This window comes from Streptomyces sp. 142MFCol3.1 (assembly GCF_000424945.1).
GTDB lineage: Bacteria > Actinomycetota > Actinomycetes > Streptomycetales > Streptomycetaceae > Streptomyces > Streptomyces siamensis.
Genome location: NZ_AUKV01000021.1, coordinates 56,195 through 112,900 on the forward strand (window position 1 = coordinate 56,195; position 56,706 = coordinate 112,900).

Sequence of the window (56,706 nt, forward strand, 5' to 3'; positions counted from 1 at the left end):
GGCCTGATGGGTGCGGGGTGACGTTCCGTCGGGTGCGGCGGCGGTACCGGGGAGGGGCTCGCCCGGGACGTACGGGGCGTCAGGGGCCCCAGGTGCGACGGATGTGCCCGCAGGGGAGTCAGGGGTTCGGGTCGTGCCGTGATGCGCCTCGGCCGACGGACGAGGAGATGACTCGATGTGACGCTCTGTGACGGCCGGCCGGACGAGGTCTGCCGCGGGCGCCTGCCCTTCGGAGGTTCCGCTCACCGCTCGCTCCCGCAGTGCACTCGTTCTTCGGATGGGTCTCTCGGGGCGGTCGACCGGTGAGGGACGGCCGCACAAGCCGTGTCCGTGCAGGAAAGTGCCGATCATAGAGGCTGGCCTCGGGGCATCGCAGCCACTGTCCAGTGTCCCGGAACAACCACCCGTTCTGACAGATCGTTTCTGCCTGCATCTGGGCGGTTTCCTTCCTTGCGCCGACCGCATGTGACGTTGCGTGAGTGTTCGGGGTGTCGGCCCCGGACGGCCCTCACCCTTCTGGTGCAGACAAACAGGGCGAAGTATGGCGAACTCGCCCAGGCTGGGTGCGGTATCCCCGAATCCGCATCCGGAGGTCCACGTGCCGCGTCCGCTCCCCCTGCGGGGTCTCGCCCGGGAGACCCCTCGCGGTTCCACCCGCGGGGCCCGTCGGGGTTTCACCCGCGAGGCCTTGCGGGGCCTGGCTCGTGACGGGGCGCCACGCTGGCGCAGCACCGCTGCCGTGTTCACCTCGATGACGGCGCTCGCCGCGACCTCCCTGGTGCCGGGACCCGCGCTGGCCGAACCCCACTCGGCCCCGTGCGCGCTGGAGCGGACCGACGCGCATCACTCGGAGGGCGTCGACACCTGGAACCCCGCCTATGCGCGCCCCACCCACCCGCTCGACGCGGTGATGGTCTTCCTGTCCTTCCCGGACGCGCGTCCGCTCACCACCCCCGCCGAACTGGCCGCCGACCATTTCCCGGCCACCAGCGACTTCTTCGAGCGCGCCTCCTACGGCAGGTTCACCCTGCGCGCGCATCCGCAGCCTCGCTGGATCCGGATGCCGCACCCCTCCACGTCGTACGCCATACAGCGCGACTGGGACGCGGAGGACCGCGCCGCCTATCTGCGCGACGCGCTCGCCGTGGCCGACAAGCAGGTCGACTTCTCCCGCTACGACATCGTCTACCTCGTCGCCGACCCGGACGCGCCGGGCGTCGACTCGGACGCCACGAAGGTCGTGAACCTCGACACGCCCCTGCACGCCGACGGCAAGGACATCCGCCGGGTCGTCACGGTCTTCGAGAAGCACCCGCCGGACCGGCTCGTCCTCGCCCACGAGACGGGTCACGTCTTCGACCTGCCCGACCTCTATCACCGGCCCTCCGACGGCAAGGGCGACTGGGACACCTACGTCGGCGACTGGGACCTCATGGGCAGCCAGTTCGGGCTCGCCCCGGACTTGTTCGCCTGGCACAAGTGGAAGCTGGGCTGGCTGGATCCGCACCAGGTGGCGTGCGTCCAGGGCCCGGGCAGTACCCGGCTGACGCTGGAGCCCCTGGGGCAAGGACCGGACGCCGCGGGTGCGGGTGCGGGGTCGGCCGCCAGGGGTGCTGCCGCTGCCGGTGCGGCCGCCAGGGGTGCCGCCGCCGCGGGGTCGGCTGCCAGGGGTGCTGCCGCCGCGGGTGCGCTCGCGGCCGGGTCGGGCATCTCCATGGCTGCCGCGTCGAAGGGTGTCCGTGCGGGAGACTCCGGCCCCGGCGCTTCAGGACCGGGCAGCGGCTCGGGCGCCCCGCTACCGGGTGTGAGTGGCTCGGGGGCCTCCGGGTCGCGCACACCCGGAACCGGTTCCTTCGCGGCGCGGTCCGGCGCGGGCCTCCCGGACGGGCGGAACTTCGGGGCCGGCCGGGGCACCAAGCTGGCGGTGGTCCCCACCGGCCCGGACAGCGCCCTCGCCTTCGAGGTGCGCGCCCCGGGCGGGAACGACGGCGCGACCTGCGCCCAGGGAGTGCTCGTCTACCGCGTGCACGGTGGGGCAGCGTCGGGCGGCGGCCCCATCGAGGTCGTCGACGCGCACCCGCGCACCGAGTCCTGCTGGGAGGAATCGGTGTACCCGCCGCTCGCGGACGCCCCCGTGGGACTGGGGGAGAGCTTCACGGTGCCGGGCGAGGACGTCCGCGTCGAGGTCGAGGGCCGCACGCCCTCCGGGGCGTGGACGGTGCGGATCACGACCGGCTGACGCGGATCGCGCCGACCGAGGGGATCGCGGCCGACCGAGGGGGACTGTGCCGGGCGAGGCCGTCGGTGATCGGCACGGGCGGGTGGCCGACGCAGGCGGGGCGGGCGGCACGGAGGGGAGGGGGAGGCGCTGTCGGCCGTTCGGGTAAATGCCGCGAGGTCGTCGTGCGCGAACATGACGATGGCGAGACCGGATGCGTTTCCGCGATCCTGCCTCGCCATCGTGAGCGTGCGCCGCCAGGGACTCGAACCCCGGACCCGCTGATTAAGAGTCAGCTGCTCTAACCAACTGAGCTAGCGGCGCCTGCTGACGTCGTAGACCTTAGCATCCTGATCGGCGGGAGGAAAAATCGATATGCGGACCGCGGCGGAGGCGGCCGCACGGGCCGCCCGGACGGCCGCCCAGAGCAGGATCTCCGGGCCCGGGAGCCACGGATGGCGGGTGTCGGGCGCGACGAGCCAGCGGGATTCCAGCCGCTCGGCCGGGTGCGGTCCCGAGGTGCCGGGGATCGGCGCGGGCACGGTCACCGCGTCGCCCGTGCCGTGGCAGAGCAGGGGCGGGACCGCTCCGCACCGGCCCGCGTGCCCGGTGCTGCCCGGGCGTCCCGCGTCACGGGAGCCCCACTCCTCCCACTCGAAGAGCGACGGCAGCCGTTGCGCCGTGCCGGGCGCGGCGAACAGCATCATCCGCCCGCGGTACGCGGCCACCGGCCCCGAGCCGGGTCCCTCCTCCCACAGCCGGTCGAGCATCCGGCGCCCGAAGATCGCGGGGGCGCCGACCACGTCGAAGACGGTGCCGCAGGGCAGGACGACGGGGGCGTGCGGGCGCTCCGCCCAGAGGGCGAGGGTGCTGCGCGGATACGTCCCCGCGGAGGCGAGCCAGGCGGCGCCCTCGGGGGTGGCCCCGCAGATGTCGGACCGGTCGGGCAACGCCGACGGGCCGCCGGGGGCGTGGGCGGTGGTGAGATCCGGGTTCCGAGTGCCGCTCATGCCGACTACATCTACCGGCGGTGACCGGTCCGTCCCCGAGGGTTGCCGGAAACCGGGACAGCGGGGGGCGGGGTGGAGTATTTTGCGTTGCCCCTCTGGCATATGCCGAAGGGTGGCCGTGCCGGGCCGGGGCGTGACCCGCGCCACGCGCGCGGGACGGCCCGGCCGGGCTACGGGTTCACAGAGGGTCGACGGCCCCGTGTCCGTGCCCGTTCCCCTCCACGCCCCGCAGCAGATCGCGGCCGAACTCGACCATCTTCTTCGCGTAGTCCTCGGTCCATTCGGCGCGCTCGCCGATGGCGGCGGGGGTGAGCCGGTCGAAGCGGCGCGGGTCGGCGAGCTGTGCCGCGGCGATGGCCTGGAACTCGACGGCGCGGTCGGCGGCGGCCCGGAACGCCTGCGTCAGCTCCGTGGCGCGGTCCAGCAGCGCGCGCGGGTCGTCGATCGACTCCAGGTCGAAGAAGTGCTCCGGATCCCCCGCGGCCTCCGCGGGCTCGAAGAGCAGGGGCGCGGGGCGTAGCCGCGGTTCGTTCCGACGCGGCGTGGGCTCCGCCATGTCTTCTCCTCCTCGTACGGTTGGGAACCCGCCTTGTGGGTGGGCCATCGTCCATTGTCCCCCGGCCGCGCAAGTGGGCCGCGGACGACGGGGCCCGAGCGCGGAACGGTCCTGTCCGGTCCGCCGCCGTGGTCGCCGACGGCCGTACGCGGTCACCGGCGCTCGTGCGCGATCACCGGACCGCGTGCGTCTCCGGCGGGTGCGTGGGTCCCCGGTCGGCCCCGGTCGGTCATCCGCGTCCGCGAGCGGTCGCCCGTTTCCTGCACCGGTGCCGCCCCTTTCCTGCGCCGGGGGCGCCCGTGTCCCGCAGACGTCCGCCCGCGTCCGGCACCGCGGCCGGTCAGGGCCGCCAGCTCACCCGATGCTCCGCCAGGTGCGACAACACCGCGTGATTGGCTTCCCAACCGTCCGGAAACTTCACCGTGACGCCCAGTTGCACGGGCTCGGTCGACGGATGGTCGTCGAGCAGCTCCGTCACGCCCTCCCGGCACACCACGATGCACGCGTGCCGGTGCCGGGACGCCAGGACGCACAACCGGCCCGTCTCCAGGTGGAAGGCGGTCGCGTCGGGGCGCCCGGACAACGGGTGCAGCACCACCGTCACGTCGAACTCCCGGCCCTGCAGCCGGTTCGCCGTGTCCACGGTGACGTCGGCGACGCCGAGATCCGTCAGCGCGGCCCGCACGGCCGCGGCCTGGTCCCGGTGCGCCGTGCCGACTGCGATCCGGTCGGCGGTCAGCGGCACCGGCTCCCCCGACCGCTCCGAGGTGGCGGCGCCGCCCCGGTCCAGCAGCCGCCGCACGACCCGCGCCACGGCCCGCACCGCCTCGGGGTCGGTGCGCGGAGTGTGCCGGGCCGGCAGCTCCAGCAGTCCCCAACCGGCCCGCGCCGCCTCGTCGATGACCCGGTCGGGACCCGAACCGTCCGAGGCGACCGCGAAGTCGAGCCGCCGGTCCTCGTGTCCCGTCCCGCTGCGGAACGGCGTGTACGGGTAGAACGCGTCGGACACCAGCGGTGCCGCGGACGCGGGCAGCCGCCAGGACACCGGCAGACGGTGCTGCGGGAGCTCGGGGTTGTGGGCGAGCAGCGTGGTCACCGCGGAGGCCGACGGGTCGTACGACAGCCCCGCCCACTGCTCCGCGCCGACGATGGCGAAGGGGTCCAACTGGCCCGGGTCGCCGACGAACAGGGCCCGCTCGAAGAGCCCCGCCACGGCCAGCAGCGCGTCCGACCGCATCTGGTACGCCTCGTCGACGATCGCGTGCCGCCACGGCTCCATGCCCTTGACGTGGGCCCACTTGGCCGCGGTGGAGATGACCACGTCCAGGCCCGCCAGGTCGGCGGCCTTCGTCGACTTGCGCACGTTGTCCAGGCCGTCGAGGGCCTTGTCGTACGGGTCGGGGTCGCTGCTGTGCAGGCGGCCGACGGACACGTCGGCGTCCTTCTCGGCGAGCCGCAGCACCAGGTCGTCGACCTGGGCGTTGGTCTGCGCGATGACCATCAACGGCCTTCCCGCGGACGCGAGTTCGAGCGCGGCCCGGACGACCAGCGTGGACTTCCCGGCACCGGGCGGGGAGTCCACCACGACACCGCGGTGCGTGCCGTGCAGTGTGTCGTGCAGGATCGCGTCGGTGGCGCGGGCCGCCGCGGCACCGGGATCGAAGACGGTGGTCACAGGAGGTCCTCCGGCGTCGTCGGATCCGGCAGGGGCACCGCGTCGGGCTCGCCCGGAGGCCCGCCGTGCGTCCACGGTGTCTCCTCGGGGTCGGGCAGCTTCGCGCCGCCGCGCTGCTCGTGCTCGAAGAGCGTGAAGCAGACGGGGTCGCCCTTCTCGGGCACGGATCCGGCGTCGGGCTCCTTGCCGCGGCCCATCTTGTCGACGATGCGCAGCACCACGAGGACCTCGCCGCCGTCCGGGTCCTGGGCCGACGTCACGTCCTCGCCGGGCCGTGCCGAGCCGTCGGACTCCGCGGTCCTGCCGGACTCGCCGGATCCCCCGGCCCCGGGGAGCGTCTCGTACCCGACGAACTCCGCGGACTGCGGCTTTCCGCCCATTGAGCGGTACACCTTGGCGCGGTCCCCCAGATACGGCCGGTCGTCCGTGCGCACCGTCACCAGCGGGCGCGGACTGGGCCGCTTGCCCTCGCTGTACGTCATGACCACATCGACGACCTCTCCCGCGAAGGCCTCCCCGGCGAGTCGGCGGCCGGCCATGACGAGCGGGTCGTCCAGGGCCTCCTGGGCTTCCAGGCGGGCCTGTTCGCGCTCGCGCGTCGCGAGTTTGTTCGCCGCGGTGACCGCGTCGTCCCGGCGGGGCTGCGGCGGCTCTCCGGCACGGACCCGGTCGCGGTGCCCGGTGAACGACCAGCGGTCGCGGGTCCAGCGGTCGGCGGCGTGCGCGCCCTCGGGCAGCCCGCGCAGCAGGTCGAGGCCGTGCCACACCGCGTCCCAGGTGGGACGGGTGACGTCGGCCACCAGGTCGCGGATCTCCTGCTCGGCGGCGGTGACGAGGCCGAGCCGGTCGTCCGCCTCGACACCGTCCTCGGCGGCGGCGAACGCGGCTCGCGCGCGGTCGTAGCGTTCGATGGCCGGGGCCAGCAGCTGGTTGTCGAAGGCGGGGTCCGTGGCCGGTCCGGCGGGCGGGCGGACGAGCTGTCCCCGTGCGTCGCGCGTCGTCCCCGCGTGCAGCGCCGCCTTTGCGCCCAGCATGCCCTCGGGCGGGTCGATCCACGCGAGCAGGGCGCCCAGGTGCTGATCCTCCAGACTGCTCTGGCCGGTGGCCCAGTGCCGGGACAGTACGTCGGTGAGGGCGAGCAGCAGTGCGGAGCCGGGCACCCGGGCCCGCTCCGCGTAATGCGTGAGCCACCGGCCGAACAACGGGACCCGGGGCGGTGCCGGATGCGGCGTCTCCGGGTCCTGCTCGGCGGTGCGCCGAAAGCGTGTGGAGCGGCCGAGCAGTCGTACGAACTCGACGCCCGGCCGGCTCGGGACGATCAGCTGCGGGGCGTCCGCGCACAGTTCGACCTCGACCTTGACGCGCTTGCCGGTCTCCCGGTCCGTCTCGCTGCGCTCGGCCGGCTCGACGGCGTCCGCGTACGTGTCGATGTACGGGAGCACGACGTCGGCCAGTTCGGCGAGGAACGCGGACCGCAGGTCCCGGTCCCGGGGCTGCGGCACGACCAGCAGCCGGGGGGAGTTCCGGTCGGTTCCGACGAGCGCGCCGAGCGGTGCCCCGGCCTCGCCCGCGGTGGTCAGCGGCACCAGCACCAGCGGCCGTTCGGTGAGGTGCCGGTGCCGCACGGTGGCGGCGGGCTGGGCCCGTCCGCTCTCCACGGCTTCGAGCCGGGCGAGGGTGGAGATCAGGGACATGCGGTGCCCTCCAGGGCTTCGGACGCACCCGCGCCGGCAGGGTGGCCGTCCAGGGCCTCGGCCCGCAGCCGGGCCGCCCGCCGCAGCATGGCGACCGCCGGGTCGCGCGGGTCGCCCGCCTCGCCGTGCGCCGCCGCCAGGACGTCCGTGACCGAGGTCAGGCCGCCGAGCTCCGAGCGCAGCGAGCGGCCCAGGGACGTGACCGCACCCTCGGCGAGCGCACGGTCGCGGCAGTGGAAGGCCAGGTCGCAGGCGGACAGGCACTCGGGGGCGTACGTCGCCGGGACCGCTTCGACGGCGGTCGTCAGCTCGGCCGCGGGGAGGTCGGGGGAGAAGCAGGTGCCCTCGGGCAGGGCCGCGGCGATGTCCTCTACGCGGGTGAGGCGGGCGAGCTGGCGCCTGGTGACCGCGCGCTGCTTGCGGATGTCGACGGCGGAGGCGGCCGGCAGGTTGGAGAAGTCCTTGGGGCACACCAGGAGGATCCGGTGGGAGACCTCGGGGGCGCCGGTCCGGACGCCGCGCACCGAGGGCGCCCCTGCCGGGACCGCCGTCCCCGGTGTCCCGGCCGGCGCGGAAGGGACGGCCGTGTCCGGCTCCCCGGCCCCCTGCCCGGCCGCGGTGTGCTCCTTCGGCGGTGTGCCGAGGCGGGCGGCGACCTCCTCCAGGGCCAGGACGTATACGGCTGACTGCCGGGCGGCGGCGCCCACCTTCGCCGGGTCCGCCGAACCGTCGAGCATCGGGAAGGACTTGATCTCGACGACCGTCCAGCGGCCGTCGGGGTGCACGACCACGGCGTCCGGCTCCAGGAAGGCGGGGGAGCCGGCGACGTCGAGGGCGACCATGGGGTGGTCGAGCAGCGTCCAGACCCCGGCCCCGGTGGCCTCGCGCAGCGCGAGCGCCGTCCGGGCGGCGCGTCCCTCGGGGCCGACGGCGCTCAGGTCGGGCACGACACCGGCCGTGGGAGGCTCGGCGCGCGGGTCCAGCCGCTCGTGCACCAGCCGCAGCAGCTCCGCGCCGCCGTCGGCCTTGACCCGTGCCTCGAACGCATTGCCGCGCATGAAGGCGAACTGGGACTGCCCGAAGCCGGACGGCGCCCCCAGCGCGCCGGCCAGCTTCGCCTTGTCCACGCCCGCACCGTCGAGCAGGGCGCGCCGCTCGCACCCGGGGTTCGCGGCGAGCGCCGCGAGGGCGCGCGCGTCGAGGGACCTGGGCGGTACGTCGGGGCCGCGCAGCTCAGCGAGCCGCTGCCGGAGCCCCGTCCCCCGCGTCCGTGGGAGAGGCACCCGGTTCGGCTCCCGGCCCGGTTCGGGACTCGCGCTGTCGGGGAATTCGCTCACCCGCGGAAGTCTGGCACCCCGCACTGACAATTGAGGAACCTGCGGCGTCCGGGGCGGTGGCGGACCGCGGGAACCGCGCGACCAGCCGCGTCCTCGCCCGGTCCGCGAGCCGCATCACGACGGGGGTCAGCAGCAGACCTGCCCCCATCACCGCGGCACCGGCGACGGCGTCGAGGAAGTAGTGGTTCGCGGTGCCCATCACGACGATCGTGGTGAGCAGCGGATACGCGACACCCGCGAGCCGGGCCAGCGGGGTGCGGCCGTGGCGCCACAGCATCACACCGCACCACAGCGCCCAGCCCACGTGCAGGCTCGGCATCGCCGCGTACTGGTTGGTCATGCCGCCCAGGCCCCGCGGGGCGCTCGCCTCGCCGCCCCACCAGCCGTACGAGCTGTACTGGGCCATCGTGTCGACGAAGCCGTGGCCCTCGGACAGCAGCCGGGGCGGGCAGGTCGGCAGCAGCGTGAAGCCGATCAGGCCGATGAAGGTCGAGGTCATCAGCCAGGTGCGGGCCGCGCGGTAGTGCGCGGTCCGGAAGCGGAAGAGCCAGACGAGGAGCACGGGCGTCACCAGGTAGTGCAGCGACGCGTACCAGAAGTCGGCCGGGACGCCGAGCCAGGCCTCGCGGGTGAACAGCCGGTTCAGCGGGTGTTCGGCGTTGAGGTGGAGGACCTTCTCGATGCGCAGGATCTCCAGGCCGTGGTCGACCGCGCTGGAGGTGTCGCCGCGGGCGAGCAGCCGGCCCGCCGAGTACGACGCGTACACCAGCAGGATCAGCGGCAGTTCGGTCCACCAGCGCAGGCGCGCGTGCAATCCCGAGACGTCGCGCAGGTCGGTCCACCTGCGAGACCGGGCGCGTGGTGCCGACCCGGTACGCGGTGCATCGGTCTGCGGCATCCGATCGCCCTCCCCCATCTGCTTCTGCTGTGACCCCACAGTCTGCACAGTGTCTGGAGACGATCGGTGGCCGCATGCGATTTTACGGTGTAAGTGAACGCCCTCGGTGGGCGCCCCCGGCCCTCAAAGACGCGGAGATCGCCCGCCGGGTTGCCCCGCGGACCCGTGAGCGATGATGGAGTGACCCACTCCCCGCTCGTCGCCGAGTGACCCGTTCCCCCTCGTTCACTCGTCCCGGAAAGGTCTCCTTCCATGGCACCGCGCATCCTGCTGGCCCGGCACGGACAGACGGAATGGTCGCTGTCCGGCAAGCACACCGGCAGGACCGACATCCCGCTCCTGGAGGAAGGGCGGCGCGGCGCCAAGCTGCTGGGGGAGCGGCTGCACCGTCCGCCTCTCGACGGCCTCGACGGGGTCGAGGTGCGCACCAGCCCGCTGGCACGCGCGCGTGAGACCTGCGAGCTCGCCGGGTTCGGGGACCGCGCGACCACCTGGGACACGCTCATGGAGTGGGACTACGGCACCTACGAGGGCATGACCCCGGCGGACATCCAGGCCGTCCGGCCGGGCTGGTTCATCTGGCGCGACGGCGTCCCCGGGGGAGAGTCCCTCCAGGAGCTCTCGGCGCGCGCGGACGCGGTCGTCGCCTGGGCGCGTGCCGAAGACCGCGACGTGCTGGTCTTCGCCCACGGCCACATCCTGCGCTCCATCGGTGCCCGCTGGCTCGGCCTCCCTCTCGGCTTCGCGGCCCGTATCCGCCTCAACCCGACGTCGCTGTCGGTGCTCGGCTGGGCCTACGGTGAGCCCGCGATCGACGTGTGGAACGACTGCGGGCACCTGTCCGCGTAGGGCGATCCTGCGCCGTCGGCCGTCCCTCAGGCCGGGCGCGGCAGGCTCGCGTGGCGGTCCAGGAACGTCGAGACGCCCGACGCCCTGCGGTGTGGGAGCAGGACGCGCGCCGTTCCCGCGAGCATCGTCTGGATGCGGGAGGACTGGACCTCGTTCAGCAGGTCCAGGACGCGCAGACCGGCGAGGGCGGCCTCGTCGGGGCGGCCGCCGCGCGCGAGGTCGTCGGCCAGTTCCGCCGTGTAGAGGGCGATGTTGCGGGTGAAGTGCGGGTCCTGGAGCTCGGCGGCGCGGCGGGCGTGCCGGGCGGCGCGGGGCCAGTCTCCCAGCGTCGACCAGCACTGCGCCTCCAGTCCCTCCAGTTCGGCCTCTCCGTAGAAGGTCATCCATTCGGGGTCGGCCTCGGAGGGGCCCCGCTCGAAGAGGGCCTGCGCACGGGCCAGGGCCTGCTCGCACCCGGCGCGGTCGGCGAGCCCCGCCCAGCCGCCCGCCTCGCGCAGTGCGAGCAGGGAGAGCAGGCGGGGGGAGCCGAGGGGTCGCGCGGCGCGCTGCGCGGCCTGTGCGGCACGCACGGCCTCACGCGGGCGCCCGGCGTCGCGCGCGAGGAACGCCGTGTTGCAGAAGGCGTGGGCCTCCAGGCCCGGGTCGCCCGACATCCGGGCGGTCGCGAGGGCCTCCGCGTAGTGCGAGCGGGCGTCGTCGAAGCGCCCCGAGTCGTGGGCCAGCCAGCCCACCGAGATGGCCAGTTCACCGGCGCCCGCGTACAGCCGCTCCGCGATCGACTGCCGTGTGGTCCCCGCGTCGAGCAGCGCGTACGCCGTCCGCAGCGGGGCCGCCGCGCGCCGGTAGAGGCCGTCGGCCCCATGGCGGTCGTCGAGCAGCCGGATCTTGCGTACGGCCTCTTCGAGGGCGCCGGCCTCGGACGTGCCGGCCCGGTGGACGCGCCGTTCCGCGGCTGCGGCGCTGCCGCCGAACGCGCCCGCGAAGGGCCCCAGTGAGGCCGCCGCCATGGTGGCGGTGCCTCCGGTCATGAATGCGCGACGCTGCACGTCGCTCTCCTCGTGGTTCTGATCGTGGTCCTCGTACGGGTCGCACGGATCGCACGTGTGGTGCGGGTGGTACCTGTCATGCGGGTCGTACGGGTGATGCGGATCGTGCGGGTGGTGCAGGTGGTGCAGGTGGTGCACATCGTGCGGTTGGTGCGGTGCGTGCTGCGCCGGAACGCGGTGCGCTTCCGGAGTCTCATACGTCTCGTGCGCCTCCTCCGTCTCATGCACGGCGTACGACAGGCTCGCGGAGTGCGAGGAGGGCGCCTCTCCCGTGCCGCGCGCCCCGCGCCCGCGTACCCATGAGCGGGGAGTGAAGCCCAGGTCCGTGAGCGTTCGGCCGGGGAACATGTGCAGGAACACCCGCTCGTACGCGTAGTTGGGGCAGCGGATCTCGCCCGCCTCGACGCGCCCGATGTAGCGCGCGTCGCAGCTGACCCGCTCCCCGATCTCGCGCGCCGCCCGCCGGACCGCCGCCGCGAACTCGCTCGGCGAGCGCTGTCCGCGCAACCGCCTGAAGGCGAGGTTCGGCCGCGGTGGCCGGGGGGACTGGGACGAGGTCACCGCTGACGACGCCATGGCCGGGCCCTCTCTTGCGAACCGTCGAACCATGCCGGACCGAGGACGGGTTGCACTGGTTCGTGACCAGTGGTGCCCTGCTTCCGGCGCGGCAAGAACGTACCTGCTGTGACGGGTCCGCCACGCTGGGTTTGGCTACAAAACGGATATCTCATCCACGATCTGCCATGAACTGCCATCCTTTGCGGCGGTGTTACGCCGTAGCCGTTGACGTTCCGCAGCGTTGAACCCTGCGGACCGGGAGCCACCCGAACTCCCGACCCACTCGTCAAGAGGAGGGGTTCCGTTGGAGGCCGGGATGGAGACCAGGCAGAGCACCGATTTCCGTACGTCGACGACGACCGCGCAGCACAGGCCGTCCCCGGAGTGCAGCGCCCCGCCGGAGCCTGCGTCCGAGTGCGACCTGGTGACCGTTCCCGCACGTCAGGGCCTGGAGGCGGTCGACATCATCCGCCGCGGTGCCTGCGAAGCGGTCGGCCCCGTGCTCCACGACGACGGCTGCGACACCCTCGGCTTCCTCGTGCCGCCCGGCACCGCCGACGCATGGGACGTGCCCGGCAGCACCTGCACACAGACCAACGGCCGCGGGCTCAGCCTGCCCCCCGAGCCCCCGGTCGAGGGCTCCGACTGGCTCCTGCCGCCCGGCGAGGCGGACCTCGCGACCGACCCGGCCGTCCTGCGGGCCGCGCTGGGAGAGGCGGCCAGACTCATCGAGGCCGCGGACAACTGCCGCTGACCTGGGCCGGCGGCCGCCCCTGGACGCCGACGCCGGGGGCGCCTGCCGTTCCCGGAGCCCGGGCCGCGCCTGCGGACAGCGCCCGCCGGCCCCGGGCACCGACCTCGCGCACCGGCCGTCGGGCCGAGCCGCCCGTACCCCCGGATAATGGTCTGATGGCAAGGGCGAGGAACAAGCGGTCGGACGAAGGCCGTGAGACGGGGCGGGGCGCGCGGCGCGGACAGCGGGAGGCCGGCGCGGTCGTCGAACCCGTCGACGGCGGACTCGCCGAACTGCTGCCCGACCGGGACCGGGCACGCGCCTGGACGCTGCTGATCGACGGCGCCCCGCAGTCGCACGTCGACCTCGACGACCCCACGTACCTGAGCTTCGAGTACCAGCGCCGCCTCGGCCACGTCATCGACCTCGTCGCCCCGCCCGGCAAGCCCGTGCACGTCGTGCACCTCGGCGGCGGCGCCCTCACCCTGGCCCGCTACACCGCGGCGACCCGCCCGCGCTCCACCCAGCAGGTCGTCGAGCGTGACGCGGCCCTCGTCCAACTCGTCCGCCGCGAACTGCCGTTGGATCCGAACGCGCGGGTCCGGGTGCGCTCCGCGGACGCCCGGGCAGGTCTCGCCAAGGTGTCCGACGGGTGGGCGGACCTGGTGATCGCGGACGTGTTCAGCGGGGCGCGCACACCGGCCCACCTGACATCCGTCGAGTTCGTCACGGAGGTGCGCCGGGTGGTGAAGCCCGACGGCTTCTACGCCGCGAACGTCGCCGACGGGCCCCCGCTCTCGCACCTGCGCCGCCAGATCGCCACCGTCGGGGTCGTCTTCCCCGAACTCGCGCTGGTCGCCGACCCCACGGTGCTGCGCGGCAAGCGCTTCGGGAACGCCGTCCTCGTGGCCGCCGCCCGGCCGTTGCCGGTCGCCGAACTGACCCGGCTCGCGGCCTGCGACCCGCACCCCGCGCGGGTCGAACACGGCAGACAGCTCACCGGGTTCACCGGAGGCGCGGCCCCGGTCACGGACGCGGCGGCGGTCGCCTCACCGGCGCCGCCCCCGTCCGTCTTCCGCTAGGCCCGACGGCCCCGCCGCCCCGGAGGCCGGTCCCGGTCGCTCAGTAGGTGCCGATCTCCACGCGCGGCGGCCCGTCGTGCCACGTGCAGAACACCGACACCCGGTCCGCGCCCGAGCTGAACTCCACGCGGATCCACGCCTCCGTCTTCCACACCTGCATCGACCAGCCGGCGCCCGGGGTCGCCGACACCAGCGTCGCGGACGTCTTCCCCAGGTCGAAGACCGCCCGGCCGCCGTCGGTGTCGTAGCTTTTGACCCGGCCGGAGGCGGAGGCCGAAGGGCTCGGGCCGGGGGTCGCCGAGCGGGACGGCGACGCGGTGGCGCCGGGGCGCCGGCTCGCGCTCGGCCGGTCCGACGGGCTCGGCGACGGCTCGGCCCGCCGGGTCGAGGAGGCGAGCGGCTTCGACTCCTGGGTCGTCGCGTCGCCCGCCGTGATGGGCAGGGCGCGCGGAGGGTCGTACGCCGTCCCCGCCATCACCGTGTGGACACCCCACCACGACAGCGTGACCGCCGCGCCCGTGGCGAGCGACCAAGCAAGTCCGTGTACGAGTCCTCTGCGCATTTCCCGGCCATACTGCACCACCGGCCCCACGCGTGTCTCTCGGCCGCGTCCCAGCGGGGGTTGTCCACAGGTGCCGGACCGGCATCCCCCGGATGGCGTACGGTGCCGCCCATGGCAAGTGTGCTCGTGGTCGAGGACGACCAGTTCGTGCGCTCGGCCCTCATCCGGCATCTGACCGACGCCGCACACACCGTGCGCAGTGTCGGCACCGCCCTCGAGGCGCTGCGCGAGGTCGCCCATTTCTCCTTCGACGTGGTCATCCTCGACCTCGGCCTGCCCGATCTCGACGGGGCCGAGGCGCTGAAGATGCTGCGCGGAATCACCGACGTGCCGGTGATCGTCGCCACCGCGCGGGACGACGAGAGCGAAATCGTCCGCCTGTTGAACGACGGGGCGGACGACTATCTGACCAAGCCGTTCTCGGTCGAGCACCTGTCGGCGCGGATGGCCGCCGTGCTCCGCCGCTCACGCGCCGGCACGGGGGACGTGCCGCCGTCGACCGTCATCCGCGTCGGCGGGCTCGCCATCGATCCGCTGCGGCGCCAGGCCGAGCTGGACGGCGCCCGACTGGACCTCACCCGCCGTGAGTTCGATCTGCTGGCCTTCCTGGCGGGGCGGCCCGGCGTGGTCGTGCCGCGCAAGGAGCTGCTCGCCGAGGTGTGGCAGCAGGCCTACGGCGACGACCAGACCATCGACGTCCATCTGTCGTGGCTGCGGCGGAAACTGGGCGAGACGGCGGCCCGGCCGCGCTATCTGCACACCCTGCGGGGCGTCGGGGTGAAGCTGGAGCCACCGAGAGCGGAGCCGCCGCTATGAGGCGCGCCGGCGCCGGGCGGCCGGACGCCGTCCCGCAGCGACCGGCCGGACGGCCGGATGCGAACGGGCAGCCACCGTCGGCGCGTTCAGCTGCGACAGGGCGCGAACCGGCAAGTCGGCCGGGGAACAGCGGGCAGGCCCCGGCAGCGCGTCCGGGTACGAAGCGGCCGGCACCGGTAGCACGTTCGGGTGCGCGCGGGCAGGCGCCCGCAGCGCGTTCGGGCGCGAGCGGGCGGGCACCGGCAGGAGAGCGGGCGTCATGAGGTGGGCGCTGGTCAAGGTGTGCGTGGCGGTGACCACGATGGTCGTCGTCGCCTTCGCGGTGCCGCTGGGCCTCGTCATCAAGGAGATGGCCCGGGACCGTGCCTTCTCGAACGCCGAGCGCGAGGCCGCCGCCATCGCCCCCGCGCTCTCCATCACCACCGAGCGGGACAAGCTGGAGCGGGTGGTCGCCTCCGCGGGCTCGGACTCGGGGATGGCCGTGCACATACCCGCCGCCGACGGCACCGCAGCGGTGGAGATCGGCAAGCGGCGCGCGGCCGGCAAGGACATCGCCACCACCCGCGAGCTGGGCCGTGCCTCCACCACCGAGGTCCCCGGCGGTTCCACCCTGCTCCAGCCCGTCGCGCTGAGCTCCGGAGAGATCGCGGTCGTCGAGGTGTACGTCCCCGAGTCCGCGGTCAGCAACGGCGTCGGTACGGCCTGGGCGGTGCTCGCCGCGGTCGGCGTCGCCCTCATCGTCGGCTCCGTCGCGGTGGCCGACCGGCTCGGCGTGCGCATGGTGCAGCCCGCCCAGCGGCTGGTCGAGAGCGCGCACGAGCTGGGGGAGGGGAAGCTGGGAGCCCGGGTGCCCGAAGAGGGCCCCACCGAACTGCGGCTCGCCGCCGTCGCGTTCAACTCCATGGCCGACCAGGTCGTCCAGCTCCTGGCCAACGAACGAGAGCTGGCAGCCGATCTGTCGCACCGGCTGCGCACCCCGCTGACCGTGCTGCGCCTCAACACGGCATCGCTGGGCGACGGTGCGGCCGCCGAGCAGACCCGGGCCGCCGTCGCGCAGCTGGAGCGTGAGGTCGACACGATCATCCGGACCGCCCGCGAGGCCAAGCCGCAGACCGCGGCCAAGGGGGTGGGCGCCGGCTGCGACGCAGCCGAAGTCGTCCGCGAACGCATGGACTTCTGGTCCGCGCTGGCCGAGGACGAAGGACGCAAGGTACGCATGGCCGGGGTCGAGAGGCCGGTCCGGATACCCGTCGCCCGCGCCGACCTCGCCGCGGCGCTCGACGCCCTGCTCGGCAATGTGTTCCGGCACACGCCCGAGGGCACGGCCTTCGCGGTCGACGTGCACAACGGCGAGGACGCCGTGATCGTGCTGGTCTCGGACGCGGGCCCCGGCATCGCGGACCCCGAGGCGGCGATGGCGCGCGGGCGCGGGTCCGGGAGCGACGGCTCCACCGGGCTCGGGCTGGACATCGTGCGGCGCCTCGCCGAGTCGACGGGCGGTGACGTGCGCATCGGTTCCTCCGTACTGGGCGGCACCGAGGTGCGCATCTGGATCCAGCTGGACGGACGGACCCCGGAGCGACGGGGCCACCGGGGCTCCGTACGGCGCCGTAGGCGGGGCGGCGTCGGCGTGCGCTGACCCCCCGAAGCATCCTCGATTGGTCTCGACCTTTAACCACCCCCGATGCCTTCCTTAAGCGCACCCTAAGATCCTCGCCCCTCGTCCGGATGAAGCGGTTTGTCCGATTCCGGATCGCTAGCGTGCTGCCGCACCCACCCCTGGGAATCCCCGTGAAACCGCGAAGGCAGGCACGCGATGAGCAGCACGCACCGGCGCAAGGTCAGTGGCAGGAACAAGGCGATAGGCGGCCTCGTCGCAGCGGCCGTGGTCGGCGGTGGCGCCCTGCTGTTCACCGGAACCGCGCAGGCCGCCGGTGTCGGCGCCGCGTACACCAGGACCAGCGACTGGTCGACGGGCTACACCGCGCAGTACGTCATCACCAACGACAGCGCCCAGGTGAAGGCCGACTGGACGCTGGAGTTCGACCTGCCCTCCGGCGCCACCCTCAGCTCCCTGTGGAACGGCGAGTCGAGCGTGAGCGGGAAGCACGTCACCGTGAAGCCCCCCTCCTGGGACAAGGACGGTCTGAAGGCCGGCGAGTCCGTCACCGTCGGCTTCGTCGTGAACGGCACCGCCGACCCGACGGGCTGTCTCGTCGACGACACCAAGTGCTCGGTGGACGACGGCGCGACGCCCGAGCCCAGCGGCCGACCGACGCAGTCCGCGACCCCCACGCCCACCCCGACCGCCACCGCCTCGCAGAGCGCCACCCCGACGCCGACCGCGACGGCCACCCCCTCCCCCTCGCAGAGCTCGGGCAGCGGCAACACGACGACGGCCGGCTTCGCGCCCTACGTCGACACCTCGCTCTACCCCGCCTTCGACCTGGTCGGCAGCGCCGCGGCCACCGGCGTGAAGAACTACAACCTGGCCTTCGTCACCGACGGCGGCGGCTGCACCCCCAAGTGGGGCGGCGTCACGGACCTCGCGAGCGACGGCGTGGCATCGCAGATCGGCGCCCTGCGCGCCAAGGGCGGCGACGTCCGTGTGTCCTTCGGCGGCGCCTCCGGCACCGAGCTGGCGACGAGCTGCTCCTCGGCCGACGCGTTGGCGGCGGCGTACGGGAAGGCGGTGGACGCGTACGACCTCACGAAGGTCGACTTCGACGTCGAGGGCGGCGCGCTGCCCGACACCACCGCGAACACCAACCGGGCGAAGGCGATCGCCGAGCTCCAGCGGCAGCACCCGGACCTGGACGTGTCCTTCACCCTGCCGGTGATGCCGGAGGGTCTGACCCAGGACGGCGTGAACCTGCTGTCCAACGCCAAGTCGAACGGCGTGAAGATCAACACCGTCAACATCATGGCGATGGACTACGGTCCGGCGTACAGCGGTGACATGGGCACCTACGCCGAGCAGGCGGCCACGGCCACGCAGGCCCAGGTCAAGAGCGTCCTCGGCCTGTCCGACAGCGCCGCCTGGAAGGCCGTCGCCGTCACCCCGATGATCGGCGTGAACGACGTCTCCTCCGAGATCTTCAAGGTCGACGACGCTTCGCAGCTGGTGACCTTCGCCCGGTCCAAGGGCCTCGGCTGGCTGTCCATGTGGTCCGCCACCCGCGACAAGCAGTGCCCGGGCGGCGCCAAGAACTCCGCCGATGCGACGTGCAGCTCCGTCGTCCAGGACGCGAACGCCTTCTCGAAGGCCTTCGCCGCCTTCAAGTAGCCATCGCCCCACGGGGGTTGCGCGCCCCGGCCGGACCTCCCCCCACCCGGCCGGGGCGCCGACACGCGTGCGGGGCGCGGCACCCCCCTCGGGTGCCGCGCCCCGTCCCCCGTGTGCCCGGTCGGCCGGGGCCTACTCGGCGGCCGTCACCGGCGGCAGCGTGCCGGTCCGCGCGGCCTTCGCGTACCAGTGGGCGCTCGACTTCGGCGTACGGGCCAGCGTCGCGTAGTCCACGTACACCGCGCCGAAGCGCTTCTCGTAGCCGTACGCCCACTCGAAGTTGTCCATCAGGGACCACAGGAAGTAGCCGCGGACGTCCGCGCCGTCGGTGATCGCGCGACGCACCGCGGACAGGTGGCCGTGCAGATACGCGACCCGCTCCGGGTCGTGCACCCGGCCGTCCGGGTCCGGCTTGTCGTCGTAGGCGGCGCCGTTCTCCGTCACGTACAGCGGCAGGCCCGGGGCCTCCCGCGTGTAGCGCATGATCAGGTCGTGCAGGCCCGTCGGGTCGATGGTCCAGCCCATCTCCGTGCGCTCGCCCGGGGTCTGGTGGAAGGCGACGTCGTCCGCGCCCGGCCAGGGGGAGTGCGAGCTGGCGCCGTGGCCGTCCGCGCGGCTGCCCTCGACGGCCGAGTCGGCGGCCGAGACCAGCGTCGGGGTGTAGTAGTTGAGGCCGAGCGCGTCCAGCGGCTGGTGGATCGCCGCGAGGTCGCCGTCCTGGACGTACGACCAGTCCGTGATCGGGGCGGTGGCCGTGAACAGGGTCTCGGGGTAGGCGCCGTGCAGCATCGGGCCGTGGAAGACGCCGTTGGCGAGGTCGTCGATGCGGCGGGCGGCCGCCAGGTCCGCCGGCTCCTGCGACAGCGGCCGGACCACCGACGAGTTCAGGCTCACCGCGACCGAGTTGCGGGCGGGCATGACCGACCGGAGGGCCTTCGCACCGAGCCCGTGGGCCAGGTTCAGGTGGTGGGCCGCCCTCAGCGACGCCTCCGCGTCGGTGCGGCCGGGGGCGTGCACGCCGGAGCCGTACCCGAGGAAGGCGCTGCACCACGGCTCGTTGAGGGTGATCCACTGCTCGACTCGGTCGCCCAGCGCCGCGCCGACGATCTGCGCGTACTCGGCGAAGCGCAGCGCGGTGTCGCGCTCCGGCCAGCCGCCCGCGTCCTCCAGCTCCTGCGGCAGGTCCCAGTGGTAGAGGGTGATCGCGGGCTTGATGTCATGGGCGAGAAGCTCGTCCACGAGCCGCCGGTAGAAGTCCAGGCCGCGCTGCACCGCGGGTCCGCGCCCGGTCGGCTGCACCCGGGACCACGAGATCGAGAAGCGGTACGCGCCCAGGCCCAGATCCGCCATCAGCGCCACGTCGTCGCGATAGCGGTGGTAGTGGTCGACGGCCACGTCGCCGGTCTCACCGCCCGCCGTCTTGCCGGGCGTATGGCTGAAGGTGTCCCAGATCGAGGGGGTGCGGCCGTCCTCCCGCACCGCCCCCTCGATCTGGTACGCGGAGGTCGCGGCGCCCCAGAGGAAGGCCGGGGGGAAGGTCACGGGGGTAACGGGCTCAGACATGGAAGCGCTCCCATAGGGGGTCGAGGAGACCGACGGAACGGAAGTAGGGGAGAAGAGGAACAGCAAGAGGGGGAGGGGAGAAGGGGGCCGGGGCGACGGTGACCCGGCCCCGGAGGGCCCCGGTGCGGCCCGTCAACCCTTGACAGCGCCCTGCATGATGCCGCCCACGATCTGCTTGCCGAACAGCAGGAAGGCGATGAGCAGCGGCAGCGTGCCGAGCAGCGCGCCCGCCATGATCACCGACTGGTCGGGGATGTAGCCGGTGCCGAGGCCGTTCAGGGCGACCTGGACGGTGGGGTTCTGCTGGTTGAGCGCGATGATCGGCCAGAGGAAGTCGTTCCAGGCCATCACGAAGGTCAGCAGCCCGAGCACGGCCATCGCCGGCCGCGCCGCCGGGAAGACCACGTGCCATACGACGCGCAGACTGCTCGCCCCGTCGACCCGCGCGGCCTCGATCAGCTCGGTCGGCAGCGCCTGCACCAGGTACTGCCGCATGAAGAACGTGCCGAAGGCGCTCACGAGGGTGGGCAGGATGACCGTCTGCAGCTGGTTGGACCAGCCCAGGTCGCTCATCCACAGGTAGAGGGGGACCACGGCGAGCTGCGGCGGGATCATCATCGTGCCGATGGTGAGCAGCAGCAGGGTGCTGGAGAACTTGAACCGCAGCTTGGCGAAGGCGAAGCCGGCGAGCGTGGAGAACAGGACCGTACCGAAGGTGATGGTCCCGGCGACGATCACGGAGTTGACCATCGCGGTGCCGAGCCCGGCCTGCTCCCACGCGGTCTGGAGGTTCTTGAACAGGTTCCCGCCGAACCACAGCGGCGGCGGTGTCTGGGCGAGCCGCTCGTTGTTGCGTGAGGCCGCGATCGCGGTCCACAGCAGCGGCGCCAGCGAGACCAGCGCGAGAACCGCCAGGACGACATAGGTGACCGGGCCCGCGTGCAGCTGCTTGCCCGCACCGAGCACACGGCGCCGTCCGGGCCTCCCGCCGTCCGCGCGGCTCCCCTGCGCCTCGGGGAGCGTCAGTTCACTTGTGGTCATTGGGATTTCCTCAGCCGTCGGGTGATCAGCAGATTGATCGCGGCGACGATCAGCAGGATCAGGAACATCGTCCAGGCGATCGCGGACGCCTTACCGAGGTTGCCGATGCCCCAGCCCTGGTCGTACATGTACAGGCCGAGCGTCTGGTACTGGTGCGCGGAGCCGCCCTTCGAACCGCTCACCCCGCCGAACAGCAGGGGCTCGCCGAAGAGCTGGGTCGCGCCGATCGTCGAGACCACCACCGTGAACAGGATCGTCGGCCGGAGCATCGGGACCGTCACATGGCGGAACTGCTGCCAGCGGCCCGCCCCGTCGAGCGCGGCCGACTCGTACAGATCGGTGGGGATCGCCTGCATCGCCGCCAGATAGATCAGCGCGTTGTAGCCGGTCCACCGCCAGATCACGATCGAGGAGACGGCGAACTGCCCGCCCCAGTCGGACTCGCGCCAGTTGATCGGGTCGATCCCGATGAAGTGCAGCAGCCAGTTGATCATGCCGCCGTCCCACGAGTACAGCAGCGTGAAGACCAGCGTCGCCGCCGCCACCGAGGTGGCGTACGGGGTGAGCATCACGACCCGCCACACGGTCGAGCCGCGCAGCCGGTAGTTGAGCAGATGAGCGATCCCGATCGCCATCAGCAGCTGCGGCACCGTGGAGATCACGCCGATGGTGAAGGTGTTCTCCAGGGCGTTCCAGAAGAACTCCGAGGACAGCAGGTTCTTGTAGTTGTCCAGGCCCACCCAGGTCTGGTGGTCCAGGCCGGACAACTGCACGTTGTGCAGCGAGTACCAGGCCGTGTACAGCAGCGGCACGAGCCCGAAGGCCCCGAAGACGATGAAGAAGGGGGCGATGAACGCGTACGGTGACGCCTTCATGTCCCAGCGGTACAGCCGGCTGCGCCACGAGCTCGGGCCCGGGGGCGGCGTACCGCGACCGTGAGCGCGGCGGGCCGCGCCCGGCTGGTCACCGGGCGCGGCGTCGGCGCTCGACGCGGTCTGCGCGAGAGCCTGCTTGGAGCTGGTCACTGGCCGAGCACGTCCTTGATCTCCGACTTGGCCGCGTTCCAGCCCTGGTCGGGCGTCTTGCCCTTCTGCTCGACCTGGAGGATGCCGACGTCGGTGATGGCCGTGCCGATCGGCTGGTCCTTGACGCCGAATATCTGCGTCGGGATGGTCTTCGCCGAGTCGGAGAAGATCTGGGTGATCGGCGCGTCGGAGAAGTACGCCGTGGTGGCGGCCTGCGGCTTCAGCGCCGAGTACGCCGACGGGGTCGACGGGAAGCTCGCCTGCTTGCCGAAGACCTTCGCCTGCTGCTCGGGGGCGGTCAGCCACTTGGCCAGCGCGACGGCCTCCTTCTGGTGCTTGGTCGCCGTCGGCACGCCGATGAACGAACCGCCCCAGTTGGCCGCGGTCGGCGCCGCCGCCACGTCCCACTTGCCCTTGCCCGAGTCACCGGACTTCTCCTGGATGTAGCCCATCATCCAGGCGGGGCAGGCCACCGTGGCGAACGAGCCCTTGGCGTAGCCCTGGTCCCACGTCGGGTCGAACTGCTTCAGCTTCGCCGACATGTTGCTGGTCGCCACCGACATCGCGGTGTTCCAGGCCGTCTTCACGCCCGAGGACTTGTCCCAGATGACGTTGCCGTCCTTGTCGTAGTACCGCTGGCTCTCGCCTCCGAGTGCCGCGTTGTAGACCGACGAGGCGGAGTCCACGAACTTGGTGCCGCTCGGCGCCTTCTTCATGTAGTCCTTGCCGACGGCGACGTACTTGGACCAGTCGCCCTTCCACTGCTCGGCGAGCTTGGTGCGGTCCGTCTCCAGACCGGCCTTCTCGAACAGGTCCTTGCGGTAGCAGATCGCCATCGGGCCGATGTCGGTGCCGAGCCCGATCAGCTTGCCGTCCTTGGTGGTGGCCTGGGCGTTCTTCCAGTCCAGCCACTGGGACTTGTCGACCTCCTTGCCGAGGTCGACGAACTTGTCGGCCTGGGTCTGGACGGCCTCGGTGATGTTGCCGACCTCGATCGCCTGGATGTCGTCGGTGCCCGAGCCGGCCTGGAGGCGGGTCAGGGTCTTCGGCCAGTAGACGTCGGTACGGGTGGTGACGTTCTCCTTGATGGAGATGTCGGGGTGGAGCTTCATGTACTCGTCGTAGAGGCCGGCCTGCTTGTAGCCGAAGACGCCGAAGGTCCCGATGGTCAGAGTGGTCTTACCCTTGCCATTGCCGCCGTCCGAGTTCGACGAGCCGTCGTCCGAGTCGTTGGCGCAGCCGGCCAGCAGCCCTGTGGTCAGCGCGGCGACGGCCGCGAGGGCCCCCAGCCTGCGGGACCGACGGGTACTCGTGCGCATTGAGTCCTCCTGTTGCCTGACGTGCCGACCCCCCGGCCAACTGCTCTGTTGGGCCCGTTGTTTCTCGCTGCGGCTCGGGCGGGGAACGTGCGGGATGTGTATGTGTCAGGTACTGTGGGAGCGCTCCCACAGGTGATGTGTTGAAGAGTCGTCGGTTCGCGCGGGGGTGTCAAGGGTGGGAGCGCGGAGACATGCGTTCAGTTATCGGCCCGTTAGCTAACTCCGGGGCCGGAGCCGGGGACCGTCCCGGGACGGGTGAGTTGGCTCGTGTCAGTGTGCCCCGCCCGGTGCGGGAAGATGAAGTCCGGCGGGACCGGCACCCCGCGCCGGGACTCCCGTCCATGAACACGACTGTTAGATTCCAGGCCAGTCGCGGAGCGCGCGGTGTCGACGGGAGGCGGACCATGGCAAGCCACGGAGCGCGGGGCCGAGGTGGCGGCCGGCCGACCTTGGAAGAGGTCGCCGCGCGCGCCGGAGTGGGCCGCGGCACGGTCTCCCGTGTGATCAACGGCTCCCCGCGGGTCAGTGACGCGACCCGCGCCGCCGTCGAGGCGGCGGTCGCGGAGCTCGGCTACGTCCCGAACACGGCGGCCCGGGCCCTGGCCGCCAACCGCACGGACGCCATCGCCCTGGTCGTTCCCGAGCCGGAGACGCGCTTCTTCGCCGAGCCGTACTTCTCCGACATGCTGCGCGGTGTCGGCGCGGAGCTCTCGGACACCGAGATGCAGCTGCTGCTGATCTTCGCGGGCAGCGACCGGGAGAGGCAGCGGCTGGCCCAGTACCTGGCGGCGCACCGGGTGGACGGCGTCCTGCTCGTCTCGGTCCACGCGGACGACCCGCTCCCCGACCTCCTCTCCCAGCTGGAGATCCCGGCGGTGATCAGCGGTCGCCGCTCGGCGGACGAGACACTGCCGTCGGTGGACTCGGACAACTACGGTGGGGGCCGCGCGGCCGTCCAGCACCTGATGGCCCAGGGGCGGCGCAAGGTGGTCCACCTCGCCGGACGCCTCGACGTCTACGGTGCCCAGCGCCGCGTGGACGGCTACCGCCAGGCCCTGCTCGACGCCGGCCAGGAGGTGGACGACCGGCTGATCGTCCCCGGTGACTTCACCGAGGAGGGCGGTCGCCGCGCGATGAGCCTGCTGCTGGAGCGCTGCCCCGACCTCGACGCGGTCTTCGCCGGCTCCGACGTCATGGCGGCGGGCGCCCGTCAGGTGCTCCGCGAGGAGGGCCGCCGCATACCCGACGACGTGGCGCTGATCGGCTACGACGACTCCGCCATCGCCCGTCACATGGACCCGCCGCTGACGAGCGTCCGCCAGCCGATCGAGGAGATGGGCCGCGCGATGATCGACCTGCTGCTCGGCGAGATCGCGGACCGGCGTCCGGCGGTGTCCCGGGGCCTGGAGAAGCGGCAACTCGTCCTGCCGGCGGAGCTGGTGGTGCGCGCCTCGTCCTGAGGACCGTGCCGTGGTGCGGCCGGTGTACCGTCTGCCGCACCGCGGGGACCGGCCGGCGGCCCGCCCGCCGGCCGCCGGTAGGGCAGGCTGGTGACCATGGTCCTGCATCCTTTGCTCGGAGTCGGTGAAGTGCCCGCGGTGGAGCCGTATCTGGGCCGCGTCGGCGAGGTGTTCAGGGCATTCCGGGGGCAGGACTCGGGGTGTGTGTCGTACGGGGTGCGGCTTCTCGACGGCGCTCGCTGGTTCGTCAAGGAAGCGGTCAACGACCGGGCCCGTCGTTCACTCGGACGAGGATGGTCGTTTCACCGCGCCGTCCGGCACCCGGCGATCGTCCCCCAGGTGCACCGGATCGCCGTCGGCGACAGCTGGGCTGTGGTGATGCCCTGGCGCGAGGGCGAGGTGCTGAACCACGCGACCGCGGCCGGGCGCCGGGACCGTACGAGCCCGGACAGTCCGGCGGCCCGCTTCCGGGCCCTGCCGGTGGCCCGCGTGCTGGCCGCCTTCGACCGCGTCCTGGACGCACACCTCGCGGTGGAGGCCGCGGGTCATGTCGCGGTGGACTTCTACGACGGGGCGCTGCTGTACGACTTCGCGGCCGACGTGGCCCACCTGGTCGACCTCGACGAGTACCGTCCGGGCCCGTTCGTGGTGGAGGAGGAGCGCCTGCCGGGCTCGCGGCGCTTCATGGCCCCCGAGGAGTTCGTGCGCGGGGCGGTCGTGGACACCCGGACCACCGTCTTCACGCTCGGCCGTGCCGCCCGGCTGCTGCTGGACGCGGGAGACGAGGAGCGCGCCTGGCGCGGTACGCCGCAGCAACTGGCGGTCGTGGCGCGCGCCACGTTCCCCGATCCGGACGACCGCTTCGCCGACGTCCACCGTTTCGCGGCGGCCTGGCGGGCGGCCGACCCGCGCGGGGACGCGTGAGGCCGGGGCGCCGGAGCGCGCCGCCCGACTCCGGAAACGCACTCAGCCGGTGACCTGTCGATCAGGTCACCGGCTGACTGTTCAGGGTGAGTGACGGGACTTGAACCCGCGACATCCTGGACCACAACCAGGTGCTCTACCAGCTGAGCTACACCCACCACGACCGGTCCTTGGGTTTCCCCGACCGGCCGAGAAAAAGTGTACAGGGTCCGAAGGGGTGCTCGCGCACGGCTTTTGCGGGGGCCCCGGGAGGGCCCCGTCGCAGGGCTATTCCGCGGGCAGGACGTGCTTCGCCGCGATGGTGCGGGCGGTGTCCGAGTCGGGGCCGGGCTGCGGGACGAAGATCGCCTCGCGGTAGTAGCGGAGCTCGGCGATGGATTCGCGGATGTCGGCCAGGGCTCGGTGGTTGCCGTTCTTCTCCGGGCTGTTGAAGTACGCCCGCGGGTACCAGCGGCGCGCCAGCTCCTTGATGGAGGAGACGTCCACGATCCGGTAGTGCAGGTAGTCCTCCAGGGTCGGCATGTCGCGGAGCAGGAAGCCGCGGTCCGTGCCCACCGAGTTGCCGCACAGCGGGGCCTTGCCCGGCTCCTTGACGTGCTCACGTACGTAGGAGAGGACCTGCTCCTCCGCGTCCGCCAGGGTCGTGCCCGCGGCGAGCTCGGAGAGCAGACCGGAGGTGGTGTGCATCTGGCGCACCACCTCCGGCATCGTCTCCAGCGCCGCGTCCGGCGGGCGGATCACGATGTCCACGCCTTCGCCGAGCACGTTCAACTCCGAGTCGGTGACCAGCGCGGCCACCTCGATGAGCGCGTCGTCCGACAGCGAGAGCCCGGTCATCTCGCAGTCGATCCACACCATGCGATCGTTCATGCGTCTCACCCTACGGCCCGCTCCGGCCGGGTGGACCCGCCCGTACCCGCTCGCCCGCACCGAAAAGCGCGGGCCGCGGCGGCGGCCTCCCGCCGCCCGCCGGGCGGACGGGAGGCGGACGGCCCCCGAAGGCCAGGCGTCCGGCGTCCGGAGGCCAGGTGTGGGGCGTCCGGAGCGCGGGCGCACGGAAGAGGGCCCGCACCCGAAGGCGCGGACCCCTCCACGTATGTCCCCGCCGGCGCTCGGCCAGGCCCTGTCCGGACATTCCCGCCTGCCCGGCGACGGTCGGACAGGCCCTACTGTGGCGCGCTGCGCTGCCCGGGCAGGCTGGGCCTGCCTCCCGCGTACAGCTCCTGACCGTGCTTGCCCGGGTCGGGGCCCAGCGCCGCGGCCGACGCGGCGGGGCCCAGGGCGCCGGCGGCGGCCGTACGGCGCGTCTGCATCGGGACCGGGCTGTCCTGGTGCACGACCGGGGGTGGCCCGAGCGGTCCTGCCGGGCCGTCCACGTCCGACGTGCGCTCGGCCTGCGGCCTGCGGGCGCGGTACGCCGCCCGGTACGCGGCCGGGGACGAGCCGAGCTGGCGCCGGAAGTGACCCCGCAGCGCGACCGGCGAGCGGAAGCCGCAGCGCCCGGCGACCTCGTCGACCGAGTAGTCGGAGGTCTCCAGGAGGCGCTGGGCCTGCAGGACGCGCTGAGTGATCAGCCACTGCAGGGGCGCGCTCCCGGTGAGCGAGCGGAACCGGCGGTCGAAGGTGCGGCGGCTCATGTAGGCACGGGCCGCCAGTGTCTCGACGTCGAACTGCTCGTGGAGGTGCTCCAGCGCCCAGGCGACGACCTCCGCGAGGGGGTCGGCGCCGATCTCCTCGGGTAAAGACCTGTCGAGGTAGCGCTCCTGCCCGCCGCTCCGGCGCGGCGGGACCACCAGACGCCGGGCCAGCGCGCCCGCCGCCTCGTTGCCGTGGTCCGTCCGCACGATGTGGAGACAGAGGTCGATTCCGGCCGCCGTGCCCGCCGACGTCAGGACGTCTCCGTCGTCCACGAAGAGTTCCCGTGGATCCACGTGCACCGACGGGTAGCGCTTGGCCAGCGTCGGCGCGTACATCCAGTGGGTCGTGGCGGGCCGTCCGTCCAGCAGACCGGCCGCCGCCAGGACGAAGGCCCCGGTGCACAGCCCGACGATGCGGGCGCCCTCCTCGTGCGCTCGCCGCAGTGCGTCGAGCGCCTCCTCCGGTGGTGGCGAGGTGATCGACCGCCAGGCGGGCACGACGACCGTGCCTGCCCGGGAGATCGCTTCCAGGCCATGTGGTGCGGTGAGTTCCAGGCCCCCTGTGGTCCGCAGTGGGCCTTCCTCGCCCGCGCTCACCAGAAGTCGGTAGCGCGGTACGCCGGCGTCCTGGCGGTCAATCCCGAACACCGACAGCGGTATGGAACTCTCGAAGATGGGGCCGCCGCTGAACAGCAGCACCGCGACGATCTCCTTGCGGCGTCGCCCGGAAAGCTTCCGGGCCGCGGCTTCCGGCGCGGCAGTGGAGTCGTGGCTCATCCTGCTAAGCCCCCCTCGGTGGTCGCGGCTCCTCGGTTGTGTCGCTCCTGCACGTTTCCCCTCGGTCCTGCACGAGTCCCCCGCCGTAAGACAAGATCGAATCTACTGTGTCGCGTAGCGCCAAGGTGACCAGTTCGGTACTCCGCAGAATGTCGACATGGCAACTTGGCGTAAAGCATTCGATCACGAAGCGTTGCACTCGTGGGCCGTGCGGGGAAGTGCGCCTCGTGGCAGTGGCCAATCCACGTAGGGTGCGCGAGCCGCCCAGGACCCTTTCGGTGCAGGTCGAACGGGGGTTGGGGGGTCCTTCGGGCAAGGGAGGGGCGGTTCCCAGAAGTTGGCTGAAAAGTACCGGGGGCGTGCGCACAAACCGGTCAGTCAACCGGCTTGTTTCCCGTACCGCGCCGACCGCCTCTGTGCGCCCCGGTGCCACTCCAGCCGCGCAGATCGGCCACCGTGCCCGTTCCGTTCCTGCCCCGCGGATCGGGCGTCACGCCCGGCCGGACCCCGTCGGGCGGGCGGGCAGGCCGCTCCGGGACCCGGCCGCCGCGCGGTTCGGTCACGGTGGCCGACGCGGCCCTGCCGTGCCGGCCGCGCGGTGCGGACCGCTCCCCGGCGGGCCGCGCTTCCCGTTCCGCGGCGCGCAGCCGTGCCGCGCCCCGCTCGGACTGTCTCATCAGCAGTCGGCAGGCGCCGGTCACGGCGGCCAGCCCCAGGGCCGTCCCGGTCGCACCCGCGAGCGAGGCACCGAACCAGACGAGGACCACGGGGACCAGGACGCAGCTGAAGGCGGCCCAGCGCACCACGGCGCTCGCCGTGTCCGGCACCGGCGGTGACGGGGAGCGCGCCCCGGGGGAGGGATGGGGCGCGGTCTCGGGTCCGGGCACGCTGTGCTCCCTAGTGCTCCAGTGCTCCCCATGGCGAGTGGCGCGGTCCGGGGGCCGGCGGTCCGCTCTCCATGCTGTCCGTGGCGTGGCTCTCCTGTTCAACGCGTGTTCGACCGGCCGGTCACTGCCCGGCATGGGCGCCTCGTCCCGGGTGATCGCGGCCGTACCACGAGAAAACTCCCCGTCGCCGGGTGAACCCTGTGCAAACCACCTGTACGGGGCAGCAACCATTGCGTTACGGGCGCCTCTCATGCATGCTCCGGGGAACGCCGCACAGTGCGCGCGGGATCTGGGCAGAGGAGGCGTGCCGCCGTACCCTTGGGGGTATGGGGTTGGGAAGATGATTCCCGGACACTGCTCTGCCGCACGTCGTCCCCACCACGAGGATCCAAACGCCGAGATACCCATGGCCGGTCACGAATTCTTCGATCCCGCGAACCGCAAGCGCCCGCTCGCCGACCCCACGGCGGCCGAGCCCCTGGCGGCGGAAGAACCCCGCCAGTCCTGCGATCCCGCCTTCAAGCACGGTGTCGTCGTCGGCTTCGACGGTTCGACGTCCAGCGAGCGCGCCCTCGCCTACGCGATCGGCATGGCTCATCGCTCCGGCTCGGGTCTGATCATCGTTCACGTCGCCAACCGGCTGCCGACCACCGTGTGGGCGGGCTGCGAGCCCCCGGTCTTCGTCGATGTGCCGGACCACCGCACCGAGGTGCTGGGGCTGGAGCTGGCCTGCGCCGAGTATCTGGCCGAGGTGCCGTGGATCCTCGTCGAGCGCGGCGGTGACATCTGCCACGAGCTCGAAGAGGTGGGCCGGGAGTACGAGGCGGACGCCATCGTCGTCGGCTCCACGCACGGCATCGTCGGGCGCATCTTCGGCTCGGTGGCCGGCCGGCTCGCCAAGCGTGCGCAGCGCCCCGTCATCGTCATTCCGTAACTCGCCGTCGTCCCAGGTGGGATGAGCCCCCAGACAGTGCGGCGCTCCGGCTGTGCAGCGTGAAACTACCCGCGCGTAGAGGTGTTTGTGCCCTTGTGAAGGGCATATATCGCTCACCGCGCAACTGCACATGCATGAAGGGAGCCCGCCGTGGACAACGACGTCTCTGCGGGAAGCACCACCACGATCGTCGGCCGACTCGCCCTGGGAATCACCCTGTTGGCCTTCGGCCTCGGGTCCACCGACGTGATCGACGGCGTGACGGCGGCTGACGCCGTATCACTGGCCCACTACGTAGGCGGCGTTGCGCTCTTCGTCGCCGGTCTGCTGGCCTTCCGTGACCGCGACGCGGCGAACGGCACGGCCTTCTCGGCGCTCGGCGCCCTGTGGTTCACCTGGGCCGTCTCGGCCGGGAACCAGATCTCCGACAATGCCGCGGGACTCTTCCTGCTCCTGTTCGCCCTGGTGGCGCTCTCCTTGACGCTCGCCGGCGGCGACACGCTCGGCCAGGGCACCTACGGGCTGTTCTTCGTCTCCCTGCTGCTCCTCGCCGTCGCCCGGTTCGCGGACAGCGGCAGCCTCACCAAGGCCGGCGGCTGGTTCGCCGTGGCGGCAGGGGCGGTCGCCTGGTACGCCGCCACCGCGGCCCTCGCCCACTGGCCCACCACACTTCCGCGACGCGCCGCCGGCCGGGGGGTGACGGCCACCGGCTGAGCCAGGCGCGGGCCGGGGTTTTGGGCGGCTCCGGCCCATGGAAGAACGATCCCTGTGCGCGGGTGGCACGCACAGGGATCGTTCATGTCCGGCGGTCGGCCGGGGAGTTGACGGAGGGTCTACTCGACGGTGACCGACTTCGCCAGGTTCCGCGGCTTGTCGATGTCCCGGCCCAGGGCCAGCGCCGTGTGGTAGGCGAGGAGCTGGAGCGGGATGCCCATGAGGATCGGGTCGAGCTCGTCCTCGTTCTTCGGCACCACGATCGTCTGGTCGGCCTTCTCCTGCTCCTGGTGCGCCACGGCGAGGATCTTGCCGCTGCGGGCCTTGATCTCCTCCAGGGCGGCGCGGTTCTTCTCCAGGAGGTCGTCGTCGGGGACGATCGCGACCGTCGGCAGGGCGGGCTCGATGAGCGCCAGCGGGCCGTGCTTGAGCTCGGAGGCCGGGTAGGCCTCGGCGTGGATGTAGGAGACCTCCTTGAGCTTCAGGGAGGCCTCGCGGGCCACCGGGTAGCCCCGGACGCGGCCGATGAAGAGCATCGAGCGGGCCTCGGCGTACTGCTCGGCCAGCTTCTTGATCTCGTCCTCCTGCTCGAGGATCTCCGAGATCTGGGCGGGCAGCTTGCGCAGGCCCTCGATGATCCGCTTGCCGTCGCGCACGGACAGGTCACGGGTGCGGCCGAGGTGCAGCGCGAGCAGCGCGAAGGCGACGGTGGTGTTCGTGAAGCACTTGGTGGACACCACGCAGACCTCGGGACCCGCGTGGACGTACATGCCGCCGTCCGCCTCGCGGGCGATGGCGCTGCCCACGACGTTGACGACGCCGAGGACCCGGGCGCCCTTGCGCTTCAGCTCCTGGACGGCCGCCAGCACGTCGTACGTCTCTCCGGACTGGGAGACCGCGACGTACAGCGTGTCGGGGTCGACGACGGCGTTGCGGTAGCGGAACTCGGAGGCGGGCTCGGCGTCCGCGGGGATGCGGGCCAGCTCCTCGATCATCTGGGCGCCGATCATGCCCGCGTGGTACGAGGTGCCGCAGCCGAGGATCTTCACGCGGCGGATCTGGCGCGCCTCGCGGGCGTCCAGGTTCAGGCCGCCGAGGTGCACGGTGGAGAACCGGTCGTCGATACGGCCGCGCAGCACGCGGTCCACGGCGTCGGCCTGCTCGTGGATCTCCTTGTGCATGTAGGTGTCGTGGCCGCCCATGTCGTACGAGGCCGCCTCCCACTCCACGGTGGTCGGCTCGGCCGTCGTGCGGGTGCCCTCGGTGGTGTATGTGCGGAAGTCGTCGGCCTTGAGGGTGGCCATCTCGCCGTCGTCCAGCGTCACTATCTGCCGGGTGTGGGTGACCAGGGCGGCGATGTCCGATGCGACGAACATCTCCTTCTCGCCGATGCCGAGCACGACCGGGGAGCCGTTGCGGGCCACCACGATGCGGTCGGAGAAGTCGGCGTGCATCACCGCGATGCCGTAGGTGCCCTCGACGACCCGGAGGGTCTCGCGGACCTTGTCCTCCAGCTTCTCGGCCTGCGAGCGGGCGATCAGGTGGGTGAGGACCTCGGTGTCGGTCTCGGAGAGGAACTCCACGCCGTCCGCTTCGAGCTTCCGGCGCAGGTCGGCGGCGTTGTCGATGATGCCGTTGTGGACGACCGCGACCTTGTTGTCGGCGGACATGTGCGGGTGCGCGTTCACGTCGGAGGGGGCGCCGTGGGTGGCCCAGCGGGTGTGCGCGATGCCGGTGGTGCCCTTGAAGCGGGCGGGCACCTTGGCCTCCAGGTCGCGGACCCGGCCCTTGGCCTTGACCATCTTCAGGCCGGCCGACTTGGGGGCCGTGACGACGATGCCCGCCGAGTCGTAGCCGCGGTACTCCAGGCGCTGGAGGCCTTCGAGCAGCAGCGGCGCCACGTCACGCCTGCCGATGTATCCGACGATTCCGCACATACAGGAGTACCTCTGTCCCTCGGTCGTTCAGTTCTGTTCTCGCCCGGCGGTCAGCCGTAGACGATGCGGCGCAGCTGGCGGAGGGTGAGCTCCGGCGGCGCGACCGCGCGGTACTTCAGGTCCGCCTCGATCCGTTCGAAGATCGACGCGTTCACCAGGCCCTGGCCCTGGAGCTCGCGGTGGCGGCGACGGACGTACTCCTCGGTCGTCTCGTCGAAGTAGGCGAGCACGTCCTGGACCACGCGCAGTGCCTCGCCCCGGTTCAGGGGCGTGGACCGCGTCAGATGATCAACAAGTTCGTCGTGCACCCGATGATCCTGGGGTACCGGAAAGCGATCCGCAAGAATCCTGCCCGATATCGGGCAGCGTTGTGTTGAAACTCTTACGGTGGTCTCTTCGGAAGCCGTCCATCCTGTGTCGTGCGTCACGTCGATTGCCGGGAGCGACTTTTCGAGCCATGGACACTCCCCGTACGGGCGTGCCGGAGCGGCTCGCCGAGCGCAGGACCATGGCCGGGCGGCGCGAGTGGACGGCGGGCGGTCCTCACATGCGCCGGAGGACCGCCTGCTTGGCCAGCGAGAACTCCTCGTCCGTCAGCACCCCCGAGCTGCGCAGCTCGCCGAGCTCGCGCAGGCGGCGCAGCAGCGCGTCGTGATCGGCCTCGGCCGCCGCGGGCTCGGGCGCCGTCGGTGGCAGCTCCTTCGGCCGCGCGTCCGCCTCGGCGGGCGGCGCGGCCGGATGCGGCAGCCGCGCCTGCACGGCCGCCGCCACCAGTGCCATCAGCGGGTCCTTCTTGAAGCCCCACAGCTCCACCGAGTTGGGGTCGTACTTCGGCGGCGCCTTGGTCTCCGCGCCGCGTACGGTGAAGCGCAGGCAGCCGTTCTCCAGGCCGACCGCGGGATGCCACTCGACGGCGGTGATGTCGCCCACGGCGAGTGTCCGGGCGCCGGCGGCTGCCTTCGCGTCCTCCGTCTTCCAGTTCCACTCCAGGCGTACGTGATCGCCGTCGAAGCCGGCGGTGCCGTCACCGGCCGAGGCGGACAGCGGCACGGCGGGGCCGGGAAGCAGATAGCCGTCGACCGGGCCCGCGGGCACCTGGTCGAGGAGCAGGGCGTTGCGGACCTCGTCGACGAAGTACTCGGCGACCCCGTAGCGGTCGGACTCGACGGTCAGCTGGTACGGGTCGTTGGGCTCCGTGAGCTTGCCGCCGGTCGCCTGGAGCAGCGGGTCGGCGCCGTCGCGCAACCGCAGCCTCAACCGCCCGCTCTTCCGGCCCTGTTCGAAGGAGACGCCGGCCAGGGCGCCCAGGGGGACGGCCAGTTCACCCAGGGCCCTGCGAAGCAGACCGACGTTCCTGTCGCGTCCGGGAGTCAGTCGCAGCGCGTCGCCGTCGAAGGCCCACGTGCCGTCCCTCTGGATGATTTCCGCCATGAGATGGATTGTTCCACCGGTGCTGCGAGAGAGTGGTCTTTACCAATTTGAAGGGAGCGCATGTGAGACAGCACCACAGAACGCCCCGCCTTCTCGGTACGCTGCTGCTCGTGGCGGCAGCCGGAATATCCCTCGTCGGTGCGGCACCCGCCTCGACCCCCGGCCCCCTAGGACAGGTCGTCCCCGCCCCCGCCTCGGTCCACCCGGGCGGTTCCCCCTACCGCATCACCGGTGACACCCGCATCCGCGTCGACGACACGCGCGAGGCACGCCGGGTCGGCGAGTACCTCGCGGACATCCTGCGGCCCTCGACCGGCTACCGGCTCCCGGTCACCACGCACGGCGACAGCGGCATCCGCCTCCGGATCGGCCCGAAGCGGGCGGCCGGGTCCGCGGGTGACGAGGGCTACCGGCTCGACAGCGGACCGTCCGGCGTCACCATCACCGCCGCCCGGCCCGCCGGCCTCTTCCACGGCGTCCAGACCCTGCGGCAGTTGCTGCCGGCCGCCGTCGAGAAGGACTCCGTGCAGCGCGGCCCCTGGCTGGTCGCCGGCGGCACCATCGAGGACTCCCCGCGCTACGCCTACCGCGGCGCCATGCTCGACGTCTCCCGGCACTTCTTCACCGTCCCCCAGGTCAAGCGCTACATCGACGAACTGGCCCTCTACAAGGTCAACAAACTCCATCTGCACCTGAGCGACGACCAGGGCTGGCGCATCGCCATCGACTCCTGGCCGCGCCTGGCCGAGTACGGCGGCTCCACCCAGGTCGGCGGCGGCACCGGCGGCCACTACACCAAGGCCGACTACCGGGAGATCGTCCGCTACGCCGCCTCGCGCTATCTGGAGGTCGTCCCGGAGATCGACATGCCGGGGCACACCAACGCCGCACTCGCCTCGTACGACCGGCTGAACTGCGACGGCGTCGCCCCGCCTCTCTACACCGGCACGGACGTCGGCTTCAGCTCGCTGTGCGTCGGCGAGCAGGTGACGTACGAGTTCGTCGACGACGTCATCCGCGAACTGGCCGCGATCACGCCGGGCAAGTACCTCCACATCGGCGGGGACGAGGCCCACTCGACCAGCCACGCCGACTACGTGGCCTTCATGGACAAGGTGCAGCCCGTCGTCGCCAAGTACGGCAAGACGGTGGTCGGCTGGCACCAGCTGACCGGGGCGACCCCCGTGAAGGGGGCCATCGCGCAGTACTGGGGTCTCGACGACACCAGCGCGCAGGAGAAGGCCCAGGTCGCCCAGGCCGCGCGCAACGGCACGGGCCTCGTGCTGTCGCCCGCCGACCGGGTCTACCTCGACATGAAGTACACCGCGGACACCCCGCTCGGGCAGGACTGGGCAGGTCTGGTGGAGGTCAGGCGCTCCTACGACTGGAATCCGGGCGACTACCTTCCCGGCGCACCCGCCTCGGCGATCCGGGGTGTCGAGGCACCGCTGTGGACGGAGACGATCGTGACCGGCGCCGACATCGACGTCATGGCGTTCCCGAGGCTGCCGGGCGTCGCCGAGCTCGGCTGGTCGCCGGCCTCGACGCACGACTGGGACGCCTACCGGGTGCGGCTCGCGGCGCAGGGCCCGCGCTGGGAAGCGCTGGGCATCGGGTACTACCGGTCGCCGCAGGTGCCCTGGCCGGGCAACTGACGCACCGGGCCGCGCCGTCCGCGGCCGGCGGCACGACGAGACCGACGGGCGCCCCGGAGGACCGTACTGCGGGGCGCCCGTCCGCCCTGCTCAGAACCCCGCGATGGGGTTCTTCAGGGTCCCGACCAGCTGGAGCGCGCCGGACGGGTCGGCCAGGTCCACCATCTGCCTGTTGTCGCGCAGCTGGAGCCGGTTGAGGCAGGACAGCGCGAACTCGGGCGCGAACATGTCGTACTGCTCGAACCTGTCGGCGAGCTCGGGCGTCGCGTCCTGGTAGTCGCGCACGCACCCGGCGACCGTCCGCCAGAAGTCCTCCTCGTCCAGGACGCCGGCGGCGGCGAGGTTCGCCGCGAGGAAGCGGAAGAAGCAGTCGAAGACGTCCGTGAACACGGACAGCAGCTTCATGTCGTCCGGGACGTCGACCCGTATGCGTTCGACGGCGGGCGGCAGCACGGCGTCCGGGTCCATCACCGCGATCTCCTCGGCGACGTCCTTGTAGATCGCGCGCCGCACCGCGCCGTCCTCCAGGACCAGGATGACGTTCTCGCCGTGCGGCATGTAGACGAGGTCGTACGCGTAGAAGCTGTGCAGCAGCGGGGTCAGGTAGGCGCGCAGATAGCGGCGCAGCCATTCCACCGGAGCCAGCCCCGACCGCTCGATCAGCGCGCCCGCGAACGACGCCCCCTCGTGGTCGACATGGAGGAGAGAGGCCATGGTGGCCAGGGTCTCGCCGTCCCGGAGCGAGGGCACCGGGCTCTCCCGCCACAGCGCGGCGAGCATCTTGCGGTACGGGGAGTGGCGGTCGGTCGCGGCCTCGTACTCCAGGTGCCGGTAGCCGACCGCGGCACGCTCGCGGATGATCGACAGGCCGGTGGACCGCAGCACCGGGTCGTTGTCGACGAGCTGCGCGAGCCAGTCGTTGATGGCCGGGGTGGCCTCCATGTAGGCGGCCGACAGGCCGCGCATGAACCCCATGTTGAGGACCGACAGCGCGGTCTTCACATAGTGCTTGCCGGGAGCGCTGCGGTTGAAGAACGTCCGGATCGACTGCTGGGCGAGGTACTCGTCGTCGCCCTCGCCGAGGCAGACGAGGTGCCGCCGGGCGACCTCGGCGGCGAAGGTCACGGACAGCTTGTTCCACCACTGCCAGGGGTGGACGGGTATGAGCAGGTAGTCGTCGGGGTCGAGGCCCCGCTCGGTGAGCGTGCGGGCGAACCGTTCGACGGTCCCGGCGCCCAGCTCCTCGCGGACGAACGACTCGTAGTCGATGCCCACGCCCGCCGTGAAGGCGGCACGGGAGCGGTGCGCGGCCAGCCACACCAGCCGGACCGCGCTCGCGGTCTCCGGCGCGTACGAGAGGTACTCGTGCATCCCGAAGCCGAGCCGCCCGTTGTTGGCGACGAAACAGGGATGTCCTTCGGTCATCCCCGTCTCGATCGCCTGGAAGCCGGCGCGGGCCAGCTCGGCGGAGGGGATCTGCGGCTTGGTGAGTTTGAAGCAGGTGCCCGAGAGCGTGGAGGAGATCTCCTCCAGGTAGACCGGCAGGACCTCGTCGCTCAGGCCGAGGGACTCCTTCAGCTCGATGAAGAAGTCAAGGGCGGCGAGCGGCAGTTCGGTCCCGTCGCGGTGCCGGGTGACCGTCTCGGCGTCCACCTGCCAGTGGTCGAGCGAGCGGACGACGGCGGCGTAGCGGTAGCGGGTGAGGCCGTCGTCGCTGCGGACCTCGTAGCGGCCGTCGGGCAGCCGCTCGGGGCTGATCAGCCGCTCGTGGGCGAACTCGGCGAGGGCCTTGCGGACGAGCAGCCGGTTGGCGCGGGCCCAGCGTTCGGGGGAGAGGTGGGTGACGGCGTCGGCGAGGGTCATGCCGACACCGCCTTCTCGAACCGCTCGCGGGTGCAGAAGCTCAGCAGCGCCTTCTTCTCCGGCTTCTGGATCTCGCGCTCGGGCACGAAGCCGACGGCCTCGTTGAGGGCGTGCACGGCGGTGTTGCGCACATCGGGCTCGACGACGACGCGCAGGGTCGCCGGATCGGCGAACAGGTGCCGCATCACGGCGGTGAGCACGGCACGGGTGAAGCCGTGCACGGGGGTGTCGGTCGGCGCCACCAGGAAGTGCATGCCGACGTCGCCCGGCCGCGGTTCGTACAGGCCGACGAGCTCGACGTGGGCCGGGTCGTAGCGCTCCATGAGGAAGACGGGCTCGCCGTCGCGCAGGCCGAGGAACGCGTCGTGGTGCTCGCCGGCCGCGATGGCCATGTACTCGCGCTCCACGTCCGCAGGTTTCGCCTCCTGCATCATCCAGAAGGCGGCCTTGGGGTGCGTGACCCACCGGTGCAGCAGCTCGGCGTCCTCGGCCGGGTCGAGCGGGCGGACGGTGAAGGTCTCTTCGAGGGCGGTGCTCATACGGCGAACTCCTGGAACGCGATGGTCTTCTCGACCGGGTAGTACTCGGTGCCGAGCAGCTCCCGGATGATGGACGCATTGCGGTACGCGCCCATGCCCAGGTCCGGTGACGTGATCGAATGCGTGTGGACGCCCGCGTTCTGCAGGAAGATGCCGCGTCCCGTGGTGTCGATGGCGTAGTTGCGGGCCACGTCGAAGTTGCCCCGCCTGTCGTAGCGCAGCCGGTCGCGGACCGGCTTCAGGAACTCCGGCTCGGCGTACTTGTAGCCGGTGGCGAGGATCAGGCCCGCGGAGCGCAGCTCGTAGTCCTTGCCCTGCTCCTCCTGGCGCAGGGCGAGGGTGTACGTGCCGTTCTCGTACCGGGCGCTGTCGAGCGAGGAGTTGGTGAGCAGCCGGGTGGGGACAGGGCCGCCGAGATTCTTCCGGTAGAGCAGGTCGAAGATCTCGTTGATCAGGTCGCCGTCGATGCCCTTGAACAGGCCCTTCTGCTCCCTCTGGAGGCGGTAGCGGGTGGGCTCGGGCAGCGCGTGGAAGTAGTCGATGTACTCCGGTGAGGTCATCTCCAGAGTGAGCTTGGTGTATTCGAGCGGGAAGAAGCGCGGTGAGCGGGTGACCCAGTTCAGCTGGTAGCCGTGGACGTCGATCTCGCTCAGCAGGTCGTAGTAGATCTCGGCGGCGGACTGGCCGCTGCCGACGAGCGTGATCGAATCCTTCGCCTGGAGCTCCTGCTTGTGCTGCATGTAGCGGGAGTTGTGGATGAAGTCGCCGCCGAGGTCCGCGCAGGCCTCCGGGACGTGCGGCGGGGTGCCCGTGCCGAGGACCAGGTGCCGGGCGCGGAGCGTTTCGCCCTCCCGGGTCCGCACGGCGTACACCCCGGCGCTCTCGTCGTACGTGACCTCGGCGACCGTGGTGTCGAAGCGGACGCTGCTCAGCCTGGACGCGGCCCAGCGGCAGTAGGAGTCGTACTCGACGCGCAGCGGGTAGAAGTTCTCGCGGATGTAGAACGAGTACAGACGGCCCGTTTCCTTCAGGTAGTTGAGGAAGGAATAGGGGGAGGTCGGGTCGGCGAGGGTGACCAGGTCCGACATGAACGGGGTCTGGAGGTGGGCGCCCTCCAGGAACATCCCGGAGTGCCACTCGAAGTCCGGCTTGGACTCCAGGAAGACGCCGTCCAGTTCGGCGATCGGCTCGGTCAGGCAGGCGAGGCCGAGGTTGAAGGGACCGAGCCCGACCCCGACGAAGTCGTGGACGCGGGTGGCTTCAGGAAGCGCGGTCAAGGGACTCTCCCAGGTACTGCTCGGCGTGGCCGGCGATCAGGTCGAGGACGGCGGTGATGTCGTCCGCCGTGGTCTCGGGATTGAGCAACGTGAACTTCAGGTACTGGCGGGCGCCGACCTTGGTGCCCGCGACGACGGCGTCGCCGGAGGCGAACAGGGCCTTGCGGGCGTACAGGTTGGCGCGGTCGATGTCGGCCGGGTCGGTGACGGCGGCCGGGATGTGGCGGAAGACGAGAGTGGAGAGCGACGGGCGGACGACGACGTCGAAGCGGGGGTCGGCCGCGAGGATCCGCCAGCCCTCCTCCGCCAGGTCGCACACCTCGTCGAAGAGTTCGCCGATGCCGTCGGCACCCATCACGCGCAGCGTCATCCACAGCTTGAGGGCGTCGAAGCGGCGGGTGGTCTGCAGGGACTTGTCGACCTGGTTGGGGATGCGCTCCTGGACCATGCGGCGGGGGTTCAGGTACTCCGCGTGATAGGTCGCGTGGCGCAGGGTGGCCATGTCCCGGACCAGCAGGGCGGACGAACTCACCGGCTGGAAGAAGGACTTGTGGTAGTCGACCGTGACGGAGTCGGCGCGCTCGATGCCGTCGAGGCGGTCCCGGTTCTTCAGCGAGGTGAGCAGCCCGCAGCCGTACGCCGCGTCGACGTGCATCCAGACGCCGTGCTGCGAGCACAGTTCGGCGATCTCGGGCAGCGGGTCGATGGAGCCGAAGTCGGTGGTGCCTGCGGTGGCGACGACGGTCATGGGGACGAGGCCGTCCCGCTCGCAGCGGTCCAGTTCGCGGGCGAGGGCGACCGTCTGCATGCGCTGGTCGTGGTCGACGGGGACCGGGACGACGGAGTCCGCGCTCAGACCGAGGAGTTTGGTGGACTTCTTGACGCTGAAGTGGCTCACCTCGGAGGCGAAGATCCGCAGCTTCGCGGGGTCGTCGGACTTGGCCTCCTCACGGGCGAGGAGCAGTGCCTGGAGGTTGGACTGGCTGCCGCCGCTGGTGAAGACGCCGTCGGCGGCCGGGCCGAGACCGACCCGCTCGTTGGTCCAGTCGACGAGCTTGCGCTCGATGAGCGTGCCGCCGGCCGACTGGTCCCAGGTGTCCAGGGAGGAGTTGACCGCCGAGAGGACCGCTTCGCCGAGCACGGCCGGGATGACCACCGGGCAGTTGAGGTGCGCGAGGTAGCGCGGGTGGTGGAAGTAGACCGCGTCGCGCAGGTAGACCTCTTCGAGTTCGTCGAGGACGGCCGTGGTGTCGCGCAGCGGGCGGTCCAGGTCGATGCGGTCGATGCGCGGGGCGAGGTCGTCGACGGCGATGCCGGTGAACGGGCGGTCCGTGGTGGCGAGTTTGGCCGCCACCCGCTCGATTCCCTCGGTCACGGAGCGGCGGTACCGATCCGCGGTCGTGTCATTGAGCAGGTGCGAGCGCATGTGGGGGTCCTCCGTGCGGGAGAGCGTCCGGGGCGGACGGGAGCGGGGACTGAACGGGCGCGGGACGGAGTCGCGGCGTTTAACTTAGGTTAGCCTAACCTAACTTCACTGCGCGACCCCGCCCTGCCGTTCCGTCCGGGCGACTCTGTGTGAGGCGGCGTTCGAGGCGGCCCGGGAGTGCGGATCCCATGGGTGGCTGATGTCACGTCAACAGACTTTGCGCAAGGACCGCTCGTCCTGTTCGCGCAGCTCTTCCTCGCTCAGCCCGCGCCGCCAGTACCCGACGAAGGTGACGTGCCTGCGGTCGATACCGCGCTCGTCCACCAGATGGCGCCGCAGTTCTTTCACCTGCCCGGACTCGCCCGCGATCCACGCGTACGGGGCCCGGGCGGCCGGGAGTCGTGCGGCACGCAGCGCTTCGGGGGCCGAGGGGGCGCGTCCGCCTTCCGTGTCGTGGGGGGCCTCGCCGCGCACGAGCCAGGTGATCTCGGCGTCCGCCCGGGTCTTCAGGTCCTGGATGTCGCCCGGGTGACGGACCTCCAGCCAGGCCCGCACACGGACGCCCGGGGGGAGGGACTCGATGATGGCGCAGGCGGCGGGGACCGCCGTCTCGTCGCCCCACAGGACCACCAGATCGCAGTCCTCGGGCGGACGGAAGCGGATGGCCCGGTTGTCGCGGACGGCCGGCCCGAGAAGCAGCACACGGTCGCCGGCGGCCGCCGTGGAAGCCCAGCGGGAGGCGGGGCCCGCCGGTGCGGCCGACCCCGGCTCGACGCCGTGCAGGACGAAGTCGATGTCGATCTCGTCGGGGTTCCGCCGCAGCGCGCGCAGGGTGTACGAGCGCATCACCGCCCGTACGTCGTCGGGGAGGTCGCGCCAGCCCTGCCACCAGCCGTCGCCCAGCTCCACGGGAACGACGGGCGCGGACTGGCCCGGGTGCGGCAGGAAGAGGGAGAGCGACTGGTCACGTCCCTCGGAGTGGAACGCCCGCAGATCGGCGCCGGTGAAGGTGACGCGGACCAGGGACGGGCCGAGCCGCCTCGTCCGTGCCACCCGGAGGGAGAAGAAGCGGAACGGGGCGGCTGCGGCCGTCGTCATCTGTGCTCCTGAGTCGTCGTCAGGGGGCTGTCGGGGAGCCGTCGGGCTCAGGCGACCTTCTTGGCCTTCTCGATGGCCTCGGCGAGGTTGTCGAGGATCGGGGTGCACTTGTCGTAGGACAGGATCGGCTCGGGCGTGCGCGCGATGACCTGGCCGGCCTTCACGGCGGGCAGCTTCTTCCAGGTGGCCTCGGTGATGTCGGCCGGCTGGATGGTCGAGGTGCGGTCGTCCATGATGATGACGTCGGCCGGGTACGTGTCGACGTTCTCCCAGCTGAGGTTCTCGAACCAGCCGCCGCTCGCCTTCAGGGCCTTCGCGGAGGGCTCGACGATGTTCACACCGAGGGCCTTGAAGTACTCCAGGTCGATGGAGAGGTTCGAGCCGGAGACGTAGAAGATGTCCTGGCTCGCGGAGCCGGCCAGCACCTTGATCTCGGGGCGGGCCTTGGCGGCCTTGCGCAGGCGCTCGGCGGCCGCCTCGAACTTCTTCTTCGCCTCGGTGATCTTCGCGGACCTCACGTCTGCGCCCAGCGACTCCGCGAGCGCCAGCATGCGCTCCAGCGGCTTGGGCATCTGGACGTCGTAGACGGAGATGCCGACGCTCGGGGCCAGCTTGAGGATCTTGTCCTTGGACTCCTCGGGCACGTACCAGAGGGTGCCCGCGCCGTCGAACATCGTCGAGATGAGGGCGTCGGGCGCGAGGCCCGCGTACTTCTCGATGTTGAACTGGCCCCACTCGTTGCCGAGGACGGTCACCTTGCTGACGTCCATGTCGCCGGCCTGGACGTCGGCCTTGCCGTCCTTGGTCCTGGTCGGCCCGAAGACACCCTTGACCTCGATGCCGTAGTCGTACAGGGCGGCGGCGACACCGGTGAACGCGACGATGTTCGCGGGGATCCTGTCCGTCTTCACCGTCGTGCCCCGGTCGTCCACGAAGGTCCAGGGACCGGACCTGGCGGCGGCCTTCGTCGAGTCCGAGCCACCGTTTTTCTTGTCGTCGTCGCCGCAGGCGGCGAGCGCGGCCCCGAGGCCGAGAGCGCCTCCGGCGGCGAGGATGCCGCGACGGGTGAGGTGGGTGGCACGGGCGTTGGACATGAGTGTGGCTGCTTTCGGCACGGGGCTGAGGGCCCGCCGGACAAGTTCGAAGGTAGGTTAGCCTAACCTCACTAATTGTCCAGGGGGCGGGGCGTGGGCCCGGACCCGGAACCGCGCCGACACGCCTTGCCCGGACCGCGTCTGACGGCTCGCTCACCTCGCCACGGGGCCGCCCGTGGCGTTCTCGGCGATGTACGGGAAGGGGGGACCGGGCGGGCCGTGGTGGCGTTTCAGGTTGTTGCGTGCCGGAGGAGCGGGTGTGCCCGCGCTGTGGTCCGAGTCACCCCGCGTGCGCCCGGATATCAGTTGTCGATCACTTCGGCTGTCTCTACCGTTTCGATCAACGACTCTGTTCACAAGCGGAGTTGACCGACCGTAAGCAGAAGAGGGGAACGAACGTGGGCAGATACAAGCAGGGGCTCGCAGTGGCGGTCGCGGGGGCCGCGCTGACCGTGGGGATGTCGGCCGCGCCGGCTTCCGCCACTTCGTACACGCTGTACTGCGACACGTCGTCGGCGTCGGGCGCCGGCACGATCAACGGCTGGGCCAGCGGTGCGACGAACCTCGGCGTGATCCTGTCCGTGTACGACGCCAAGTCGGACGGCCACCACGTGGCCATCCGACTGATCGCCAAGAACGACGGCGGCGGGGTGCTCACGCCCTGGCCGTGGCACCACAACTACGACGGGTACGGCGAGAGCCTGACCCTGAGCACCACGGCCAGCTACTCCGCGGGCATGTACGACGTCGGCATCGAGGTCGCCACCTTCGAGGGCGGCACCGAGCTCAACTACTGCCGGGACTGGCTGCGTTCCGACCAGACCTGACGGACCGCCGGGCGCCCTCGGCTCCCGGCGGCCCAGCGGCTCCCGGCGGCATGGTCCGGGAGCCGCGGAGCCGGTCTCGGGCTCAGCCCACGAGACCCAGCTCCCGGGCGATCAGCATGCGCTGCACCTCGCTGGTGCCCTCGCCGATCTCCAGGATCTTGGAGTCGCGCCACATACGGGCCACCGGGTACTCGTTCATGAAGCCGTAGCCGCCGTGCACCTGTGTGGCGTCGCGGGCGTTGTCGACGGCGATCGTGGACGAGTAGAGCTTGGCGAGCGCCGCCTCCTTCTTGAAGGGCTCGCCGCTGACCAGACGGGAGGCGGCGTCACGCCACGTCACGCGGGCCGTGTGCGCCTTCATCTCCATGTCGGCGATCTTGAACTGGATGGCCTGGTTCGCGCCGATCGGACGCCCGAACGCGTGCCGCTCCTTGGCGTACTTCACCGACTCGTCGACGCAGCCCTGCGCCAGTCCCGTGGCGAGCGCGGCGATGGCGATCCGCCCCTCGTCGAGGATCCGCAGGAACTGCGCGTAGCCGCGGCCCCGCTCGCCGAGCAGGTTCGCCGCCGGCACGCGCACGTCGGAGAACGACAGCTCACGGGTGTCCGAGGCGTTCCAGCCGACCTTCGAGTACGGGGCGGCGACGGTGAAGCCCGGGGTGCCGGACGGGACGATGATCGAGGAGATCTCCGGCTTCCCGTCGGGCTTGCGGCCGGTGACCGCGGTGACGGTCACCAGGCCCGTGATGTCCGTGCCGGAGTTGGTGATGAAGCACTTGCTGCCGTTGATCACCCACTCGTCCGTTTCGGGGTCGAGCCGGGCCGTCGTGCGCGTGGCGCCCGCGTCCGAGCCGCCGTCCGGCTCGGTCAGCCCGAACGCGCCGAGGATCTCCCCGGAGCACAGACGCGGGAGCCACTCCCGCTTCTGGGCGTCGGTGCCGAACAGATGGATCGGCATGGCCCCGAGGGAGACACCCGCCTCCAGGGTGATGGCCACGGACGAGTCGACGCGGGCGAGCTCCTCCAGGGCGATGCCGAGGGCGAGGTAGTCGCCGCCCATGCCGCCGTACTCCTCGGGGAAGGGCAGGCCGAACAGGCCCATGCGGCCCATCTCCCGCACGATCTCGTACGGGAACTCGTGCCGCTCGTAGAAGTCGCCGATCTTCGGCGCCACGACGTCGTGTGCGAACTCCTCCACCGTGCGCCGGAGTTCTTCGAGCTCGGGGGAGAGGCGGTGGTCCAGGGACATGGGGATCACTCCTGGTGGGAGAGGGCTTTGACGGTGCGGGACGGGCTGGGTCGGCCCAGTTGTCCGGCCATCCACACGCTGGTGGCGGTGAGGCGGCCGAGGTCGACCCCGGTGTCGATACCGAGGCCCTGGAGCATCCATACGAGGTCTTCGGTGGCGAGGTTGCCGGTCGCGGACTTCGCGTACGGGCAGCCGCCGAGACCGCCCGCGGAGGCGTCGACGGTCGTGACGCCGTGCTGGAGGGCGGCCAGGGTGTTGGCGAGCGCCTGGCCGTAGGTGTCGTGGAAGTGCACGCCGAGCGCGCTGGTCGGCACGCCCTCCTCGTTGAGTCCGGCCAGCAGGCTCTGGACGTGACCGGGCGTCGCCACGCCGATCGTGTCGCCGAGGCTCAGCTCGTCGCAGCCCATGTCCATGAGGGCCTTGCAGACCCGTACGACCTGGTGGACGGGGACGGCGCCCTCCCAGGGGTCGCCGAAGCACATCGAGAGATAGCCGCGGACGTGCAGACCGTGGGAGCGCGCCTTCTCGACGACGGGCGAGAACATGGCGAGCGCCTCGTCGACGGTGCGGTTCAGGTTGGCCTTCGCGAAGGACTCGGTGGCGCTGGCGAACACGGCGATGCGGCGCACGCCGAGGGCGAGCGCGCGGTCGAGTCCGCGCTCGTTCGGTACGAGGACCGGCAGGTGCACGCCCGGCAGTCCGGCGACGAGCGGGAACAGCTGCTCCGCGTCCGCCAGTTGGGGCACCCACTTGGGGTGGACGAAGCTGGTGGCCTCGACGGTGGTCAGGCCCGCGTCGGCGAGGCGCCGCACGAACTCCGCCTTGACCTCGGTCGGCACCGTCGACTTCTCGTTCTGCAGGCCGTCGCGGGCGCCGACCTCGTGGATCCGGACCCGCGCGGGCAGACCCTGCGCGGGGACGACCATGGGGAGGCCGGGTACGGGGGTGCTCATGCCGTCTCCTCCTCGGCGGGCGTGATGACCGCGAGGACCTGGTCCATGGCGACCGTCGCTCCCGGCGTGACGTCCAGCTCGCTGACGGTGCCGGCGTGCGGCGCGGAGATGACGTGCTCCATCTTCATCGCCTCGACGACCAGCAGGCTCTGCCCGGCGGCCACCTCGTCGCCCACGGCGACCTTCACGACGGTCACCGTGCCGGGCATCGGGGCCGTGAGGGAGTCGGCGCCCGCGTGGCCGGCGCCGGTGAGGGACGCGGCCACCGGGTCGTGGTCGCGCACGTGCCAGGCGTCGCCCTCGCGGCCGAGCCAGTCCCCGGCGCGGTGGAAGGTGTGACGGACGCCGTCGAGGGTCACCGACACCCGGTCGGCGGTGACGGTGTGAGCGCCGCGCGGGGTGTACTCCACGGGGTCGAGCACCCGCAGCGGGAAGCCCACCGGCCGGGGCGTGCCGCCCAGCCGCCAGCCGCTCGGCACGGAGAACGGGTCGGTCCAGCCCCCGCCGGAGGGACGCAGCGCGTCCAGACGCACGGCCGCCGCGGCCTCGTACACCTCGTCCGGTACGTCGCCGTCGATCAGCGAGTCCGCCTCGCGCTCCACGAGTCCGGTGTCCAGCTCGCCCGCCACCACCGCCGGATGGGCCAGCAGCCGGCGCAGGAATCCGGCGTTCGTCTGGACGCCGAGCGTGACGGTCTCCGCGAGTGCCGCCCGCAGCTTGCGCAGCGCGGTCGCCCGGTCCGGGCCGTAGGCGATGACCTTGGAGAGCATCGGGTCGTACAGCGAGCCGACCTCGGTGCCCTCGCTGAGCCCCGAGTCGGTGCGCACGCCCGGGCCCTCGGGCTCGTGCAGCGCCAGGATGGTGCCGCCGGAGGGGAGGAAGCCGCGCGCCGGGTCCTCGGCGCAGATGCGGGCCTCCACCGCGTGTCCGGTGAGCGTGACGTCCTGCTGTCCGTACGGCAGGGCCTCGCCCGCCGCGATCCGCAGCTGCCACTCGACCAGGTCGAGGCCGGTGATCAGCTCGGTCACCGGGTGTTCGACCTGGAGCCGGGTGTTCATCTCCATGAAGAAGTACGACGAGGGGTCCCCGCCGGGCACGATGAACTCGACCGTGCCCGCACCGCGGTAGCCGCAGGAGCGGGCCGCCTGGACGGCCGCCTCGCCCATCGCCGCCCGGGTGTCCGCGTCGAGCAGGACGCTCGGCGCCTCCTCGATGATCTTCTGGTGGCGGCGCTGGAGCGAGCACTCGCGCTCGCCAAGGTGCACGACGTTGCCGTGCCCGTCCGCGAGGACCTGGATCTCGATGTGCCGGGGCCGGTCGATCCACCGCTCCACGAGGAGGGTGTCGTCGCCGAAGGAGGCGCGGGCCTCGCGCCGGGCGGCGGCGATCTCGTCGGGCAGCGCCGCCGGGTCGCGCACCAGCCGCATGCCCTTGCCGCCGCCGCCCGCCGAGGGCTTCAGCAGCACCGGCACGCCGATCTCGTGGGCCGCCTCGGCCAGTTGGGCGTCGCTGAGCCCGCTGCCGCTCGAACCGGGCACGACCGGGACCCCGGCCGCCTCGACCGTCTCCTTGGCGCGGATCTTGTCGCCCATGAGCTCGATCGCCGAGGCGGGCGGTCCGATGAAGACGAGGCCCGCGTCCGCGCAGGCCTGCGCGAAGGACGCGTTCTCCGCGAGGAAGCCGTACCCGGGGTGGACCGCCTGGGCTCCCGTCCGCGCAGCGGCCTCCAGCAGCCGCTCGGCGGACAGATAGCTCTCGGCCGCCGGGGCCGGACCGATCCGTACGGCCGTGTCCGCCTCGCGCACGTGCCGGGCGTCGGCGTCGGCGTCCGAGAAGACGGCGACCGAGCGGACGCCGAGCGCGCGCAGCGTACGGATGACGCGTACGGCGATCTCGCCCCGGTTGGCCACAAGCACCGTGTCAAACATGGGTCCCCTCACATCCGGAATACGCCGAACTGGGGGTCACCCAGGGGCGCGTTGGCGCAGGCGGTCAAGGCGAGTCCCAGCACCTGCCGGGTCTCCGTCGGGTCGATCACGCCGTCGTCCCAGAGCCGGGCCGTCGCGTAGTAGGCGTTCCCCTGGTGTTCGTACTGGGCGCGGATCGGGGCCTTGAAGGACTCCTCGTCCTCGACGGGCCAGGACTCGCCCCGCCCCTCCAGCTGGTCGCGCTTGACGGTCGCGAGGACCGAAGCGGCCTGCTCGCCGCCCATCACGGAGATCTTGGCGTTGGGCCACATCCACAGGAAGCGCGGTGAGTAGGCCCGGCCGCACATCGAGTAGTTGCCCGCGCCGTACGAGCCGCCGATCACGACGGTGAGCTTCGGGACGCGGGTGCAGGCCACCGCCGTCACCATCTTGGCGCCGTGCTTTGCGATGCCCCCCGCCTCGTACTGGCGGCCCACCATGAACCCGGAGATGTTCTGCAGGAACACCAGGGGGATGCCGCGCTGGTCGCACAGCTCGATGAAGTGGGCGCCCTTCTGGGCGGACTCGGAGAACAGGATGCCGTTGTTCGCGACGATGCCGACCGGGTGTCCGTGGATCCGGGCGAAGCCGGTGACCAGGGTCTGCCCGAACTCCGCCTTGAACTCGGCGAAGCGCGAGCCGTCGACCACGCGCGCGATGACCTCGCGCACGTCGTACGGGGTGCGGGAGTCGACCGGCACCGCGCCGTACAGCCCGTACGGGTCGACCTTGGGCTCGGCCGAGGGCTCCACGGACCAGGGCATCGGGCCGCGCGCCGGCAGGGTCGCCGCGATGTTCCGGACGATGCGCAGGGCGTGTGCGTCGTCCTCCGCCAGGTGGTCGGTGACGCCCGACACGCGCGAGTGGACCTCGCCGCCGCCCAGCTCCTCCGCGGTGACGACCTCGCCGGTGGCGGCCTTCACCAGGGGAGGCCCGCCGAGGAAGATCGTGCCCTGATTGCGCACGATCACGGCCTCGTCGCTCATCGCGGGCACATAGGCGCCGCCCGCCGTGCAGGAGCCGAGGACGGCCGCGATCTGCGGGATCCCGGCGCCGGACATCCGGGCCTGGTTGTAGAAGATCCGCCCGAAGTGCTCGCGGTCGGGGAAGACCTCGTCCTGCATGGGCAGGAAGGCGCCTCCGGAGTCCACGAGGTAGATGCACGGCAGGCGGTTCTCGAGAGCCACCTCCTGGGCGCGCAGATGCTTCTTCACCGTCATCGGGTAGTACGTGCCGCCCTTGACGGTCGCGTCGTTGGCCACGATCACGCACTCGCGTCCGCTGACCCTGCCGATGCCGGCGATCACGCCCGCGGCCGGTGCCTGCCCGTCGTACAGCCCGTCGGCGGCGAGCGGGGCCAGTTCGAGGAAGGGCGACCCGGGGTCGAGGAGGGTGTCCACGCGGTCGCGCGGGAGCAGCTTTCCGCGCGCGGTGTGCCGCTCGCGGGCCCGCTCGCCGCCGCCCAGCCGGGCCGCGGCCAGCTTTCGGCGCAGCTCCTCGCCCAGCGCGCGGTGCGCCTCCTCATTGGCCTGCCAGGCCTCCGACGCGGGATCGGCCGCGCTCGTCAGCTCCGGTGCCTCGTGCATCCTGCGGTCCCCTCACCAGTGGTCGACCAGTTAATGAGCGTTAACGCATTTCCTTCAGGTTAACGACCGCTAACCTCCCTGTCTAGAATTGGTTCCATGGCCACCAGAACCGACGCCCCCACCCGCCGCGAGCAGATCCTCAAGGAGGCCGCCCGGCTCTTCGCCGAGCGGGGCTTCCACGGCGTCGGCGTGGACGAGATAGGAGCGGCCGTCGGTATCAGCGGCCCCGGTCTCTACCGCCACTTCCCCGGCAAGGACGCGATGCTCGCCGAGCTGCTGGTGGGCATCAGCGGTCAGCTGCTCACGGGCGGCAAGCGCCGTGTGGCGGAGGCGGACGGGGATGCCGAGGCGGTCCTCGACTCGCTCATCGAGGGGCACATCGACTTCGCGCTCGACGACCGTCCCTTGATCACCCTGCACGACCGGGAGCTGGACCGCCTCCGGGACAGTGACCGCAAGCTCGTGCGGCAGCTCCAGCGGCAGTACGTGGAGCTGTGGGTGGAGGTGGTCCGCGAGGTGTATCCGGCGCTTTCGGAGCCCAGCGCGCGGTCGGCCGTGCACTCGGTCTTCGGCCTGCTGAACTCCACGCCGCACCTGGGCCGGCCGGGTGCCCTGCCGGGCCGCGCGGGGACCGCGGAGCTGCTGCACCGCATGGCCCGCGGTGCCTTCGCTGCCGCCGGGGCGTGACGAGCGTCTCGGGGGGATGACTCTGGACGGCGCTTGCGACCCACCGGTAACCTGAAATCTGAGCAAGCGCTTAGACATGCATCCGGTGGAGGTGGCGGCAGTGCGCCGTACGGTGTTCAACGAGGATCACGAGGCGTTCCGGGAGACCCTGCGGGCCTTCATCGAGGCCGAGGTCGTTCCCGTCTACGACGAGTGGTTCGCCGCGGGCCAGGCGCCGCGCGACTTCTACTACAAGCTCGCGGAGCTCGGTGTCTTCGGCATCCGCGTCGACGAGGAGTTCGGCGGCGCCGGCATCGACTCGTACAAGTTCGAAGCCGTGATGTACGAGGAGACCGCCCGCGCCGGTGTCCAGTTCGGCGGCTCCGGCGTGCACGTGCTGCTCGGACTGCCGTACATCAAGATGCTCGCCACCGACGAGCAGAAGAAGCGCTTCCTGCCGAAGTTCGTCTCCGGCGAGGAGATGTGGGCCCTCGCGATGACCGAGCCGGGCACCGGCTCCGACCTCGCGGGCATGAAGACCACCGCCAAGCTCTCCGAGGACGGCACGCACTACGTCCTCAACGGCGCCAAGACCTTCATCACCGGCGGCGTCCACGCCGACCGCGTGATCGTCTGCGCCCGTACCTCCGCGCCCACCGCCGAGGACCGCCGCTTCGGCATATCCCTCTTCGCCGTGGACACCAAGGCCGAGGGCTACTCCGTGGGCCGCAAGCTCGACAAGCTCGGCCTGAAGACCTCCGACACCGCCGAGCTCGCGTTCGTCGACGTCAAGGTGCCGGTCGAGGACCTCCTCGGCGAGGAGAACAAGGGCTTCTACTACCTCGGCCACAATCTGGCGTCCGAGCGCTGGGGCATCGCCTTCGGCGCGTACGCGCAGGCCAAGGCGGCCGTCCGGTTCGCCAAGGAGTACGTCCAGGACCGCACCGTCTTCGGCAAGACCGTCGCGTCCTTCCAGAACACCAAGTTCGAGCTGGCCGCCTGCCAGGCCGAGGTGGACGCCGCCGAGGCCGTCGCCGACCGTGCCCTGGAGGCCCTCGACGCGGGTGAGCTGACCCCGGCCGAGGCCGCCAGTGCGAAGCTGTTCTGCACCGAGGTCGCGCACCGTGTCATCGACCGCTGCCTCCAGCTGCACGGCGGCTACGGCTTCATGAACGAATACCCGATCGCCCGCCTGTACGCGGACAACCGCGTCAACCGCATCTACGGCGGCACCAGCGAGATCATGAAGACGATCATCGCCAAGGACATGGGTCTGTAAGGCACGCGAAAAAAGTTCACGATACAACTGACGACATGAGTCAGGCACTTCAGTCCCTGCTCGATCTGCTCGACCTGGAGCGGATCGAGCAGGACATCTTCCGCGGCCGGTCCCGCTCCGCCGTCGTCCCCCGGGTCTTCGGGGGACAGGTGGCGGCGCAGGCACTGGTCGCCGCCGGGCGCACGGTCCCCGAGGACCGGCACGCGCACTCCCTGCACGCGTACTTCCTGCGTGCGGGGGACCCCGGCGCGCCCATCGTGTACTCGGTGGACCGCATCCGCGACGGCCGCTCCTTCACCACCCGGCGCGTCGTCGCCGTCCAGCACGGCCAGCCGATCTTCCACCTCTCCGCGTCGTTCCAGACGTACGAGGAGGGCATGGAACACCAGGCCCCGATGCCGTCCGCGCCCGACCCGGAGACCCTGCCGACGGGCGCCGAACTGCTGCCGCGGTACGCGGACGTGTTCGCGGACCCGGTCATCGCCGAGCGCCTGCTGGAGGCGCGCGAGTCCGTCGACCTGCGCTACGTCGACGCACCGCCGTACGGCACCGTCGGCGAGATCCGCGAGCCGCGCTCCCAGGTGTGGTTCCGCACCAACGGCAAGCTCGACGGGGCCATCGACGAACCGCTGCTGCACGTCGTCCTCGCCACCTACGTCTCCGACATGACGCTCCTCGACTCCATCCTGCTCGCGCACGGGCGCGGCGGCTGGGCGGTCGGTGACGTCGTCGGAGCCTCCCTGGACCACGCGATGTGGTTCCACCGCCCGTTCCGCGCCGACGAATGGCTGCTGTACGACCAGGAGTCCCCGTCCGCGTCGGGCGGCCGGGGCCTGGGCCAGGCCCGTATCTACACCCAGGACGGCCGACTGGCGATCTCGGTGATCCAGGAGGGTGTGGTCCGCATCCCGCGGTCGGACTGAGGCATGGCCGAAGAGGCTGGGGCGCAGCGCGGCGACGGCGGCGGCGAGAGCACCTTCACGGTGACCGTCGCCGCCGTCGCCGGTCTCGGTATCGCGCTCGCCGAGGCGGTCGCCGGCTTCATCAGCGCTTCCAGCGCGATGCCGTCGGTGGCCGTGTCCACCGCCGCCCGGGTCGATGGGCCCGCGAGCGGGCCGAAGAGCGTCCGCGGGCGGCGTTTCCCGTGGTGAGCCGGGTGTGTCTCGACCCCACACCGGGCCCCGGCAATGGCGGGCCGACCGGGGCGCATGATGCCTGAGTTGCTCTCGAGATGACGTGTGGCGAGTGCGGGATTAGGCTTTGTGGGTGAAATGCCGCGACACACGGCATACCGTCCGATGAGGTTCCGTAAGCACGGGAACCGCGTTGAACCGGCCACTCGCGCAACCTGGCGCAGGGGCTCCGGAGACGTCGGCGGGAGGGCCGGGCTTCTCAGAATGCCGCGGTAAGCCCAAAGACCGCGTCGCACCTTCTTCTGCGGCGGGGCCATCCGCCTCGCGTCCGTCCTTCTGGGAGCCGCGAGAGACGATGGAGAGGTATTTTCCCATGCGATCACAACGCGCCAGGCGCGTCTTCGTGATGTCGGCTGCCGGTCTGCTGATGGCCGGGGGTGCCGCGATCGGCACGGCGGGCACCGCTTCGGCGAGCTCGAACCACAACTCCAGTTACAGCAGTTCCTGGAACGACGACGACGACAACGGCTACGGCTACGGCTACAACGACGACGATGACGACAACGGCTACGGCGGCGGCTATGGCGGCGACCACGGTGGTGGCGGCTACGGCGGCGACCACGGTGGCGGCGGTTACGGCGGCGACCACGGTGGCGGCGGTTACGGCGGCGGCGGGCACGGCGGCGGTGGCGGTGGTCACGGCGGCGGTGGCGGCGGCCACGGCGGCGGTGGCGGCGGTGGTCACGGCGGTGGCGGCGGTGGCGGCGGCCACTGATCCCGACCGCACCGAATAGGACGATGTGCGACTCCGTCAGCGGAGTCGCACATCGCGCCGGTCCACGGCCCAGGGGCCGTGGACCGGGCTACGCAAGGCCCGCCTCGGCCAGCAGATAGGCCGTCATGGGGTCGTAGTACCGAGGGCTCTTGACGTGGTCGTCCAGGGGGATCGTCACCTGGAGCGTCCCTTCGGCCTCGGCGAGGAACAGCGCGGGATCGTTGCAGTCGGCGTACCCGATGGAGTCCAGGCCGAGCTGGCCTGCGCAGCCCGCCCACCCGTGGTCCGCGACGACCAGGTCGGGCAGCGGACGGCCCTCGCGCTCCAGACCGGTGAGGATCGCCCGCATCGGCTCGCCGGAGTGGGTGTGCCAGAGGGTGGCGCCGTGCTCCAGGACGGCGACGTCCGCGAACTGGAAGACATAACCCTCGTCGGTCTGCAGACCGTCCGGGATGACGACGATCTCGCAGCCGGCGGCACGCAGGGCCGCGGCGGTCGCGCGGTGCACGTCGAGCAGACCCCCCGGGTGCCCGGTCGCGAACAGCACCCGCTGCTCGCCGTCGGCGGCCTTGCGCAACCGGCCCGCGGCCCGCTCCAGGGCGTCCACCGTCAGCTCGGGGTCGATGGTGTCCTGCCCGTACCGGTACTCGGGGTCGTCACTCACTCCGCAGCGCTCCGCCATCACCGCGAGGACGTCCTGCTCGTCGGTCCACCGGTCGCCGAGCTCCAGGCCGAGCCAGAAGTTCCGGTCGCCGTTCGCGAGCTTGCGGTAGTGGGAGAGGTTGTTCTCGCGGGGCGTGGCGACGTCACCCGCGATGCGGGTCTGTACGAGGTGGTCGACGAGCTCGGCGCGGCTGGGGGTCCCGGGTATCGGCATGCCTCCCATTGTGCCGGTGCGCCCGGTCCCGGGGGCGGCCGTCCCGACCGCTGGGACACGGGTCACTCGGCGGCCGACGGGCACTGATGTGCCCGTGCCGGCCCGCGGACCTGCGGCCCTGCCGACGCGCCGGGACGAACCGCCCGGAGGTGTCAGTCCTGCCGCAGGGCGAACCACAACTCCATCCGCACATCCGGATCGTCGAGATCCGCCACCAGCAACGCGGCGCACCGGGCGATGCGTTGGCGGACCGTGTTGCGGTGCACCGACAGGGCCACCGCCGTGCGGTCCCAACTGCCGTGCAGGGAGAGCCAGGTGCGGAGGGTCTCGGTGAGCGCGGGGGTGCCGGCGACGGGGGCGAGCAGGGTGCGGGTGTGGGCCTCGGCGTCCGCAGGGGGGACGAGGTCGGCCAGCACCGAATGCTCGCCGTGCCGGACCAGCGTGGTGCGCGTCGCGCGGGCTCGGGCCAGGGCGCGGGCGGCCTGGGTGTCGGCGGTCGGCCACTCCTGCGGGGCGACGGGCGCGCTGACCCCGCACGTCCAGCCCGCCTGCTCCGCGGGCACGCGGCCACCGGGGACGAGGACGCGGACGACGTCACCGCAGGTGTCGACCAGCGCGGAGCCCAGCGCGGCCGCGAGCGCGGACGCGGCGACGGCGTCCGGCGCCGGTCCGTCGGCGGCGGGCCGCGCGTGCACGACGACCCAGCGGTCGCCGCCGAGGAGCGGGGCCACGTCCTTCGGCGCGGCTCCGAGCAGCAGGCGGACGAGCGCCGCCGTGCGCGCCGCGCCGCTGCCGCTCTGGTGCTCCCCGGTGAGCAGCGAGAGCAGCACGGCCGCCACGGAGGCGATGGTGTGGTCCCCCGGCTCCCGGTGCGGTGCGCCGACGCCGAGCACGAAGCCCCGCCCGGCGCCGAGGGCGTAGGCGGACAGGTGGAGACCGCCCGCGGTGTCGGCGGCGGAGGTGGGGCCGGGGCCCTTGCCCTCTTCGGGCCGCACGACGCCGGCGAGCTCCGCGAGCGCCCTCGCGGTGGGGGACTCCGCGGCCGGGGCCGCCCGGCCGGCGGCGGCCAGTACCGCCCCGTCCGGTCCGTACAGCACGGCCCAGCCGCTCACGCGCTGGGCGAGCTGCCGCAGCACGGCGGGCACCGGGTCCGGCCGCGCCGCGGCGGCGGCGAGGCTCTGCTGGGCCTCCGCGGTGCGCCGCAGCTCCGCCATGCGGGCCTGGGCCATCAGCTGCCAGACGGCGCGCGCCACCCCGGAGAAGGTGGTCTGGGGCGGGACCTCCAGCAGGGGAAGCCCGTGGGTGTCGCAGGCGGCGACCAGCGCGCGCGGCACGGTGTCGTGCACCGGTGCCAGCCCGAACCCCAGTGCCGCCCCGCCCGCCGCCACGATCCGGGAGACGTAGGCGTCGAAGTACTCCTCCAGGCTGCCGGCCCCGCCCGGTCGGGGAGGACCCCCGTCCGGGCCCGCCGCCTCCGGGACGTGCACCCCGGCGGTCAGCAGCAGCTCGCCGCCGAGCAGGTACGGATAGGGGTCCGCCATCTCCGACGTGTGCGCCCAGTGGATCACCGTGCCCTCGTCCACCGGTCCGGCGATCTGGCGCAGGCCGAGGTCCTCCCGGGCCGTCAGCGCGCTCAGCGGCACCGGTGGGGTGGGCGGGGTGGGAGGCGCGAAGGGGGCAGACGGGTCCGGCATGGTGGACGTTTCCTCCATCCGGTTCAGGAACAGTGGATGAAACGTACACTTCAGAGTCGCTTTTCGGCCACCTAGGGTCAGTGCCGTCGGCAGCCGCGGGTACGGGCGTATGTCCCCGCGATCCGCTGTCGGTCTCCCGGCCGGGGCGTTGTTCCCGGCCGCGTCCCCCAACCGTCTGCACGACACGCCACCGAGAGTGCGCGAAGGAGGGCCCAGCATGGCCGTCGACTACACAGTGATCGTCGTCTACCTGGCCGGCATGCTTGCGATGGGCTGGTGGGGCATGCGCCGCGCCAAGTCCAAGAGCGAGTTCCTCGTGGCGGGACGACGGCTGGGTCCGGCCATGTACTCCGGCACCATGGCCGCCATCGTCCTCGGCGGCGCGTCCACCATCGGCGGCGTCGGCCTCGGCTACCAGTACGGGCTCTCCGGCGCCTGGATGGTGTTCACCATCGGGCTCGGCCTGCTCGCCCTGTCGATCTTCTTCTCGGCCCGCATCGCCCGGCTGAAGGTCTACACCGTCTCCGAGATGCTCGACCTGCGCTACGGCGGCCGGGCCGGTGTGATCTCCGGCGTCGTCATGTGGGCGTACACCCTCATGCTCGCGGTCACCTCGACCATCGCGTACGCCACGATCTTCGACGTCCTGTTCGACATGAACCGCACGCTCGCCATCGTGCTCGGCGGCTCCATCGTCGTGGCCTACTCGACGCTCGGCGGTATGTGGTCGATCACCCTCACCGACATGGTGCAGTTCGTCGTGAAGACGATCGGTGTGC

General features: G+C 71.8%; 49 protein-coding genes, 2 tRNA genes and 1 pseudogene (2 of these 52 only partly in view). 19 read left to right on the forward strand and 33 right to left on the reverse strand.

Annotated features, from left to right (window positions below; translation table 11 throughout):
- Positions 1-246, reverse strand: the start of a protein-coding gene (locus H305_RS0128660) for a putative bifunctional diguanylate cyclase/phosphodiesterase (protein WP_028803482.1). It extends 1,734 nt beyond the left edge of the window; only the first 246 of its 1,980 coding nucleotides appear in the window; the start codon lies at positions 244-246; its stop codon lies off the left edge, out of view.
- Positions 247-598: 352 nt separating this feature from the next.
- Between H305_RS0128660 and H305_RS0128665 the strand changes: the two genes are divergently transcribed.
- Complete coding sequence (locus tag H305_RS0128665; protein ID WP_420708150.1) at positions 599-2,239, forward strand: M6 family metalloprotease domain-containing protein; 1,641 nt, start codon at positions 599-601, stop codon at positions 2,237-2,239.
- A 229-nt stretch (positions 2,240-2,468) separates the two neighbouring features.
- Here H305_RS0128665 and H305_RS0128670 read toward each other — a convergent pair.
- From H305_RS0128670 to H305_RS0128700, 7 genes are all read right to left on the reverse strand, one after another.
- A tRNA-Lys gene (locus H305_RS0128670) sits at positions 2,469-2,542 on the reverse strand.
- Entirely contained in the window at positions 2,533-3,228 is a 696-nt protein-coding gene (locus H305_RS49805) for a bifunctional DNA primase/polymerase (RefSeq protein ID WP_107440119.1), read from the reverse strand. Before H305_RS49805 ends, H305_RS0128670 begins: the two co-directional genes overlap by 10 nt.
- Before the next feature lie 178 nt (positions 3,229-3,406).
- The gene (locus H305_RS0128680; RefSeq protein ID WP_028803485.1) at positions 3,407-3,784 is read right to left on the reverse strand and encodes a hypothetical protein; all 378 of its coding nucleotides are present in this window, start codon (positions 3,782-3,784) and stop codon (positions 3,407-3,409) included.
- Between the two features lie 340 nt (positions 3,785-4,124).
- A complete protein-coding gene (locus H305_RS0128685; protein ID WP_028803486.1) occupies positions 4,125-5,459 on the reverse strand; it encodes an AAA domain-containing protein in 1,335 nt (444 codons plus the stop codon).
- A complete protein-coding gene (locus tag H305_RS0128690; RefSeq protein WP_028803487.1) occupies positions 5,456-7,153 on the reverse strand; it encodes a hypothetical protein in 1,698 nt (565 codons plus the stop codon). The genes H305_RS0128685 and H305_RS0128690 overlap by 4 nt, the downstream gene beginning before the upstream one ends.
- Complete coding sequence (locus H305_RS0128695) at positions 7,144-8,436, reverse strand: hypothetical protein (RefSeq protein ID WP_028803488.1); 1,293 nt, start codon at positions 8,434-8,436, stop codon at positions 7,144-7,146. The genes H305_RS0128690 and H305_RS0128695 overlap by 10 nt, the downstream gene beginning before the upstream one ends.
- Positions 8,387-9,388 carry a phosphatase PAP2 family protein gene (locus H305_RS0128700; protein WP_037765649.1) on the reverse strand — a complete coding sequence of 334 codons (1,002 nt, stop codon included), beginning with the start codon at positions 9,386-9,388 and terminating at the stop codon, positions 8,387-8,389. The genes H305_RS0128695 and H305_RS0128700 overlap by 50 nt, the downstream gene beginning before the upstream one ends.
- 252 nt (positions 9,389-9,640) lie before the next feature.
- Here H305_RS0128700 and H305_RS0128705 point away from each other — a divergent pair, with 252 nt between their 5' ends.
- Complete coding sequence (locus H305_RS0128705; protein WP_028803490.1) at positions 9,641-10,237, forward strand: histidine phosphatase family protein; 597 nt, start codon at positions 9,641-9,643, stop codon at positions 10,235-10,237.
- 26 nt (positions 10,238-10,263) lie between these two features.
- Here the strand turns inward: H305_RS0128705 and H305_RS0128710 are convergent, their stop codons facing one another.
- Positions 10,264-11,859 carry a hypothetical protein gene (locus tag H305_RS0128710; protein ID WP_028803491.1) on the reverse strand — a complete coding sequence of 532 codons (1,596 nt, stop codon included), beginning with the start codon at positions 11,857-11,859 and terminating at the stop codon, positions 10,264-10,266.
- A 298-nt stretch (positions 11,860-12,157) separates the two neighbouring features.
- Between H305_RS0128710 and H305_RS0128715 the strand changes: the two genes are divergently transcribed.
- Both H305_RS0128715 and H305_RS0128720 read left to right on the forward strand, forming a co-directional pair.
- Positions 12,158-12,595 carry a hypothetical protein gene (locus H305_RS0128715; RefSeq protein WP_028803492.1) on the forward strand — a complete coding sequence of 146 codons (438 nt, stop codon included), beginning with the start codon at positions 12,158-12,160 and terminating at the stop codon, positions 12,593-12,595.
- Positions 12,596-12,750: 155 nt separating this feature from the next.
- Complete coding sequence (locus tag H305_RS0128720) at positions 12,751-13,656, forward strand: spermidine synthase (protein WP_028803493.1); 906 nt, start codon at positions 12,751-12,753, stop codon at positions 13,654-13,656.
- Positions 13,657-13,696: 40 nt separating this feature from the next.
- Here the strand turns inward: H305_RS0128720 and H305_RS0128725 are convergent, their stop codons facing one another.
- Complete coding sequence (locus H305_RS0128725; RefSeq protein ID WP_028803494.1) at positions 13,697-14,218, reverse strand: hypothetical protein; 522 nt, start codon at positions 14,216-14,218, stop codon at positions 13,697-13,699.
- A gap of 111 nt (positions 14,219-14,329) precedes the next feature.
- Here H305_RS0128725 and H305_RS0128730 point away from each other — a divergent pair, with 111 nt between their 5' ends.
- The 3 genes from H305_RS0128730 (at position 14,330) to H305_RS0128740 (ending at position 18,320) form a co-directional block, all read left to right on the forward strand.
- Complete coding sequence (locus H305_RS0128730) at positions 14,330-15,034, forward strand: response regulator transcription factor (protein ID WP_028803495.1); 705 nt, start codon at positions 14,330-14,332, stop codon at positions 15,032-15,034.
- Between the two features lie 259 nt (positions 15,035-15,293).
- Positions 15,294-16,673: a sensor histidine kinase gene (locus tag H305_RS0128735; RefSeq protein WP_028803496.1), complete on the forward strand. Its 1,380-nt coding sequence runs from the start codon at positions 15,294-15,296 to the stop codon at positions 16,671-16,673.
- A gap of 177 nt (positions 16,674-16,850) precedes the next feature.
- Positions 16,851-18,320 (forward strand): cellulose binding domain-containing protein, encoded by a 1,470-nt coding sequence (locus H305_RS0128740; RefSeq protein ID WP_028803497.1) that lies wholly within the window; start codon positions 16,851-16,853, stop codon positions 18,318-18,320.
- 132 nt (positions 18,321-18,452) lie between these two features.
- Here H305_RS0128740 and H305_RS0128745 read toward each other — a convergent pair whose 3' ends face one another.
- The 4 genes from H305_RS0128745 to H305_RS0128760 form a co-directional block, all read right to left on the reverse strand.
- Entirely contained in the window at positions 18,453-19,883 is a 1,431-nt protein-coding gene (locus H305_RS0128745) for a GH1 family beta-glucosidase (protein ID WP_028803498.1), read from the reverse strand.
- 132 nt (positions 19,884-20,015) lie between these two features.
- Positions 20,016-20,924, reverse strand: a complete 909-nt coding sequence (locus H305_RS0128750; protein ID WP_028803499.1) for a carbohydrate ABC transporter permease — start codon at positions 20,922-20,924, stop codon at positions 20,016-20,018.
- Positions 20,921-21,949: a carbohydrate ABC transporter permease gene (locus H305_RS0128755; protein ID WP_028803500.1), complete on the reverse strand. Its 1,029-nt coding sequence runs from the start codon at positions 21,947-21,949 to the stop codon at positions 20,921-20,923. The genes H305_RS0128750 and H305_RS0128755 overlap by 4 nt, the downstream gene beginning before the upstream one ends.
- A complete protein-coding gene (locus H305_RS0128760; protein WP_028803501.1) occupies positions 21,946-23,268 on the reverse strand; it encodes an ABC transporter substrate-binding protein in 1,323 nt (440 codons plus the stop codon). The genes H305_RS0128755 and H305_RS0128760 overlap by 4 nt, the downstream gene beginning before the upstream one ends.
- Before the next feature lie 404 nt (positions 23,269-23,672).
- Between H305_RS0128760 and H305_RS0128765 the strand changes: the two genes are divergently transcribed.
- Positions 23,673-24,728: a LacI family DNA-binding transcriptional regulator gene (locus H305_RS0128765; protein WP_028803502.1), complete on the forward strand. Its 1,056-nt coding sequence runs from the start codon at positions 23,673-23,675 to the stop codon at positions 24,726-24,728.
- 96 nt (positions 24,729-24,824) lie between these two features.
- Positions 24,825-25,652 (forward strand): serine/threonine protein kinase, encoded by an 828-nt coding sequence (locus H305_RS0128770; protein WP_028803503.1) that lies wholly within the window; start codon positions 24,825-24,827, stop codon positions 25,650-25,652.
- Between the two features lie 85 nt (positions 25,653-25,737).
- Here the strand turns inward: H305_RS0128770 and H305_RS0128780 are convergent.
- The 4 genes from H305_RS0128780 to H305_RS56445 form a co-directional block, all read right to left on the reverse strand.
- A tRNA-His gene (locus tag H305_RS0128780) sits at positions 25,738-25,810 on the reverse strand.
- Between the two features lie 109 nt (positions 25,811-25,919).
- Positions 25,920-26,522 (reverse strand): oligoribonuclease, encoded by a 603-nt coding sequence (orn, locus tag H305_RS0128785; protein ID WP_037765653.1) that lies wholly within the window; start codon positions 26,520-26,522, stop codon positions 25,920-25,922.
- Between the two features lie 296 nt (positions 26,523-26,818).
- The gene (locus H305_RS0128790) at positions 26,819-28,066 is read right to left on the reverse strand and encodes a helix-turn-helix domain-containing protein (protein WP_028803505.1); all 1,248 of its coding nucleotides are present in this window, start codon (positions 28,064-28,066) and stop codon (positions 26,819-26,821) included.
- Between the two features lie 374 nt (positions 28,067-28,440).
- Entirely contained in the window at positions 28,441-28,953 is a 513-nt protein-coding gene (locus H305_RS56445; protein ID WP_420708151.1) for a hypothetical protein, read from the reverse strand.
- A gap of 406 nt (positions 28,954-29,359) precedes the next feature.
- Between H305_RS56445 and H305_RS0128800 the strand changes: the two genes are divergently transcribed.
- A complete protein-coding gene (locus H305_RS0128800) occupies positions 29,360-29,887 on the forward strand; it encodes a universal stress protein (RefSeq protein ID WP_028803506.1) in 528 nt (175 codons plus the stop codon).
- A gap of 150 nt (positions 29,888-30,037) precedes the next feature.
- Positions 30,038-30,601: a GPR1/FUN34/YaaH family transporter gene (locus H305_RS0128805; RefSeq protein ID WP_028803507.1), complete on the forward strand. Its 564-nt coding sequence runs from the start codon at positions 30,038-30,040 to the stop codon at positions 30,599-30,601.
- Between the two features lie 119 nt (positions 30,602-30,720).
- Here H305_RS0128805 and glmS read toward each other — a convergent pair whose 3' ends face one another.
- From glmS to H305_RS0128820, 3 genes are all read right to left on the reverse strand, one after another.
- Complete coding sequence (glmS, locus tag H305_RS0128810; RefSeq protein ID WP_028803508.1) at positions 30,721-32,538, reverse strand: glutamine--fructose-6-phosphate transaminase (isomerizing); 1,818 nt, start codon at positions 32,536-32,538, stop codon at positions 30,721-30,723.
- A 50-nt stretch (positions 32,539-32,588) separates the two neighbouring features.
- Positions 32,589-32,846 (reverse strand): hypothetical protein, encoded by a 258-nt coding sequence (locus H305_RS0128815; RefSeq protein ID WP_028803509.1) that lies wholly within the window; start codon positions 32,844-32,846, stop codon positions 32,589-32,591.
- A 235-nt stretch (positions 32,847-33,081) separates the two neighbouring features.
- A complete protein-coding gene (locus tag H305_RS0128820) occupies positions 33,082-33,969 on the reverse strand; it encodes a DUF4429 domain-containing protein (protein WP_028803510.1) in 888 nt (295 codons plus the stop codon).
- A 62-nt stretch (positions 33,970-34,031) separates the two neighbouring features.
- On the opposite strand from H305_RS0128820, the gene H305_RS0128825 reads away from it, so the two are divergent.
- Complete coding sequence (locus tag H305_RS0128825; RefSeq protein WP_028803511.1) at positions 34,032-35,624, forward strand: beta-N-acetylhexosaminidase; 1,593 nt, start codon at positions 34,032-34,034, stop codon at positions 35,622-35,624.
- A 90-nt stretch (positions 35,625-35,714) separates the two neighbouring features.
- On the opposite strand, the gene H305_RS0128830 is transcribed toward H305_RS0128825, so the two are convergent.
- From H305_RS0128830 to H305_RS0128855, 6 genes are all read right to left on the reverse strand, one after another.
- The gene (locus tag H305_RS0128830) at positions 35,715-37,487 is read right to left on the reverse strand and encodes an IucA/IucC family protein (RefSeq protein ID WP_028803512.1); all 1,773 of its coding nucleotides are present in this window, start codon (positions 37,485-37,487) and stop codon (positions 35,715-35,717) included.
- A complete protein-coding gene (locus H305_RS0128835) occupies positions 37,484-38,026 on the reverse strand; it encodes a GNAT family N-acetyltransferase (protein ID WP_028803513.1) in 543 nt (180 codons plus the stop codon). The genes H305_RS0128830 and H305_RS0128835 overlap by 4 nt, the downstream gene beginning before the upstream one ends.
- Positions 38,023-39,303 (reverse strand): lysine N(6)-hydroxylase/L-ornithine N(5)-oxygenase family protein, encoded by a 1,281-nt coding sequence (locus H305_RS0128840; RefSeq protein ID WP_028803514.1) that lies wholly within the window; start codon positions 39,301-39,303, stop codon positions 38,023-38,025. Before H305_RS0128840 ends, H305_RS0128835 begins: the two co-directional genes overlap by 4 nt.
- Positions 39,287-40,729 carry a lysine decarboxylase DesA gene (gene desA, locus H305_RS0128845; protein ID WP_028803515.1) on the reverse strand — a complete coding sequence of 481 codons (1,443 nt, stop codon included), beginning with the start codon at positions 40,727-40,729 and terminating at the stop codon, positions 39,287-39,289. The genes H305_RS0128840 and desA overlap by 17 nt, the downstream gene beginning before the upstream one ends.
- Positions 40,730-40,936: 207 nt before the next feature.
- Positions 40,937-41,827 (reverse strand): siderophore-interacting protein, encoded by an 891-nt coding sequence (locus tag H305_RS0128850; RefSeq protein ID WP_028803516.1) that lies wholly within the window; start codon positions 41,825-41,827, stop codon positions 40,937-40,939.
- 47 nt (positions 41,828-41,874) lie between these two features.
- On the reverse strand, positions 41,875-42,921 hold the full coding sequence (locus H305_RS0128855; RefSeq protein WP_028803517.1) for an ABC transporter substrate-binding protein: 1,047 nt from the start codon (positions 42,919-42,921) through the stop codon (positions 41,875-41,877).
- A gap of 398 nt (positions 42,922-43,319) precedes the next feature.
- Here H305_RS0128855 and H305_RS47265 point away from each other — a divergent pair, with 398 nt between their 5' ends.
- A complete protein-coding gene (locus H305_RS47265) occupies positions 43,320-43,748 on the forward strand; it encodes a hypothetical protein (RefSeq protein WP_158690583.1) in 429 nt (142 codons plus the stop codon).
- Positions 43,749-43,830: 82 nt separating this feature from the next.
- On the opposite strand, the gene H305_RS0128865 is transcribed toward H305_RS47265, so the two are convergent.
- The 4 genes from H305_RS0128865 to H305_RS0128880 are packed head-to-tail and all read right to left on the reverse strand — an operon-like array spanning position 43,831 to position 49,503.
- A complete protein-coding gene (locus H305_RS0128865) occupies positions 43,831-44,991 on the reverse strand; it encodes an acyl-CoA dehydrogenase family protein (protein ID WP_028803518.1) in 1,161 nt (386 codons plus the stop codon).
- Between the two features lie 11 nt (positions 44,992-45,002).
- Complete coding sequence (locus H305_RS0128870; protein ID WP_028803519.1) at positions 45,003-45,950, reverse strand: hydroxymethylglutaryl-CoA lyase; 948 nt, start codon at positions 45,948-45,950, stop codon at positions 45,003-45,005.
- A complete protein-coding gene (locus H305_RS0128875; protein WP_028803520.1) occupies positions 45,947-47,878 on the reverse strand; it encodes an acetyl/propionyl/methylcrotonyl-CoA carboxylase subunit alpha in 1,932 nt (643 codons plus the stop codon). Before H305_RS0128875 ends, H305_RS0128870 begins: the two co-directional genes overlap by 4 nt.
- 8 nt (positions 47,879-47,886) lie before the next feature.
- Entirely contained in the window at positions 47,887-49,503 is a 1,617-nt protein-coding gene (locus tag H305_RS0128880) for a carboxyl transferase domain-containing protein (protein ID WP_028803521.1), read from the reverse strand.
- Between the two features lie 96 nt (positions 49,504-49,599).
- Here H305_RS0128880 and H305_RS0128885 point away from each other — a divergent pair, with 96 nt between their 5' ends.
- The 5 genes and pseudogenes from H305_RS0128885 (at position 49,600) to H305_RS54125 (ending at position 53,356) form a co-directional block, all read left to right on the forward strand.
- Positions 49,600-50,190, forward strand: a complete 591-nt coding sequence (locus H305_RS0128885) for a TetR/AcrR family transcriptional regulator (RefSeq protein ID WP_028803522.1) — start codon at positions 49,600-49,602, stop codon at positions 50,188-50,190.
- Positions 50,191-50,290: 100 nt separating this feature from the next.
- Entirely contained in the window at positions 50,291-51,448 is a 1,158-nt protein-coding gene (locus tag H305_RS0128890) for an acyl-CoA dehydrogenase family protein (protein ID WP_028803523.1), read from the forward strand.
- Between the two features lie 35 nt (positions 51,449-51,483).
- The gene (locus H305_RS0128895) at positions 51,484-52,371 is read left to right on the forward strand and encodes an acyl-CoA thioesterase (protein WP_028803524.1); all 888 of its coding nucleotides are present in this window, start codon (positions 51,484-51,486) and stop codon (positions 52,369-52,371) included.
- A gap of 3 nt (positions 52,372-52,374) precedes the next feature.
- Positions 52,375-52,539, forward strand: a pseudogene (locus H305_RS0128900) (cation transporter); the annotation flags it as partial.
- Positions 52,540-52,954: 415 nt separating this feature from the next.
- Positions 52,955-53,356, forward strand: coding sequence for a hypothetical protein (locus tag H305_RS54125; protein ID WP_051371036.1), 402 nt, complete (start codon positions 52,955-52,957; stop codon positions 53,354-53,356).
- Positions 53,357-53,444: 88 nt separating this feature from the next.
- Here H305_RS54125 and H305_RS0128910 read toward each other — a convergent pair whose 3' ends face one another.
- Together H305_RS0128910 and H305_RS0128915 are read right to left on the reverse strand one after the other, a co-directional pair.
- Entirely contained in the window at positions 53,445-54,233 is a 789-nt protein-coding gene (locus H305_RS0128910; RefSeq protein ID WP_028803526.1) for a phosphatase, read from the reverse strand.
- Positions 54,234-54,385: 152 nt separating this feature from the next.
- Positions 54,386-55,927 carry a PucR family transcriptional regulator gene (locus H305_RS0128915; protein ID WP_028803527.1) on the reverse strand — a complete coding sequence of 514 codons (1,542 nt, stop codon included), beginning with the start codon at positions 55,925-55,927 and terminating at the stop codon, positions 54,386-54,388.
- A 217-nt stretch (positions 55,928-56,144) separates the two neighbouring features.
- Here H305_RS0128915 and H305_RS0128920 point away from each other — a divergent pair, with 217 nt between their 5' ends.
- On the forward strand, positions 56,145-56,706 hold the 5' end (the start) of the coding sequence (locus tag H305_RS0128920) for a sodium:solute symporter (protein ID WP_028803528.1). It continues 899 nt past the right edge of the window; only the first 562 of its 1,461 coding nucleotides appear in the window; its start codon is at positions 56,145-56,147; its stop codon lies off the right edge, out of view.

What these genes read in the sequence shown, in the direction of transcription:
- desA (WP_028803515.1), bottom strand. Translation starts at nt 40,729, where the DNA reads ATGCGCTCGCACCTGCTCAATGACACGACCGCGGATCGGTACCGCCGC.
- H305_RS0128895 (WP_028803524.1), top strand. Translation starts at nt 51,484, where the DNA reads ATGAGTCAGGCACTTCAGTCCCTGCTCGATCTGCTCGACCTGGAGCGG.
- H305_RS0128765 (WP_028803502.1), top strand. Translation starts at nt 23,673, where the DNA reads ATGGCAAGCCACGGAGCGCGGGGCCGAGGTGGCGGCCGGCCGACCTTG.
- H305_RS0128880 (WP_028803521.1), bottom strand. Translation starts at nt 49,503, where the DNA reads ATGCACGAGGCACCGGAGCTGACGAGCGCGGCCGATCCCGCGTCGGAG.
- H305_RS0128760 (WP_028803501.1), bottom strand. Translation starts at nt 23,268, where the DNA reads ATGCGCACGAGTACCCGTCGGTCCCGCAGGCTGGGGGCCCTCGCGGCC.
- H305_RS0128705 (WP_028803490.1), top strand. Translation starts at nt 9,641, where the DNA reads ATGGCACCGCGCATCCTGCTGGCCCGGCACGGACAGACGGAATGGTCG.
- H305_RS0128720 (WP_028803493.1), top strand. Translation starts at nt 12,751, where the DNA reads ATGGCAAGGGCGAGGAACAAGCGGTCGGACGAAGGCCGTGAGACGGGG.
- H305_RS0128915 (WP_028803527.1), bottom strand. Translation starts at nt 55,927, where the DNA reads ATGCCGGACCCGTCTGCCCCCTTCGCGCCTCCCACCCCGCCCACCCCA.
- glmS (WP_028803508.1), bottom strand. Translation starts at nt 32,538, where the DNA reads ATGTGCGGAATCGTCGGATACATCGGCAGGCGTGACGTGGCGCCGCTG.
- H305_RS0128820 (WP_028803510.1), bottom strand. Translation starts at nt 33,969, where the DNA reads ATGGCGGAAATCATCCAGAGGGACGGCACGTGGGCCTTCGACGGCGAC.
- H305_RS0128885 (WP_028803522.1), top strand. Translation starts at nt 49,600, where the DNA reads ATGGCCACCAGAACCGACGCCCCCACCCGCCGCGAGCAGATCCTCAAG.
- orn (WP_037765653.1), bottom strand. Translation starts at nt 26,522, where the DNA reads ATGAACGATCGCATGGTGTGGATCGACTGCGAGATGACCGGGCTCTCG.
- H305_RS0128750 (WP_028803499.1), bottom strand. Translation starts at nt 20,924, where the DNA reads ATGACCACAAGTGAACTGACGCTCCCCGAGGCGCAGGGGAGCCGCGCG.
- H305_RS0128735 (WP_028803496.1), top strand. Translation starts at nt 15,294, where the DNA reads ATGAGGTGGGCGCTGGTCAAGGTGTGCGTGGCGGTGACCACGATGGTC.
- H305_RS0128700 (WP_037765649.1), bottom strand. Translation starts at nt 9,388, where the DNA reads ATGCCGCAGACCGATGCACCGCGTACCGGGTCGGCACCACGCGCCCGG.
- H305_RS0128725 (WP_028803494.1), bottom strand. Translation starts at nt 14,218, where the DNA reads ATGCGCAGAGGACTCGTACACGGACTTGCTTGGTCGCTCGCCACGGGC.
- H305_RS49805 (WP_107440119.1), bottom strand. Translation starts at nt 3,228, where the DNA reads ATGAGCGGCACTCGGAACCCGGATCTCACCACCGCCCACGCCCCCGGC.
- H305_RS0128800 (WP_028803506.1), top strand. Translation starts at nt 29,360, where the DNA reads ATGGCCGGTCACGAATTCTTCGATCCCGCGAACCGCAAGCGCCCGCTC.
- H305_RS0128855 (WP_028803517.1), bottom strand. Translation starts at nt 42,921, where the DNA reads ATGTCCAACGCCCGTGCCACCCACCTCACCCGTCGCGGCATCCTCGCC.
- H305_RS0128715 (WP_028803492.1), top strand. Translation starts at nt 12,158, where the DNA reads ATGGAGACCAGGCAGAGCACCGATTTCCGTACGTCGACGACGACCGCG.
- H305_RS0128745 (WP_028803498.1), bottom strand. Translation starts at nt 19,883, where the DNA reads ATGTCTGAGCCCGTTACCCCCGTGACCTTCCCCCCGGCCTTCCTCTGG.
- H305_RS0128830 (WP_028803512.1), bottom strand. Translation starts at nt 37,487, where the DNA reads ATGACCCTCGCCGACGCCGTCACCCACCTCTCCCCCGAACGCTGGGCC.
- H305_RS0128770 (WP_028803503.1), top strand. Translation starts at nt 24,825, where the DNA reads ATGGTCCTGCATCCTTTGCTCGGAGTCGGTGAAGTGCCCGCGGTGGAG.
- H305_RS0128680 (WP_028803485.1), bottom strand. Translation starts at nt 3,784, where the DNA reads ATGGCGGAGCCCACGCCGCGTCGGAACGAACCGCGGCTACGCCCCGCG.
- H305_RS0128875 (WP_028803520.1), bottom strand. Translation starts at nt 47,878, where the DNA reads ATGTTTGACACGGTGCTTGTGGCCAACCGGGGCGAGATCGCCGTACGC.
- H305_RS0128910 (WP_028803526.1), bottom strand. Translation starts at nt 54,233, where the DNA reads ATGCCGATACCCGGGACCCCCAGCCGCGCCGAGCTCGTCGACCACCTC.
- H305_RS0128835 (WP_028803513.1), bottom strand. Translation starts at nt 38,026, where the DNA reads ATGAGCACCGCCCTCGAAGAGACCTTCACCGTCCGCCCGCTCGACCCG.
- H305_RS0128790 (WP_028803505.1), bottom strand. Translation starts at nt 28,066, where the DNA reads ATGAGCCACGACTCCACTGCCGCGCCGGAAGCCGCGGCCCGGAAGCTT.
- H305_RS0128850 (WP_028803516.1), bottom strand. Translation starts at nt 41,827, where the DNA reads ATGACGACGGCCGCAGCCGCCCCGTTCCGCTTCTTCTCCCTCCGGGTG.
- H305_RS0128690 (WP_028803487.1), bottom strand. Translation starts at nt 7,153, where the DNA reads ATGTCCCTGATCTCCACCCTCGCCCGGCTCGAAGCCGTGGAGAGCGGA.
- H305_RS0128870 (WP_028803519.1), bottom strand. Translation starts at nt 45,950, where the DNA reads ATGAGCACCCCCGTACCCGGCCTCCCCATGGTCGTCCCCGCGCAGGGT.
- H305_RS0128740 (WP_028803497.1), top strand. Translation starts at nt 16,851, where the DNA reads ATGAGCAGCACGCACCGGCGCAAGGTCAGTGGCAGGAACAAGGCGATA.
- H305_RS0128710 (WP_028803491.1), bottom strand. Translation starts at nt 11,859, where the DNA reads ATGGCGTCGTCAGCGGTGACCTCGTCCCAGTCCCCCCGGCCACCGCGG.
- H305_RS54125 (WP_051371036.1), top strand. Translation starts at nt 52,955, where the DNA reads ATGCGATCACAACGCGCCAGGCGCGTCTTCGTGATGTCGGCTGCCGGT.
- H305_RS0128730 (WP_028803495.1), top strand. Translation starts at nt 14,330, where the DNA reads ATGGCAAGTGTGCTCGTGGTCGAGGACGACCAGTTCGTGCGCTCGGCC.